Source organism: Ketogulonicigenium robustum (assembly GCF_002117445.1).
Classification (GTDB): Bacteria; Pseudomonadota; Alphaproteobacteria; order Rhodobacterales; family Rhodobacteraceae; genus Ketogulonicigenium; species Ketogulonicigenium robustum.
In genome coordinates, this window is the sequence record NZ_CP019937.1 from 945260 (window position 1) to 1001652 (window position 56393).

The window sequence follows — 56393 nt, forward strand, 5'->3', positions numbered from 1 at the left end:
CGAGACGAGGGCTTGGATTTCGCACAAAATGGGGCGCGTCCCCTCGATCCCGGCGAAGACGGCCGAGCCGGGGGTGGGTTTGCCGCGCTGCGACAAGAACAGGGCCGAGGGGTTCTTCACCTCGATCAGCCCGCCGCCGGTCATTTCGAACACGCCGATTTCGTCTGACGCGCCGAAGCGATTTTTCACCGCGCGCAAAATACGGAATTGGTGGCCGCGCTCGCCCTCGAAATACAGGACGGTGTCGACCATGTGTTCGACGACGCGGGGGCCCGCCAGCGCGCCTTCTTTGGTGACGTGGCCGACCATGATGGTCGAGATGCCGCGCCGCTTGGCCATGTTCACCAGTTCGTGCGCGCTGGCGCGGACTTGGCTGACCGAGCCGGGCGCGCTTTCGATAGTGTCGATCCAGACGGTCTGGATGGAGTCTATAATGGCCAGATCGGGCTTTTCCGCCTCGAGTGTAGTTAGGATGTCGCGCAGGTTGGATTCGGATGCCAGCAGCACGGGGCTGTCGGTCAACCCCAGCCGCTGCGCGCGCATTTGCACCTGCGCGGCCGATTCCTCGCCCGTGACATAGATGACCTTTAGCCCGTTGCGGGCAAAGCGCGCGGCAGCTTGCAGCAGCAGGGTCGATTTGCCGATCCCCGGATCGCCGCCCAGCAGCACGGCCGAAGCATGGACAAGACCGCCGCCCAGCACGCGGTCCAGCTCGGCCACGCCCGCCTCGGTCCGCGGGGGGGCGTCGGCCATGGATTTCAGGTCGGTCAGTTCAAGCTGTTTGCCGCGCCGCCCGCCCATGCCTTGTTTGGCAGGGCCCGATATCGACAGGCCGGTATCTTCGACGATGGTGTTCCATGCGCCGCAGGCGTCGCAGCGACCGGACCATTTGGCGCTAGCAGCACCGCAGGATGTACATTTGAAAGCGAGGGAATCTTTGGCCATGTTCACCTTTTGGCCTAGTTTCCCCCGCAATTCAACGCTTATTCAACGCCGTAGATCTTGCCCAAGATCCGCGCCCACGACCGGCTGCCTTTGTGGAAGGCCCGCAGATCGTATTTTTCGTTGGGCGAATGGATCTGGTCGTCCTCTAAGCCGAAACCGATCAGCATCGCGTCCATGCCGAGGTAGGTTTTGAAATAGCCGGCAATGGGGATCGAGCCGCCAGCGCCAATAAAGGCGGCGGGGCGGGGCCATTCGTCGGTTAGCGCGGCGCGGGCCTGCTCGAACATGGGGTTTTCGGTCGACATCACGCTGGCGGGCGATGCGCCGTGGCCGTGGAATTCAACCTCGCAGTCAGCGGGCACCATGCTGCGGACGAGGGCGCGGAACGACTCGCGGATGGCGTGCGGGTCTTGGGTGCCGACAAGGCGGAACGAGACCTTGGCCGAGGCTTCGGCGGGCAGGACGGTTTTGAAACCGTCGCCGGTGTAACCGCCGAGGATGCCGTTGAATTCGCAGGTCGGGCGCGCCCAAATTTGTTCCAGCACGCTGCGGCCTTGTTCGCCTGCGGGGATCGACAGCCCGACATCGCCCAAGAAGGCCTTGTCGTCAAAGCCGAGGTCTTCCCACTGGGCGCGCAGGGCGTTCGAGATTTCGGGCACGCCGTCATAAAAGCCCGGCACGGTGATGCGGCCGGTCTCGTCATGCAGGCTGGCCAGAATTTTGGTCAGCACACGGATGGGGTTCTGCGCCGCGCCGCCGAAATGCCCCGAGTGCAAGTCGCGGTCGGCAGCTTTGATGGTGATTTCCTCGCCCAGCAGGCCGCGCAGTTGCGTGGTGATGGCAGGGGTGTCGGCGTTGAACATGCCGGTGTCGCAGATCAGCGCCATGTCGGCGCGCAGCTCGTCCGCATGCTCTTTCATGAACGGGACAAGCGACGGCGAGCCGGATTCTTCCTCACCCTCAAGGAAGATAGTGATGTTGCCGGGCAGGGCGCCGGTCACGGTTTTAAAGGCGCGACAGGCCTCGACAAAGGTCATCAGCTGGCCTTTGTCGTCGGCAGTGCCGCGGCCACGGATAACGGTGCCCTTGTCGGTTTCTTCCAGCGCGGGGTCAAAGGGCGGACGGTTCCACAGCGGCAGCGGGTCGACCGGCTGCACGTCGTAGTGGCCGTAGAACAGGATATGCGGGCCTTCGCCTTTGCTGTGCGCGACGACCATCGGGTGGCCGGGGGTGGGGCGCACGCTGGCGTCAAAGCCAAGGGCCGTCAGCTCGGTCACCAGCCAGTCGGCGGCGGTCGCAACATCGCCTGCATAGGCCGGATCGGTCGAGATCGAGGGGATGCGCAGAAGATCGAAAAGACGCTCGGTCGCGGCGGGCAGCGCGTTGTCGATTTCGGTCAGGATTTCGGACAGTTTGGGGGTTTCTAGCGACAAAGCGACTCTCCTCGGTCTGGGGATCTTGGGTTGCGGAAGACTTGCCCCGATCATGTCGCCATGTCGAGGCGGTGCGGGCCGATCACGATTCTTTTGACGTTTTTTCTGCAAAGCGCAGGAATTTTTACCCTCGTGGGGCTAATTTGGAACCATTCTTATCTTGTCGGCAGAGAATCTGGTTTATATGACGGACGGGACAGACCCGCCGCAGCGTGGTGGGCCCGGAGACTTGAAAGGCAAGCCAGTGGATTACGACGCCCAGCTAGATACAGCCCTCAACCGTCTTCACGCCGAGGGACGCTACCGCACTTTTATCGACCTTGCGCGCGAAAACGGTCAATTCCCCCATGCTGTATGGCACCACCCCGACGGGTCGACCCGTCCGGTTACCGTCTGGTGCGGGAACGATTATCTGGGCATGGGGCAGCATCCTGCCGTTTTGTCCGCCATGCACGAGGCGCTGGACGCCGTCGGCGCAGGATCGGGCGGGACGCGGAATATTTCCGGCACCACCGTCTACCACAAGCAGTTGGAGGCCGAGCTGGCCGACCTGCATGGCGCTGAAGCCGCGCTGCTGTTCACATCGGCCTACAATGCGAATGACGGCACATTGTCGACGCTGCGGATCTTGTTCCCGGGGCTGATCATTTATTCGGACGCGCTGAACCACGCTTCGATGATCGAAGGGGTGCGCCGCTATAACGGTGAAAAGCGCATCTTCCGCCACAACGATGTCGCGCATCTGCGCGAGCTGTTGGCCGCCGATGATCCGGCTGCGCCCAAGCTGATCGCATTCGAATCCGTTTATTCGATGGATGGCGATTTTGGCCCCATAGCCGCGATTTGCGATCTGGCCGACGAATTCGGCGCGCTGACATATTTGGACGAAGTGCATGCCGTTGGTATGTACGGCAAGCGCGGCGGCGGCGTGTCGGAACGCGACGGGCTGCAGCATCGCATCGACATTTTTAACGGCACGCTGGGCAAGGCCTTTGGTGTGCACGGCGGGTATGTGGCCGGTTCGGCCAAGATGATGGATGCCGTGCGGTCTTACGCGCCAGGGTTCATCTTCTCGACCTCGCTGCCGCCGGTGGTGGTTGCGGGCGCGCTGGCGGCCGTGCGTCACCTGAAGGGCGACGAAGACATCCGCCGTCTGCACCAAGAGCGGGCGAGCGTGTTGAAAACGCGGCTGAAAATGCTGGGCCTGCCGGTAATCGACCATGGATCGCATATCGTTCCGGTGATCGTCGGCGACCCCAAGCACACCAAGCTGATGTCGGACATGCTGCTGGAGCAGTATGGCATTTACGTGCAGCCCATCAATTTCCCCACCGTGCCCCGCGGGACCGAGCGTTTGCGCTTTACCCCGTCGCCCGTGCACGGCCCCAAAGAGATGGACGCGTTGATCAAGGCCTTGGACAGCCTATGGTCGCATTGCGCGCTAAATCGTGCCGATATGGTGGGGTGAAACCACAAGATGGGCTGTAAATTTCTATAGCCTGTGATATTTCCGCATAAGAGGCGGGGGATTTGTCGAATCAAACCTTCGCGACAACGGGCAGAAGCGGGACATCTGCATGATCAGGCAGGCCTTTCGGCGCAAGAATGCGATCGAACAGGTCGTCGAAGCCAAAGGCTTCGACGATTTCGAGATGCGTCTGGGTGATCTTATGCGGGGCGAGCGTGCGACGATGGGCAAAAGCCTGCTCGACGTGCAACGCGAACTGAAGATCAAGGCTGCCTATATTGCCGCGATCGAAAACTGTGATCCGTCCGTTTTTGATACGCCGGGGTTCATTGCGGGATATGTGCGGTCCTACGCGCGCTACCTGAATATGGACCCCGATGCGACCTTTGCGACATTCTGCAAGGAAAGCGGGTTCCGCCCGACCGCCAGCATCGTTGGGGCCACCACGCAGCGCGAGGAAAGCCGCGCTGTGATTGCGCGCAACGATGGCAGCCGCGATATTTTCACCGCATCGCGCACGCCCTTCATTCCGGCGGGCGAACGGTTGTTTTCGGGGATCGAGCCGCGCGCTATCGGGTCGATCATGGTGCTGGCCGCGCTGGTCGCCGGCCTTGGCTATGGTGCATGGACTGTCATCCAAGAGGTGCAGCGCGTGCAGTTGGCCCCTGTGGAACAAGCGCCGCTGGTGGTGACCGATGTTGATCCGCTGGCAGGCGGGGGGCGCCCGCAGGCTGTTGCGGCAGATCTGTCGCCCGTCGCCCCCACGAACGAGGCGCTGGCCCGCCTTTACCGGCCGCAGGCGCTGGATCTGCCGGTGCTGATCGCGCGCGACGGCCCGATTTCGGCGCTGACGCCCGACACTAGCGCGGCCTTCACCCGTATCGCGCAAGCGCAGATTCAGGGCCCGAACCTGCCTAGCCGTGCCCCGTCCGAGGCTGCCGTGCAGCAGATTGCCGCGTCGGGTATTACCGATGCCGCGACCCCCAGCGTGCAAGTCACCGATGCGCCGCAGCCGCCGCTGCAGCTGGTTGCCGTGCGCCCGTCGTGGGTGCGCGTGAACGCTGCCGACGGCACCGTGTTGTTCGAAGGGATCATGTCGGCCGGCCAGACCTATGCCGTGCCCGCGATGGCCGCTGCGCCGCGTGTGCGTGTGGGCGAATCCGGTGCGATGTATTTGGCGGTGAACGGCGTGCCCCACGGGCCGGTCGGCCGGTCGGGCGTTGTGACATCGAACATCGAATTGTCGGCAAATGCCGTGTCCGAGCGGTTTCAGATTGCCGATCTATCGCGCGACGATGCCTTGGCCGAGGTGGTGCGCGTCGCCCAATTGGTCACTCCGCAATAATGCGTGAAACGGTCGCGGGTGGTTGAGCCTGCGGCCCAACGCGCCTAGATTGGGGAAGGGCGCCTTCTGCGTCGATAGAGGATCCAATGTCGCTGAATTCCATTCGTCCGTGGCGCGAAATTCAACGGCGCAAGTCGCGCCGTGTGATGGTGGGAAATGTGCCGGTTGGCGATGGTGCGCCGATTTCGGTGCAGACCATGACCAACACGCTGACCACCGATGTGCGCGGCACGCTGGACCAAATTATCCGCGCGGCGGATGCGGGGGCAGACATTGTGCGCGTCTCGGTGCCGGACGAGGATTCCTCGCGCGCGCTGAAAGAGATTTGCCGCGAAAGCCCTGTGCCGATCGTCGCCGACATCCATTTCCACTATAAACGCGGGATCGAGGCCGCCGAGGCGGGCGCGGCGTGTCTGCGCATCAACCCCGGCAATATCGGCAATGCCGATCGTGTGCGCGAGGTGATCAAGGCGGCGCGCGATCATAACTGTTCCATGCGGATCGGGGTGAACGGCGGCTCGCTCGAGCGGCACTTGCTGGAAAAGTATGGCGAGCCTTGCCCCGATGCGATGCTGGAAAGCGCGCTGGATCATATCAAGATACTGGAAGACAACGACTTTCTGAACTTCAAGATTTCGGTCAAGGCGTCGGATGTGTTTCTGTCGGCTGCGGCCTACCAGCTGCTGGCGGATGCCACCGAGGCGCCCATCCACTTGGGAATTACCGAGGCGGGCGGGCTGATGTCGGGGACGATCAAGTCTGCGATCGGGTTGGGCAATCTGCTGTGGATGGGGATCGGCGATACGATCCGCGTCAGCCTCTCGGCCGATCCGGTCGAGGAGGTGAAGGTCGGCTACGATATTCTGAAGTCGCTGGGTCTGCGCCACCGCGGCGTCAATATCATTTCCTGCCCCAGCTGCGCGCGGCAGGGATTCGACGTGATCAAGACGGTCGAGATTTTGGAGCGGCGGCTAGAGCATATCAAGACGCCGATGAGCCTCTCGATCATCGGTTGCGTCGTGAATGGCCCGGGCGAGGCGTTGATGACTGATGTGGGTTGGACCGGCGGCGGGAACGGGAACGGTATGGTCTATTTGGCCGGCCGCCAGTCGCACCGCATGTCGAACGAACAGATGATCGACCACATTGTCGAGCAGGTCGAAGAAAAGGCCGCCCAGCTGGACGCTGCCAGCAAGGCGGCCGAGTAATTAGCCTTCGGCGCGCAGCGCGGCAACGCGGGCGCGCATGCTGTCGAGCGGTTCATACCCGCGCTGCATGGTGCCGTTCAGGATGAACGTGGGCGTGCCGCTGATTTGCAGTTGCCGCGCCAGATCGTGGTTGCGTCCGATCATATCCGACACTTCAAAGCTTTGGGCGCGGGTGGCGATGGATGCGCCGTCAAAGCCCAGCGTATTGGCCAGATCGACCAGCGTTTCGGGAGTCGCATCGGCACGCATGGTAATTAGCGCATCGTGTAGGGTTTTGTAGGCATCATCGCCGTAGATCAGCTTGGCGGCGATGGCGAATTGCGACGACAGGGTCGAGCCCTCGGTCAGGATCGGGTATTCCTTAACGATCAGGCGGATATTGCCGTCGCTGGCAACCAGTTCCTCGACCTCCGAGAAGGCCTGACGGCAGTAGCCGCAGCGGTAATCCATGAATTCGACGATGGTCACATCGCCCTCGGGGTTGCCGCCGACCCACGAATAGCCGTCATCAAACAGCTGGTCTTCCAGCGAGGCGATCATTTGCGTGTCGCGGTCGCTTTGGGCTGCATATTCCTTGTCGCGCAGGGCTTGCACGGCCTCCATCACTACTTCGGGGTGGGACAGCAGATAGTCGCGGATGGCGATGCCGAATGCGGTCTTTTCACTGTCGGTCATCGCTGCCGGGTCAAAGGCCATGGCGGGCTGCGACAATCCGGCCAGCAGGGCCAGCGTTGCGGGTAGGGCCAGTAGGGGCTTGCGCATAAAGGTTCCGTCCTGTTCGTTTTGCGCCATTGTTCACAGCCAGCCGCGAAAGCCAAGCCGCCTTTCACCGCCGCGCGATCACATCTTTGGCGCGGCGCGCGCTCTGGCCTGAGGCGGGCGGATGTGCCAGAAAGGCGCCACAAGACCCAAGCCGGAGGCCGAGATGAAACTGTCGCAGCGCGGAGATGTCGACCCGTTTATCGTGATGGATGTGATGGAGGCCGCGCGTAAGGCCGAGGCCGAGGGGCGGCACATCATTCATATGGAGGTCGGCCAGCCATCGACCGGCGCGCCGCAGGCTGCCTTGGCCCGTTTGGTGGGTGAATTGCAGGGCGATGCTATGGGCTACACCGTAGGTTTAGGCTTGCCTGAACTGCGCGCCCGCATCGCGCAGCATTATGCCGATGTTTACGGCGTTGATTTGGATCCGGCGCGTGTGGTGGTGACGGCAGGCGCGTCGGGTGCGTTTTTGCTGGCGTTTAACGCGTTGTTCGAGACCGGCGCGCGGGTGGGTTTGGGTTATCCGTGCTACCCTAGCTATCGGCAAATTTTGCGCGCGCTGGATATGCAGCCTGTGGGTATCCGCACGGGCATGGAAAACCGCATGCAGCCGGTTGCGGCTGATTTGGCGGGGTTGGATTTGGCGGGGCTGCTGGTCGCATCGCCCGCGAACCCGACAGGAACCATGCTGGATCGTGCGGCTTATTCGAATTTAAGTGATGCATGCAGATCGCATGATATATCGCTGATTTCGGACGAGATTTATCATGGAATAGAATACGGCATACCGGCGATCTCGGCGCTGAATGTCACCGATGATGTCTATGTGATCAACAGCTTCTCAAAGTATTTCTCGATGACGGGGTGGCGCGTCGGCTGGATGGTCGTGCCCGAAGACCAAGTCCGGCAGGTCGAGCGGTTGGCGCAGAATATGTTCATTTGCCCCGGCCACGCCGCGCAGCGTTTGGCCCTTTATGCCTTGGATGCACGGCCCGAGTTGGACGCGAATTTGGCGGTTTATGCCGCCAACCGCGACTTGCTGGTTGCGGGTTTGCGCGCGGCGGGGCTCGACCGTTTTGCGCCGCCCGACGGGGCGTTCTATATTTATGTCGATGTCAGCGCCTATACCGACAATTCGCTGACCTTTGCCGCCGATCTGCTGGATGAGGCGGGCATCGCCGCCGCGCCCGGCGTTGATTTCGACCCCGAGGAAGGCCAGCGCTGGATGCGGTTTTGCTATGCGCGCCAGACGGCGGATATTGTCGAAGGCATCGCCCGTCTTCAGGCCTTTATGGCCAAGCGTGCGGCGGGGGTGCGCTGATGCTGCGGGCGATTTGGCTGGCGCTGGTGTTTGCCCTGTGCAGCGCGGGTGCGCAGGCGCAGATGGCGGGGCTGGCGCGCCTTGATGCGGGGCAGAGCCGGATCGTCGTTGAAGGTGGCGGCGCCGCGTTGGATTTGGGCCTCTCGCAAGTTGTGCCGTGGCGGGTGTTCACGCTGGATGAACCGCGCCGCCTTGTGCTGGATTTTCGGGCCGTCGACTTTGGGCAGGCCCGCGCGGCGGATTTGCTGCAAGGCCTGCCCGAAGCTGCGTTGCGTTTTGGGGCTATGCGGCCGGGGTGGTCGCGGCTGGTGCTGGATCTGCCCGCGCCGCTGCGCGTGGCCAGCGCCGAGATGCGCGTGGATGCGGGTAATGGGGCGGCGCGGTTGCAGGTGCGTCTGGCCCCCACCGATGCCGAGAGCTTTATGCACGACGCCGGAATTCCGCAGGCGACAGGCTGGGATATGATCCCTGCCGCCGTACCAAAACCTAATGAAGACGGGCGTTTGGTGGTTGCAATTGATGCGGGCCATGGCGGGATTGACCCCGGCGCGCAGCGCGATGGCGTGGTCGAGGCGCGCCTGATGCTGACGCTGGCGCATGAGCTGGCCGACGCGTTGCAGCGCACGGGCGATTTCCAGCCCGTGCTGACCCGTAGCGAGGATGTTTTCGTGCCCTTGTCCGAACGGATGACTCTTGCGCGGGCGGCGGGCGCGGATGTGTTCATATCGCTGCACGTTGATGCGGTGGATCAGCCGCAGGTGCGTGGCGCGGTGGTTTACACCCAAGGGGCCGAGGCCGCCGACCGCGCCACCGCCCTGATGGCCGAGCGCCATAATCGCGGTGATCTGCTGGGCGGCGTCGATCTGGCGGGGCAGGACGACACGGTTGCGGGGGTGCTGATGGATTTGGCGCGCCGCGAAACCGGCCCCGCGTCCGAGCGGCTGGCCACCGCGCTGGTGACCCATTTGCGCGGCGCGGGGGCGGCGATGAACGACCATCCGCATCGCCGCGCGCCGCTGTGGGTTCTGAACGCAGCCGATTTTCCCTCGGTTCTGATCGAGGCCGGGTTTATATCGAACCCGGCCGAGCGTACGCGGCTGGATACCGTCATCGGCCGTCAGGCGATTATATTGGGGATCGTCAGCGGCTTGCAGGATTGGGCGCAATCTGAATCGGCGCTGGGGCCGTTGCAGCGCCGCTAGTGGCGGTTCAGTCAAGCGTGTTTTGACCTTATGGGCCGCGCTGGTTATAAGGCGGGGCAGTAATTGGGTGGCCCTGCCGGATCGGGCCGCCGCAAAGGGCAGTTTGCCAAAGGGGTCGCCGCGCGTGCTTCGATTTATCACTTCGTTTTTCGGCGGGATTTTCTCGTTCATCTGTTTGGCGCTGGTGTTCGGCGCGCTCAGCATGGGCGCGGTGATCTACGTCTACAGTCGTGATTTGCCCAGCTACGAGACCTTGGCCCAATATTCGCCGCCCACCATCAGCCGGATTTATTCGGGCGAGGGCAGCATTATCGACGAATTCGCGAACGAGCGGCGCCTGTTTGTGCCCGCCGACCAGATCCCGGCGCTGGTGAAGCATGCTTTCGTTGCGGCGGAAGACCAGAATTTCTACACCCACCCCGGCTTTGACCTACGGGGCATGATGGCGGCGTTTGTCGAGGCTGTCCGCTCGCGCGGGCAGGATATGCGCGGCGCGTCGACCATCACGCAGCAGGTGATGAAGAACTTCCTGCTCGATGGCTCGCGCACGGCGGAACGGAAAATCAAGGAAATCATTCTGGCTGTCCGGATCGAACAGGTCATGGACAAGGAAAAGATCCTCGAGCTGTATCTGAACGAGATTTTTCTGGGGCAGAATTCCTATGGCGTCGCCGCTGCTGCGCAGACCTATTTTAACAAGTCGCTGGATGAGTTGACGCCGGCCGAGGCCGCCTATCTGGCCGCACTGCCGCAAAGCCCCAGCAACCTGCACCCCGTGCGCCAGCACGATCAGGCGGTATCGCGCCGCAACTATGTGCTGGGCCGCATGTTGGCCGATGGCTACATCGACCAGCCCGCCTACGACGAAGCCCGCACGAGGATCTGCGCACCGTGCAGTCGGGGGATTACCCCTCGTTCCGGTCGAGTCTGCCGCCGCGCGACTATTTTACTGATGAGATCCGCCGCCAACTGTCGCGCAACTTTGGTGAAGACCAGTTCTTCAACGGTGGCCTTTCGATCCGCGCGACGGTGGACGAGCCGTTGCAGATCGAGGCGGCCCATGCGCTGCAGCGCGCGCTGGAGGATTACGACCGTGGTCGCGGGCGCTGGCACGGCACCGGCAAGACGATCCCCGAGGAAGCGCTGAGCGACGAAAGCGCTTGGCGCGCCGCTTTGGCCGCCGCCGAGGTACCCCGCGACATCACGCTGGATAGCCCGTGGCTGCCCGCCGTCGTGTTGGGGGTCGAGGATAGCCAGCTGCGTTTGGGGATCGAGGGGGTCGCGATGGACGACCCCGAGACGCCCGTTGTGCCCCGCCGCGACATCGAATGGCTGCGTGGCAACTTCTTTGACAACTTCAAGGTTGGCGATGTTGTGCTGGTGCGCCGCATGACGGCAGACGGCGACGGTAGTTTTGTGCGCTGGACGCTGCGGCAGGTGCCCGCGGTCGAGGGGGCGTTCATGGCAATGGACGTCAACACGGGCCGTGTTTTGGCGATGCAGGGCGGGTTCTCGTACCAGTCGTCGGTGTTTAACCGTGCGACGCAGGCGCGTCGTCAGCCGGGGTCCAGCTTCAAGCCGTTCGTATATGCCGCCGCGCTGGATAGTGGCTACACGCCCGCGACCATCGTGGTTGACGCGCCGGTGGAAATCATGACGCCGCAAGGCCCGTGGCGTCCGCAAAACGCGTCGAACCGCTTCTACGGCCCGACGCCGCTGCGCACGGGTATCGAACAGTCGCGCAATCTGATGACCATTCGTTTGGCGCAGGAAGTGGGCATGAACACCGTCGCCGAATATGCCGAGCGTTTTGGTGTCTATGACCACATGAACCCCGTGCTGGCCGCATCGCTAGGGTCCGAGGAAACAACGCTTTACAAGATGGTTGCCGCCTATGCGATGTTCGCAAACGGGGGCGAGCGGGTGGAGCCCACGCTGGTTGACCGCGTGCAGGACCGCTATGGCAACACCATCTATCGCCACGACCAAAGCCGCTGCGTGAACTGTAGTGCGCCAAGCCTGCCCGGCGGCGTCAGCCCCGAGGTCGACCACCCGCGCGAGCGGATCATGAACGAGGTCACGGCCTATCAGCTGACGTCGATGATGCAGGGCGTGGTGCAGCGCGGCACGGGCCGCTCGGTCCGCCTGCCGGTGCCGATTGCCGGTAAGACCGGCACGACTAATGACGCGAAAGATGCGTGGTTCATCGGCTATTCGTCGAACATCGTCGCGGGCTGCTATATTGGTTATGATAGCCCCGAACCGATGGGTGCGGTCTCGGGCGGGGGGCTGTGCGGCCCCGTGTTCCAGCGCGCCATGTCGGCCGCGATCAAGGAATATGGCGGCGGCCCGTTCCATGTGCCGGCTGATTGCCGTTTCATCAACATCGACCGTTTCAGCGGCGCGCGACTGCCCGACGGCAGCACCGGCGACAACGTTCAGGCCGAATGCTTCCGCGCCGGGAACGAGCCGATCTTCGGCGTCACCTTCGACGGTGGGTTTGCGATGTCGGCGGATTTGCCGCTGGTGGACGAAGTCGTGGCGGCTTCGCGCAACGTGCGCAACTCCTCGGGAAGCACGGCGACGGTGGGCGACAACGCCACCTTCGGCACCGTGACCTCGGGTGGTCTTTACTGATCGGGCCGGTCGGTCTAGAAGCGGCCGGAGTTTTAAAGTCGGGACAGCCATGCGTAGCGAAACGCGAGATATTATTGCCGCCATTGAAAAATCCATCGATCTGGTCGCCCAGCGGATGGACAGGGAAACGGCTGGCTACCGGCTGGAAGAATTCAACGCGCGCGTTGAAGACCCGACCCTGTGGGACAACCCCGAGGCCGCCCAGAAGCTTATGCGCGAGCGCCAGATTCTGGTCGACCAGATCGGCACCGTCGACGGCCTACGTCGCGAGTTGAGCGATAATATCGAGCTGATCGAGATGGGCGAGGCCGAGGGTGATGACGATGTCGTCGCCGAGGCCGAGGAAGCCCTTCGCGCGCTGCGCGAGACATCGGCGCAAAAAGAGATCGAGGCACTGCTGAACGGCGAGGCCGACGGCAACGACACCTTCTTGGAAATTAACGCAGGCGCGGGCGGCACCGAAAGCTGCGACTGGGCCTCGATCTTGGCGCGGATGTATGTCCGCTGGGCCGAGAAAAAGGGCTATACGGTTGAAATGCAATCGGAAAGCCCGGGGGAAGAGGCCGGCATCAAGTCGGTGTCTTACAAAATCTCCGGCCATAACGCCTATGGTTGGCTGAAGTCGGAATCGGGTGTTCACCGCTTGGTACGCATCTCGCCCTACGATTCGGCGGCGCGGCGGCATACGTCGTTCAGCTCGGTCTGGGTGTATCCGGTGGTTGACGATAACATCGAGATCGAGGTGCTGGACAAGGACATTCGTCTGGACACCTACCGCTCGTCCGGGGCGGGTGGACAGCACGTCAACAAGACCGACTCGGCCGTGCGGATCACCCACTTCCCGACAGGGATCGTTGTGACCAGTTCGGAAAAGTCGCAGCACCAGAACCGTGAAATCGCCATGAAGGCCCTGAAATCGCGCCTGTATCAACTGGAGCTGGATAAGCGCAACGCCGCCATCAACGAGGCCCACGAGGCCAAGGGCGATGCAGGCTGGGGCAACCAAATCCGATCCTATGTGCTGCAGCCCTACCAAATGGTGAAGGATTTGCGCACCGGGTTTGAAACATCCGATACCCAGGGTGTGCTTGATGGCGATTTGGACGGTTTCATGGCCGCGACCCTTGCAATGGACGTATCCGGCAAGAGCCGCGCCGAGGCGAACGCCGAAGATTGATTTTGCAAGGGGTTTCCGCTGGATAACCCCTTGCAAAACTCGCGTTTCTTCTGCATGAGAAGCGCGTTGGACAGTTGGCCGAGTGGTCGAAGGCGCACGCCTGGAAAGTGTGTAGGCGGGAGACCGTCTCGAGGGTTCGAATCCCTCACTGTCCGCCATATTCCCTGAACGATTGTTTTGCCATCACTTGTCGGCGCAGCTAGCCGGCCTTTCGGTGGTTTTTCGTTTGATGATGTGCACATATGCAATAGACTCACGGGGCTTTGGTTCGTTTCTGGCCTTTATTTTCGCTCAAGGTTGCAAGGCTGGAAGCTCTTTGGCCAATGCCTTTATCGCGGAACTGGTTATTCCAAATTTTCTGCGGCTGCGCGTGAAAGCGCTATGCTAATTCCTTTCAAAATAATGCCGCTTTTTTATCGCAGTTTGCACGATTCATTAAGTTGTGGTTGCAGATGAAAAAATCCGCTTTGTGGCACGAATTTTGTAGGGTAACGCTGCGCAATGTTGGCCGTGCGCGCACCTTTTAGGCGTATGCTGTGGCCGTTTGTTCTTTCGAAGGTTGAGTGCGATGGCGCAATACACGCTAACTGTCTTCACTGCAGGTGATGTTACTACGAATGACACAAGCTCTATTTATACGATAGGGCATACACGGCAGATGGTCATTGATGATGCGGATGGCCTGTTTGCCAGTGGCGACCCTTCCACAACGCTGGTCGAGGACCTTATCTTGCCGCAACCGGGGTCCGATGAAACGATTCTCGTTTCGGCGGGGTCGTCTTTGGATTTAGCGGTATATTTCCCGGGCGTAGATGCCGAGGGAAATCCGTTTGACCTCTATATTGTTTTGTTGCCATACGAGAGCAGTACCGGCACCGGCGTGACCTACGTTTTCTTCTCGACCAATCATACGATTGAGCCGGGCAGTGTCATGTACCGTGACATGGCGGGAACCGTTGTTGCGAACCAGGGCACGCCCGTCGGTACGGTAACGGCGGATTTGCGGCAGGCGATTTGCTTTGGCGCAGACGCGATGATCTTGACCGCAGATGGCTATCGGGCGGCCGGAGGGCTGTCTGTGGGTGATTTGGTCATGACGCAGGACCGTGGCTTGCAGCCGATCCGCTGGATCGACAAGAAGACGCTGAGTACGCATGCGCTGGCGCGCGCGCTCAAGCTGCGGCCGGTACACATCACGGCTGGTTCGCTTGGGGATGGCCTGCCGCGTACTGATCTGACCGTTTCGCAGCAGCATCGCGTTATGGTCTCGTCGCGCATTGCGGCGCGTATGGGCGGCGCCGCTGAAGTGTTGGTCGCGGCGAAGCATTTGGTGGGTTTGCCCGGTGTCAGCATTCGCGATGATTTGGCGCCCGTCACATATGTGCATTTCGCGCTGGACGATCATGGTATTGTTTTTGCAAACGGGATTGCGTCTGAAAGCCTTTATTTGGGGCCGCAGGCGCTGACAATGATGGGGCAAAGTGCGCGCGATGAATTGTTCGCCATTTTCCCTGCTTTGACGGAAATGAGCCATTTTGTTCAACCTGCGCGCCCCTTTATCAGTGGCGGTAAGGCGCGGTCTTTGGTGGCGCGCCATGTGGCGAATGGTAAGTCATTCGGTGTTACAAATCGCGTGGAGATATAGCGCGGCTTACAGGCTTGGGCGTATTTTTTTCACGCCCAAGCCGATTTAAATTTTGCAGAGCCGCGGCTAGTTCAGTGCATAACATTCTGATGTTGCGACATTTTGATCTGTCTGCGGATTTGCGCCGTGGATCAGGCAAAACGTATATTTCCCATCATTGGCGATAGTGATGATCGGCCCTGTTTCCCCCAAAAACGAGGATATGATGCTGGCCCCCTCGTTCAGTAGGGCGTCAAGGGGTTTTCCCACGGGGTCGAGGGTGGTCGGAAACTCCATCGCTTTGGACGGGACGCGGGCTGCGCCGTCGACGGGCCACGTTGGCTGCTGGGCGTGGCTTGCGGTGGTGAGGGCGATCAGTGCGGCTGGAAGCAGGGCATAACGCATGGGCTTTTCCTTGTCCGGTGCATTTTTATGGCGCGCGCTGTCATTATGCGGCGCATGGGTGCGGGCGGGCAATTGTTTCGTTGCAGGCGGCGAGCGGTCGCGCGTTTGATCTGAGCGCCAAAAATAGACCCATTCTTCAAATTTTGGGCCAGTGCTTGGGCGCCCCGCGATGCGGGAAGAACAGCGAAAAGCGGCTGCTGATCCTTGAGGCACCTAGAGGAGCTAGTCATGGCAGATCACAACGACGCTTGCGATTGGTACGGCGAGCGGCTGACAAAAAACTAACTACGTCGGCGGCGATCACGCCGAAGTTTGCTGCTGGGGGCGGGTGGATTGAATGGTGCGGGCGTTCTGGGCGCAAGTCCGGCCTGTAATGCCCAACTGGACCAAGGCGTAGGGTACCGGACAAGCCGCGAACGCGGTGAAATCGTCATCCGGAAGGCCGATTTTCTGACAGTCGACGACGCGCTGGGTGGTCCAGAGGCGACTGAATTTCATGTGAAGCGCGGCGAGATTGTTTCCATCGGCCCCCACCTTGCCATGCCCCCGGCACCGAGGAAATCGACGCCAGCCGCATGATCGTGATGCTCGAAACGCACTGGCAGAATCTGTGCCAGCCGGATGTGCAATATGCCGGCCCCTAGGCTCGCATAATTCCCAGCCTAACGCGCTTTCTTGCCTGCTATGATGCACGCCAGCGACATGTTGGCATTTGCCGAAGTGGTCACGCTGGCAACACTAACATGCACACGGATGGCCACCACACTATGTCTGTCGACACGATGAATGACGAAGTGCAGGCCCATGCCGATAGCGGCGTGCGGTCGCTGTTCACCTTTGGCCATCGCGACGGTTTACCCGCTGCGGAAGCCATCGATTTCGCGCTGGCCGAGGAGACGATGAAGACGTGGTTCGGCAGCGCCTCGCCGTTTCAGGGGTTGCTCGATTTCGGCTTCAACGGCCGCAGCCAGAAAACGCTGGGCAAGGAGGTATACAGCCGCGAGATGAACTGGGCCTTTGGCTACAACCTGATGACGGCGGTTCATGCAGGGCAGGGCAACTATTCCTTTGGGGTCGAGCAGGTTCGTGACTGGGGCTATTGGGGCCCGAAATCGCTGATCGTCCACGCCAAGCCCGAAGACCGCGTCGCGATGGCCGAGGCGAGGGCGTCGCTGTCGTATTCGGTGCATTCCGAACTGCGCTTGGGCAATTCCGGCTATATCGCGGAACAGATGGTGCATATGTTCAACGACGACGTGCGCGTGTCGCCGTCGTTTGGCGGCAATACGCTGGCGCCGATCGACATGTGCGAATCCATGGCGACGGCGTTCTACATGGGCATCCCGCATACCGGCACCTCGACCGAGGGGCTTGTGCCCGTGAACTTCCCTGATGCCATCCGGATGGGCACAATCAATGGCGCAAAGGCACTGGGTATCGCGGCCCCGCACCCGATCGATAACGTTGGGTAGACTTGACGACATCGATTTGGTGCGCGCCGACGACCTGATCATGGTGCCCTATGGTTTTGTCGAGGGGATGATCGCCCGTAACGCCCGCGCGGCCAACCTCGACACCGTGATTATCGATAGCCGCATCATGAAGCGCGCTGGCAAGATCACAGGGCTGGATGTCGAGAAGATCATGGAAGATATCGCGCGCGAGACGTTTGATGCGCGCCGCTGCATCGGCGACGTATTCGCCCCCGCAGGTGACACTGCGCCAAAGTTCTAAGCGTGCAATCTAAGCGTACCTTGGCACAAAAAAAAGCGGGGCGGATTTACATCCGCCCCGCTTTATCCGCGAAAACGTGACCCTTAGGCCAGTTCGAGGTTGATCGCCGATTCGCGGCCGTCACGGCCTTGTTCGATGTCGAACGAAACTTTTTGGCCGTCGTTCAGACCGGTCAGGCCCGAGCGTTGAACAGCCGAAATGTGCACGAAGATGTCTTTCGCGCCGGTTTCGGGTGCGATAAAGCCGAAGCCTTTGGTGGCGTTGAACCACTTGACGGTACCATTGACCATGGAACTCATTCCTTAAAAATGCCGCTAGCGTCGTGCAGCGGCCCTGCAAAGCTGAAAATGGAGAGCTGAGCCAGGCGGAACAGGTCGATCAACAGTGAATTGCAACGCCCTTATACAGGGTTATCGCGCATTAGCGAGGGGGTCTGACTAAAATCCCCCACCTTTCGGCGATGATAGCGCAATCTTGCTGAAATGCTGCGGTTTGCGGGGTGGCGCCGATAGGAACGCCCGCCCGCGCGCCAGTTTGGTGCGCGCGTGCGCGTCGAATCGCTACCTGCAGCCTTGCTGCCGGGAAAGCGCTGCACTTTCTAATTAAATGGTATTGGTAGGCCCGGAGGGACTCGAACCCCCAACCAAAGCGTTATGAGCGCTCTGCTCTAACCATTGAGCTACAGGCCCCCGTGACGTCTACCTGCCGGGGTATGTGCCCCATCCGATAGGTTACGGCGGCCTTCGGGTCAAGTTGCTACTGGCTTCGTGCGGGCATCTGGGGTATCGGCGGGCGGGAAACGTCAGGGCAAGTCGGGGTGAGCCATGAGCGATACGAACAGCAAACTAACCTATGCGTCCGCAGGCGTGGACATTGATGCGGGTAACGCCTTGGTCGAGCGGATTAAACCCGCCGCAGCGCGGACGCGGCGCGCAGGCACAATGGCGGGCCTTGGCGGGTTTGGCGCGCTGTTCGATTTGAAGGCGGCAGGGTATGACGACCCCATCTTGGTGGCGGCGACAGACGGTGTCGGAACCAAGCTGCGCATCGCGATTGATACCGGCCATCTGGATACCATCGGGATTGATCTGGTGGCCATGTGCGTGAACGATCTGGTCTGCCAAGGTGCCGAGCCGCTGCTGTTTCTGGATTACTTCGCCACCGGCAAGCTGTCGGTTGACGAAGCTGCCCGCGTGATTGCGGGCATCGCCGATGGCTGCGCGGCATCGGGTTGCGCGCTGGTGGGCGGCGAGACGGCCGAGATGCCCGGCATGTATCACGACGGCGACTTCGACCTTGCGGGCTTTGCCGTTGGCGCGATGGAACGGGGCGGGGCGCTGCCCGCAGGCGTTGCGGCCGGCGATGTGCTGCTGGGCCTTGCATCCGACGGGGTGCATTCGAACGGCTATTCGCTGGTTCGCAAAGTTGCCGAAAAGGCTGGGCTGGGCTGGAACGATCCGGCGCCGTTTGCCGATGCGCCACTGGGGCAAGCGCTGCTCACGCCGACGCGCCTTTATGTGAAGCCGGTGCTAGGCGCGGTGCGCGCGGGCGGCGTGCACGCCTTGGCACATATCACAGGCGGCGGCTTGACCGAGAACCTGCCGCGCGTTCTGCCCGAGGGCATGGGCGCGACGATCGACCTGAACGCTTGGACACTGCCGCCCGTATTTGCGTGGCTGGGCGATGTGGGCGGGCTGGATCAAGCCGAGATGCTCAAGACATTCAACGCGGGCATCGGCATGGTTGTCGTGGTTGCGGCAGACCGCGCCGATGCGATTGCCGCGCAGCTGCGTGACGCGGGCGAGGCGGTCTATACCCTTGGCCACATCACCGAAGGCAGCGGCGTGGCCTATACGGGCACGCTGTCGGTATGAAGCGCGTCGCCATCCTGATTTCGGGCGGCGGGTCGAACATGATGGCTTTGGTCCGCGCGATGGAGGGGGACTTCCCCGCGCGGCCGGCGCTGGTGCTGTCGAATGATGAAACAGCAGGCGGTCTGCAAAAAGCGGCGGCCTTGGGGATTGCGACCGCCGTGGTCGACCATCGCCCCTATGGCAAAGACCGCGCGGCGTTCGAGGCGGCGATCCAGCAGCAGTTGCAATCGGCCGAGATCGACATTGTCTGTCTGGCAGGTTTCATGCGGATCTTGACCGACGGGTTTACCCGCCAGTGGGAAGGGCGGATGCTGAACATCCACCCCTCACTTTTGCCGGAATTCAAAGGGTTGCATACCCATGAACGCGCGATTGCGGCAGGTGTGCCCACCCATGGCTGCACCGTGCATCTGGTGACCGCAGCCTTGGATGACGGCCCGATTTTGGGGCAGGCGCGGGTGGATGTGGCGGCAGACGACACACCCGAAACGCTGGCGCAAAAGGTGCTGGTGCAAGAGCATCGCCTGTACCCCGCCGTGCTGCGCCGCTTTGCCGAAGGTGACATGCGACCCGTCTTTCTGGCGTGATGCCCTTTTACTTGCCGCTGCGATGGCCTATGCCTTGCCGCATATTTTAGCGAAGCGACTGAACAAGCGACGGCAAGCTGATGAAAATTATCACGACGACCGCGGCGCTGGCCAGCTTTTGTGCCGAGGCTGCCAAGAACCCCTATGTGACGGTCGATACCGAATTTCTGCGCGAGCGGACCTATTACGCCAAGCTGTGTCTGGTGCAGCTGGCGTTTTCGGGGCCGCACGCCGACGCCGCTTTGGTCGACCCGCTGGCCGACGGCATCGATCTGGCACCGCTTTATGCGCTGTTTCGCGACACGAATGTGGTCAAGGTATTCCACGCCGCGCGGCAGGACCTCGAGATTTTTTCGGTCGGGCAAGATTTGATCCCCGCGCCCTTGTTCGATACGCAGGTCGCCGCGATGGTCTGCGGTTATGGCGAGCAGGTCAGCTACGAGACGCTGGCCCGCAAGATCGCCAAGGCCGATATCGACAAGACCTCGCGCTTTACCGATTGGTCACGCCGCCCGCTGTCGGTCGCCCAGCAGGAATATGCGCTGGCCGACGTGACTCACCTGCGGCAGATCTACGAAAACCTTTCGGCCCAGATTGAAAAATCGGGCCGCGCTGCATGGGTGGCCGAGGAAATGAACATCCTCACCAACCCCGAGACCTATCGCGTCGACCCCGATCAAGCGTGGCTGCGAGTGAAAACGCGCACATCCTCACCGAAGTTTCTGGCCGTGATGCGCGAGCTGGCCAGGTTCCGCGAGGAATACGCCCAAGCGCAAGACGTGCCGCGCTCGCGCGTGTTCAAGGATGACGCGCTGCTCGAGCTGGCGTCGATGAAGCCCGCCAGCGAGGATGACCTGAGCGGCGCGCGCTTGCTGCTGCGCGAGGCCCGCCGCGGCCCGATCGCCGATGGTATTCTGGCCGCCGTCGCGCGCGCGCTGGCGCTGCGCCCCGACCAGATGCCGCGTCTGCCGTCCGAGAAGGAAAAAGACCTGCAGGTCAATCCGGCTTTGGCCGACCTGCTGCGCGTGCTGCTGAAAGCGCGCGCCGAAGGCGAAGGTGTGGCGCAAAAGCTGATCGCGTCGTCGGCGGAACTGGATGCGATTGCCGCAGGGCAGCGCGATGTGCAGGCGCTGACCGGTTGGCGTTTGGCTTTGTTTGGGGATGATGCGCTGGCGCTGTGCCAAGGCAAAATCGCGCTGGCAGCCAAGGGGCAAAACGTGGTGACGATCCGTCTGGGCGAGGGGGCTTAACCATGGCAACCCCCGCATTTGAAGAGGTCGTCGAGACATTTGCCTTTCTGGACGACTGGGAAGACCGCTATCGCCACGTAATCGAGCTGGGGCGCGCCATGCCGCCCTTGGATGAAGCGCTGCGCGTGCCCGCCACCAAGGTCACGGGCTGCGCCAGCCAAGTCTGGATTCACCCCGTCATCGCCGATGGCCGCTATCAGTTCGAGGGCGAAAGCGATGCGCTGATCGTGCGCGGGCTGATTGCCATTCTGGCTGCGCTGTATAACGGCGTGCCTTTGCAGGATGTGGCGAAAGTGGATGCAATGGCCGAATTCGACCGGATCGGCCTGCGCGAACACCTGTCGGCGCAACGATCGAACGGCCTGCGCGCGATGATTGAACGTATTCGTGAAGCGGCGGCTGCTGCAGCCTGATGGCACGCGCCCCATGCGGGGCGCGTCGCTTTAGTCAGCCTTGACGCCCATGCGGTCTAGCATCGCGTGCATTTCGGCAATTTCCTTTTCCTGCGCATCGATGATCTGCTGCGCCAGCGCGCGCGTCTCGTCATCGGTGCCGTGCTCCAGCTCGACCTTGGCCATGTCGATGGCCGATTGGTGGTGCGGGATCATCATCAGGATGAAGTCGGCATCGGGGTTGCCGGTCGATGGCATGTTGTCCATATCGGCCATCATCGTATCCATCGCGGCCATATAGCCTTCCATCGCCATGTTCCCGTGGGCCGAATGGTCCATGGTTTGGGCAAGGGCGGGGGTGGCCAGCAACCCGATCAGAAGTGCGCCGGTGATGCGTTGCAAAGTCGTCATTGGGGTATCCTCGTTATCCTTTGGGGTAGGATGCCTTGGAATGGGGCGGCTGTCCAGACACGTTTGGAAAAACCCAGTCACGTTTGGGAAAACGCGCCTAACGATCGCGAATCGCCAGCGGGATGGGTGCGATGCCGGGCATGACCAGTTCGGCGGCATCACTCGCGGGGGCTACAAAGTCGGCCTTCCAGCGGCCGACACGGGCGCTCGCCTCGGGGTTGTAGTTGAAGGTCAGTTGCAGTTTGTCTGGCACCGCCGCGCTGTCGATAGGGGGGTAGGTGGCATCGCCGGCACGGATAAAAATCGCGCCTTCTGCAAGGGCCTGGTACAACGTTTCGCCCGAATAGCCCTGATAATCGGTCACAAATTCAATTTCGACATGCAGGACGCCGTCGACGCGGTCGGCTTTCTTGACCTTGGCATAGGCGTGACCGCCTTCGGTGACAGCCATGCCGCTCTGCGAAAAGTCGATATCGGCTGCGGCGATCGTGGCAAAGCTGCCTACCAGCAAGGCGATGCCGAGGGTTTTAAGGATGTTCATAAGACGGGAAACCTTCATCGATAGACGCCACGCGTTCGGGCGGGACGCTGGCCGATACCGCGCCAATGTGACGTCAGTGTGACGCCCCGTTCGTCGGTGTTACGGAGATGTAACGCATGTTTTGCTTGCTGCCTGCACCGCGTTGCGCGCAGACTGCCCACAATCTGTTAGGAGGATGCCATGCGCCTTGCTTCGCTTGCCCTTGTTCTGATGACCGCTGCCGCCAACGCACAGGATGCCCCGCGCACGCTAAGCACCTATCTGGCGGAACCCGAATGGGCCGCGCGTTTTGACAGGCTTTTTGCTGATATGTCCAAGCCTGACTGGCTCGCCCGCGCGACCGAGGGCGAGCAGGTCGATGTCACGCTGGACGGAAAACCGTTTTCGGTGCTGTTCGCATGCAAGCAGCACGACTGCGGTGCGCATCAAATGGCGGTGCTGTTCGATAATGATACCATGTATGCCCTGCAGCTGGAAACCGACTACAACAGCCCCCACGAGGCGCTGACATGGCTGAACATCGGCGGCGGCCCCGAGAGTATCGACGGGAAAACCATTCTTTATGCCGCTATGACGGGCAGCCTGTTCAACCACCCGGACATGTTTGATTTTCCCGCTGAATGACTGCTGATTAGGTGGCCGGGTATTTGATCGCGGTTTGGCGTAGCCGTTCGGCAAAACCATAGATGTCGTCGAGGTGTTCGATCACCACGCGTTCCTCGGAATCGCCATCGAAAAGGCCCAGATATTTCGTCGCGCGGTTGAAGTGCAGGCGCGCGATCGGGCGGCGGTTGTTATCGTCCGCCAATATGCCGCAATAGCTTTTCTGGTCGCGCATGCTGACCCGGCCAGGCTTGATGACCGAAGAGACGATCGCCTTGACGATCAAGAAACCCTCGACCTCGTCTTGCGTGGTGACAACATCGGTGTCGGGCACCTCGGGTTCATCGCGGATGTCGGCGCTGGTGTCGGTTGTGGCCAACGCCGACGACAGCCGATCCTGCACGGAATCGCGAATAATGTCGCGGAAGGCGGTTTTCACCAGACTGCGGTACTGGTCTAGAATGGCGGCTGTAAAGCGCCCTTCATGGACAGGGGACGCTAAAACGCGAACGAATTCATCTGTCGGATGTTCCATCTGTTTGACGAATTCGGATTTCAGGGCCGATGTATATTTCAATCGCTCGGCATTTGCGAGGATCCCGTCAACGTCGAATCCTGCCTTTTCGAATTTGCGCAATTCGGCCAGAACTTGGGCGTTCGGCTCGGTGATGTCGAAAGTGAAAAAGGGGCGTGTGTCCAGTTTGTTCGGCTCTTCAAGATCACTGTAGAAGTGAAAAAAAACGACCATTGGTCAGAATTGCAAATTTGGCGCTGGTAACGGAAAAATAGCGATAAAGCTGCGCAAGATGGTTCTTGTCCAACTGCGTACTGATAGGCTTGCATTCGATCAAAATGCGGATTTCACCATCCAATTTGATAGCGTAATCAACCTTTTCACCCTTTTTTCCGACAGCATCCGCTGTAAATTCAGGGATCACCTCGCCGGGGTTGAACACGTCGTAACCCATCGACTGAAGGAATGGCAATACGACCGCCGTTTTTACGGCCTCCTCGGTCAGCATGGTATTTGCGTGTTCTTGCACCCGCTCGGTCAACACCTTGAGTGTCGCGTCGATAGACATATCCGGCCCTTTCGATTCTCATTGTGTCATCCTCGGAAAGTTATGGATCATCTGTCTACAGGAATTATCTGCGGCCCTGACTACCGTGGCGATTTTTCATGCCGAATTTCGCGCGTGTGGGGATCGAATCTCAAATTCAATTGTTTTGTCGATAGCAATCGCGTCCAGAAATGAGTCGCCGCGGCTGTCAGCTATAATCGTCCCTTCATAATCGGCTAAGGCAGCCTCCAACGCGGTGATAGCGTAGAGGTCTAGGTGGTTGGTCGGTTCTCTAGGATCAGCAGCATTGGCACAGGCGTAGCGCGGCTGGACTGCCCGCCCGACAGATGCGCAAGCCGCGTTTGCGATTCTGGGCGATCTGGAGCGCAAAAGCGAAGCGCCGACCCGCGAGCGCAAGTTCTAGTCCACCTCGACCAGGCCGACGACGCCCAGCAGATCGGCAATCGTGCCTTGTGGGCGGGCGGTCACGTCTTGCCGCATGATCGGAAGCGTGCCCGTGGCTTGGAAACTGCCAAATGTGAGGCGCAGCTCGCCCGCGATCAGCCGCAGCAGTGTGCTTTTGCCTGATCCGTTGCGCCCGATAGTGCCGGCGCGTTCTGCGCCGAATGTCGGGTTTAGATTCTTGAAACGAGGGGCAGGCGTAAACGACGACAGGTCCAATAGAGAAAGAGATTCTCGCATGGGGCAGAATATCTCGCACAGAAGCCGAAGGGCTCAAAACGACGAAGTTCGGATCCATGACACGTTCACCCTGTAAGCAAAGCTATCTTACATAGAGTTAAGCAAACTGTCTTGCGATGGTCATGCTGGGAAAATGGTGGGTGATAAGGGATTTGAACCCCTGACATCTTCGATGTGAACGAAGCGCTCTACCACTGAGCTAATCACCCTTGGGCGGCTGGTTATCTGTCCCAGCCGCCCTTCGCAACCATTTATTTTGCGTCTTTGGGGGTCGGTTGAGATAGACGTAGGGTCATCACAGGGCCGTTGCCGCCTTGCTTCGTGGCTTTCACCGAGAGTTTGCCCAACGGCGGCAGCACGAGGCTTTTGTCTGCATGCAGCGCATCCGATATCGCCCGCATTGCGGAATCGATCACCGTGCGGATCGTTGCCGCGTCGACAGATGTGTCGCTGGCGATAAGGCTAACGAGGTCGGCGCGACGCAGCTGATCGGGTTTGGCGTTGTCGGATGCGCTCTCTTTCTTACCGCGACCTTTCGGGGCCTCGTCCTTCGCGGATTCTTCCTCAGGGGCTTCGATATCGTCCTCGTCGTCCTGTTCGCTGTAGATCCCGCTGCGCATCAGAACGCTGGAATACTTGGAATCAGGTTTGTCGGCCTCGGGGGCGCCTCCTTTGCGGGCAGCAGGGGCCTTTGCGGCCTCATCGCCCTCGGGCTTGGCTTTGCCGCGATTTTTGGCGGCGCCGGCGGCTTTTCCGCCTTGCGCCTTCTTCACGGGTTTGGCTTTTTCGTTCGTGTCGTCGGCGTTGGGCATCTAGACCACCTGTTTTATGCGTTTCTACAGAGGTATTAAGGCAGCGCATTCCGCGTTCAAAGCAAAACACGCTACCGCTCGGAATTATTCCAGCAGATAAAGCAAGCTTACCAGTATTGTGGCACCGCACAAGGTAACCAACGTGAAGGTTCGGTTAATCTTGAGGCTGACATCGAATGCGCTGCGCCCGATGCTGTTGCCCGCAATCAGCGACATCGCCGAAATAGGCGAGATCGAGATCGCCATGGCCCACGCGAACATCAGCGCAAGGCCCAGCGACAGCGGATGCGCCGCCCCGACCGAACTGGCGCCGACCACCTGTGTGATGATCACGAACGAAATGGTGTGTGGCACGTAAACGGCTGCCAGCAACGGGATCAGCAACATGCAGCCCAAAATGAAAACCAGCTGAGGGACGGCGGGGGATTCGAACAGGTTTTCCAGCCCTATGCTGTGCAGTAACAGCGCAGCCGGCACGCTGATCAGCGCAGCCGAGAGGAAAACCGTCGCCTCGCTGGCGGTGCTGGCCGAAGCATCGCCCATCGCGGCGACGGGGTTTAGCGGCGCACCGGCACGGGCCGAGGGTTCGACCAACGGCCAGATCAGCGACATCGCGGGCAGCACGATACACGCGGCGACCAGAAAACTGATATGCAGCACCCAGTGCAGCGCCAGCGTTGCGGCGATCAGCCCCGCGACGGCGGCCAGCAGACCGATAACCGCCCAACCGCCGCCCGCGACGGGCGCGGCCTCGGCTGGGGTCGCGATGCTGTCGTCTTGGATCTTGGCGACGCGCAGGCCCAACGCCGTCAGCAGCAGCGTTGACCCGAATGTAATTGCCAGCAGTAAGGCAGGGTCTGCCCCCGAAATCGCTGCCAGCACGACGGCATAGCCGATCCCGATCGGGTTCCATGCGGTGGCCAGCAGCGTGCCGCGCAGCGCAGCCAGCGTGATGGCCTTGGGGTCGGCCCCGCTGTCGCGGCCCTCGGCGTGGTTTTTGGCAATATCCGCCATCATGCTGATGGTGCCAAGGTTGAACAGGATCGTCAGGAACTGCGACCCGTAAGTCACTGCCGCTGTACGGAATTTGGCGGGGAAGGAAAACAGGTAAGCTGCCGCCGTGGCGACCAACCGCGATGCACGCACCGGCCCGCGCACCAACCCCAGCGTCGTCAGAAAGGTTGAAAACGCGGTGCCTTGTTGCAGCGCGCGATCCAACTGGTTCGCGTTTTGGGGGGCGAACAGCAAAACGCCCGCCGCCGCCGCGATGGCAAGGCCCACGAAAACTTTGGCAATGGGGCGCACATTCGGCAGCCGTAGCACGGCCAAGGTGACGGCGCATATCGCGGCCACCCAGTTCAATGCGACAAGCTGTGGCCAGTGCTGGCCGCCGATCTGGCCCCCGCACACGCAGATCAGCATGATCAGCGCCAAAATACCACAAAGGCGGTCGTAGACCGAGCGGGGGGGGATAAAACGGGGAACGTTCGGCATGAGGCTGACTTCGACGCACGCAGGGCGTCATTTATGGGGTGCATTTCGCGCGGTCGGCCTGTCATTTCCCATTTTACCCAAAGTTACCAGCCGCAACTTCGCCGCTGTGCCGCTTGGGCTGGGGGAAATGCGGCAATGATGGTGCTTTGCTGGTGTTGCGCCTATACAAACCCCGCACCTTGCGGCTATAGCGTGGTGATCCTCGCCCGGGCCTGATGGTTCGGGTAGAACCTTGGCTGGGCCACGGGGCAACCTGCGGCGCCGATACCAACAAGACGAGAACGACATGGCTGACGAATTCGAACTTGATACCGACGACCTTACGCGCCGCATGGATGGCGCCATTTCTTCGCTGCGGACCGAATTCGCCTCGCTGCGGACAGGGCGCGCCTCGGGCAGCATGTTGGAGCCTGTGATGGTCGACGCCTACGGCCAGATGACCCCCGTCAACCAGCTGGGCACCGTCAACGTCCCCGAGCCGCGCATGGTGACCATCAATGTCTGGGACAAAGGCATGGTCAACAAGGTCGAAAAAGCCATTCGCGATTCCGGTCTGGGCATCAACCCGCAGACCAACGGCACCATCATCATGCTGCCGATCCCCGAGCTGAACGAAGAGCGTCGCCGCGAGCTGACCAAGGTCGCCGCGGGTTATGCCGAGCACGCCCGTGTGGCTGTGCGTAACCTGCGCCGCGACGGGATGGACAAGATCAAGAAAGCCAAGGCAGACGGCCTGTCCGAAGACGACGTCAAGTTCTGGGAAACCGAAGTGCAGGAACTGACCGACAAGTTCATCAAGCTGGTCGACCAGACGCTGGAAACCAAACAAGCCGAGATTATGCAGGTTTAACCTGCATCGGTGTTTCCAAGGCAAAGGGGGCCAGTGATGGCGCGCGATGAAATGGCGACGGTCAGGGCCTCGATTGCGGGCGGTGCTGCGGTTGTGCCGCAGCACGTTGCCATTATTATGGACGGTAATGGCCGGTGGGCCAAGCTGCGCGGGCGTCCGCGCTTGTTCGGCCATCGGGCGGGGGCCAAGCGCGTGCGCGATATCGTGCAGGCCTGCCCGCAAATCGGCATCAAGTATCTGACCATTTTCGCCTTCTCGACCGAGAACTGGAAACGGACCCAGACCGAGGTCGCCGGCCTGATGACCATGTTCAAGCGTTACATTATGAAAGAGGCGCAAGCCCTTCATAAAGCTGGCGTCCGTGTGCGTTTCATCGGCGACCGTATCCGGCTGGAGCCTGCGCTTGTGCGGCTGATGAACGATCTGGAAACGCTGACCTGTGGCAATGATACCGTCCACCTGACCATCGCCATCAACTATGGTGGCCGTGACGAGGTGACCCGCGCTGTGCGCCGTATGGCCGTTGACGTCGCCGCCGGTCGCCTGAAGGCCGAGGATGTCACCGCCGAGACCTTGGCCAGCTTCCTTGATACGCATGTGTTGCCCGACCCTGATCTGGTCATCCGCACCAGCGGCGAGGCACGGATTTCGAACTTCCTGCTGTGGCAGTCGGCCTATGCCGAATACGAGTTTATTGACACGCTGTGGCCCGATTTCACGCCCGAGGAATTCGCGCGGGTGATCGGACGTTTCGCCAGCCGCGACCGTCGTTTCGGCGGGACAAAAGCGTGATGCGGGTAGGGGGCTGACATGGCGCTGCGCCCGCCTGCAAAACCGCCCGGAAAGCCATCGGGCCAATGGAATGACCTGCGCCAGCGCATCTTGTCGGCGGCCATCATGGTCGTGGCGGGTGCAGTGGCCATCTGGTTTGGCGGCCCGCTGCTGCTGTTGGCCGTGGCTGTAATGGCTGGCGTTGCGTTTTGGGAACTGTGGCAGATGGCCCAGCCCGGCCGCGACAATATCGGCTGGCGGTTGGCGATTGGTACGGGGCTGCTGGTCGCAGCGCTGGGGTGGTCGTTCGGCCACCTGCGCCCGGTCGAGGAATTGTTGGCCATCGTCGCACCAGGCGTACTGGCCGCGCTGGCGGCCCGTCATGTTGAGGGTGGTTTGTCACGGTGGGTCATTGCGATCTACACGACGCTGATCGTTTTCGTCGCGTGGGGGATCGTCGCCCTGCGGGCCGACGGCATTGTCGAGCTGTTGTTCCTGATCACGATCGTCGTCGCATCCGACAGTTTGGGGTATTTCTGCGGGCGGTTGCTGGGCGGCGCGAAGTTCTGGCCTCAGGTCAGCCCCAGCAAAACATGGTCCGGCACGCTGGGCGGTTGGGTTGGCGCTGCGGTTGTGGGCGCGATCTTTTCACCTTGGCTGGGCTGGGCGGCCGTGCCGATTGGCGTGCTGCTGGCGATTGCCGCGCAGTTTGGCGACATCGCCGAAAGCGCGATGAAGCGGCGTACGGGCGTCAAAGATAGCTCCGACCTGATCCCCGGCCACGGCGGCGTGCTGGACCGGATTGACGGCATGGTTGCTGTCGTTTCGCTGTATCTGTTGCTGCGGTTGGGTCTGACGCTGGTGCAGGGGTAGGTTTTGCGCAAGGTATCTATTTTCGGCGCGACGGGTTCGATCGGGCAAAGCACGCTCGATCTGATCGGCCGCAACCCCGACGCTTACGCGGTCGAGGTGCTGACAGGCGCGCAGAACATCACTCAACTGGCGCAAGACGCGCGCCGCTTTAACGCAAAGCTGGCAGTCACGAGTGAAGCGGCGATGCTGCCCGCGCTGCGCGACGCGCTATCGGGCAGCGGAATCGAGGTCGCGGCCGGCGCGGGCGCCATTGCCGAGGCTGCGACGCGCCCCACCGATTGGGTGATGTCGGCGATAGTGGGCGTGGCGGGCCTGATGCCGGGCTTGCACGCCATCCGTCAGGGCGCGACTTTGGCTTTGGCGAACAAGGAAACACTGGTCGCCGCTGGCCCGCTGGTCATGGCCGAAGCGGCAGATGCAGGCGCTGTAATTTTGCCGGTCGATAGCGAACATAGCGCGGTTTTTCAGGCCCTGACCGGCGAGGACATCGACACGGTCGAGCGGGTTGTCATCACCGCATCGGGCGGCGCGTTTCGCGACGCGACGCTGGAACAGATGGCCGCCGCCACGCCCGAGCAAGCCGCGACCCACCCCAACTGGGCAATGGGCCAGCGGATTACGGTCGACTCGGCGTCGATGTTCAACAAGGCGCTCGAGATGATCGAAGCGCGCGAGTTTTTCGGCGTTGCGCCCGAACAGATCGAGGTTGTCATTCACCCCGAAAGCCTGATCCACGCGCTGGTGGGTTTCACCGACGGGGCGTTGATGGCCCATGTCGGCCCGCCCGATATGCGCCACGCGATCGGCTATGCACTCCACTGGCCCGCGCGCCAGCATGTGCCCGTGCAGCGGCTGGATTTGGTGGCGATGGGGCAGATGACATTTCGCGCGGCGGACGCGCAGCGCTACCCCGCGCTGCGTCTGGCCCGGCAGGTCATGGCGACGGGCGGCTATGCGGGGGCTGTGTTCAACGCGGCCAAGGAACGCGCACTTGATTTGTTTTTGGCGCGCAACATCGGTTTTCTGGACATGGCGACACGGGTGGAGGCGGTGCTGACGCAGATGGATGCGGCAGGTAGCCTGCGGGGCGGGGCAATCACGTTGGACGGTGTATTGGCCGCCGATGCCGAGGCCCGCGCCCGCGTCGCCGCGATGTAAGACACAAAGGAACAGGCCTTGGACTTCAGTCAGATTCTGCCGCAGTTCGGCAACCTTCCGTTGACGGTTTTGGGGTTCTTGTTGGCGCTGACGATCATCGTCGGCATTCATGAATACGGCCATTATATTGTGGGGCGCTGGTGCGGCATCCATGCCGAGGTGTTCTCGCTGGGGTTTGGGCCGGTGCTGTGGTCGCGCGTCGACAAGCATGGCACGCGCTGGCAGGTCGCCGCGCTGCCGCTGGGTGGGTATGTCCGCTTTCTGGGGGATGCGAACGCAGCCTCGGTCGGGGGTGACGGGGCGCAGCACACCGACCCGCGCCGCACAATGACATCGGCGCCGCTATGGGCGCGCGCGGCCACTGTTCTGGCAGGCCCCGTCTTCAATTTTGTATTAACAATAGTTATTTACACAGCGATCTTCATGTTTTCTGGCAAGATGATCGCGCCGCCCACCGTTGCCGATTTGCGCCCGCTTCCGGCGACTTGGGGAGTGACCTTGGCCCCCGATGACGAGGTTTTGGCCATCGGCGGTGTGCCCTTTGGCGATGGGGCAAGCTTTGCCGACGTGCCGGTACAAAACCCGCTGCCTTATACCGTGCGCCGCGACGGCGTGCAGATGGATGTCGTCGGCCCATACCCCATGCTGCCTTTGGTCGGGTCGCTGGTGCCGAACCTTGCCGCGCACCAAGCGGGCTTGCAGATCGGCGATGTGATCACGGCGGTCGATGGCGCACCGGTGGCTGCGATTTCGCAGGTGATTTCGGCGGTTACGGCCTCGCAGGGGGCGTCGTTGACATTCACTGTCTGGCGCGACGGCACGACGTTTGACCGCACGCTGGTGCCCAGGATGATCGATCTGCCCCAGCCCGAGGGCGGATATCTGAGGGATTGGAAGGTCGGGTTTAGCTCGGCGCTGCCGTTCGGGTTCAAGACCGAACCGTTGGGGGTCGGGCAGGCCTTTGCCAGCGCGGCGGACATGCTGTGGTATGTCGTCACCCGCACGTTCGAGGCTATCGGCAGCATGATCACAGGCAAAATCTCGGCCGCTGACAACCTGCAAGGTATGGTCGGCATGGCCCAGTCGACCGGCATGGTCGTCGAGCAGGGCCTGCGCGACTACATCGGCTGGATCGCGCTGCTGTCGGCCTCGATCGGGTTGCTGAACCTGCTGCCTATTCCCATGCTGGATGGTGGGCATCTGGTCTTTTACATTTACGAGGCGATCACCCGCCGCCGTGTGCCTGACAAAGTGGCGTGGGCCATGATGCTGGGCGGGCTGGTTCTGGTGCTGATGTTGATGGCCTTTGCCCTCAGCCTGGATATCGGGCGGTTGGCCAGCTGGTGAAGTGGCGAATGATTGCCAAAACAGCGTATGTCGCCAAAATCATTCGGCTTCGGATGAATCACCATTTTGACAAGCGCCGTGCAAGCGGTTACGCCAATGCAGACCATTGCGGTGACAGCGCCGCCGAAGGCCGAAGGAGGGACGCAGCGTGTCGCGTGTAAAGGTTAATTTCAGGCGAAATGTCGCGTTGGTGGCGCTGGTTACAGCGCTGCAGGCGATTCCCGCCGTCGGGCAGCAATCCTTTGTGGTCAACGCGATCACGGTGCAGGGTAACCAGCGTATCGAAACCGGTACGATCGTGACGCAGCTGGGCTTGGCGCGCGGGCAGGCCGTTTCGGCTGCCGACGTGAACGACGCCATTCAGAAGCTGCGCACCAGCGGCCTGTTTGAAAACGTCGACGCGGATCTGCAAGGCGGCACGCTGGTCGTGCGCGTGCAGGAATACCCCACGATCAACCGCATCAACTTCGAGGGGAACGAACGGATCTCGGACGAGCAGTTGGCCGGTCTGATCAACTCGACCGCGCGGCGCGTGTTCAACCCCGCCCAAGCGGCCGATGACGCCTCGCGTATCGTGATGGCCTACGGGAACGAGGGGCGCATCAACGCCACCGTGAACCCCGTGCTGATTAACCGGTCGGACAACCGCGTCGATCTGGTGTTCGAAATCGCCGAAAGCGCCGTGACAGAAATCGAGCGTATTTCGTTCGTGGGCAACAGTGCCTATTCGGACGGCCGCCTGCGCCGCGTGCTGGACACGAAAGAGGCGGGCTTGCTGCGCGCGCTGATCCGCCGCGACACCTATTCGCCCGAGCGTATCAACGTCGACCGCCGCCTGCTGACCGACTTCTACAACTCGCGTGGCTATGCCGATTTCCGCGTTCAGAACGTGGACGTTGCCCTGACGCAGGGTCGCGACGCCTATATGCTGACCTTCAACGTCGAGGAAGGCCCGCGCTACCGTATTGGCAATGTGACCATCAGCTCGGCTCTGCCCGAGGCGGATGCCAAGGCGTTTGAAGACGTGCTGCGCCTGTCGCGCGGCGATGTTTATTCGCCCACCAACATCGATAACGATGTGCAGCGCATTGAAAACCAGGCGCTGCGTCTGGGGCTCAACTTTGTGCGGGTTGACCCTGTCATCACGCGCGACCCCGCCAACTTGCGCCTGAATGTCGAATACAAGCTGGTGCGCGGCGAGCGTTTGTTCATCGAACGGATCGATATCGAGGGTAACACCACAACGCTTCACCGCGTCGTGCGTTCGCAATTCACCGCGGTCGAAGGCGACCCCTTCAACCCGCGCGCCATTCGCGAAAGCGCGGCACGTATCCGTGCGCTCGGCTTCTTCTCGGATGCGCAGGTAAACGTGCGCCCGGGCACCGCCGATGACCGCGTCGTCGTTGATGTCGATGTTGTCGAACAGCCGACCGGTTCCGCCTCGTTCGGGGTCAACTTCGGCTCGGACGACGGGATGGCGCTGATCGCCTCGTATCAAGAGCAGAACTTCCTTGGGCGCGGCCAGAATCTGGGGCTGACCCTCTCGACTGGCGAGACGAACCGCGTGCTGTCCTTCTCGTTCGCGGAACCGGCACTGATGGGCCGTGACCTGCGCGGCGCGTTCGATTTCAGCTACCGCCGCACAAACAGCGATTATGCGCTTTACGACACCAACATGGGCCGCCTGAGCCCCTCGCTGCAATTCCCTGTCAGCGAACGCGGGCGCCTGACGCTGAACTACGGCCTGACTTATGGCGACATTATCGATGTCTACCCTACCGCCAGCAAGCTGATCAAGGACGAAGCTGCCGAGGGTGAGCGTTGGACCAATTCGGTCGGCTACACCTACACGTGGGATTCGCGTCGCAACGGGGTCGAGGAAGATACGTCCTTCGGCTTCCGTTTCAGCCAAGACTTCGGTTTCGGCGACAACACGTTCATCCGCACCTCGGCGCTGGCTACGGCGCAAACGGCGGTTTGGGGCGGCGACCTGATCCTGCGCGCGACGTTGGAGGGAGGCTATCTGCACTACACCGACGGTGCGAGCCGCCTGACCGACCGCTACTTCATGGGTAGCCGTGTGATGCGCGGCTTTGCTGCGGGTGGTATCGGGCCGCGCGATGGCACATTGAATGCGAATGGCGACATTGTCGGCGACGCTTTGGGCGGCAACGCCTATGCCGTGTTGCGGCTGGAGACCGAATTCCCGCTGGGCCTGCCCGAGGAATATGGCATCAAGGGCGGCACATTCATCGACTACGGCTCGCTGTGGGATGTGGGCAAACAGGTTGCAGGCGTCGATATTCTGTCAGACGACTTCATCGCGCGCGCCGTTGCCGGTGTCTCGCTGTTCTGGGATACGCCGCTGGGCCCGCTGCGCTTCAACTTCTCGAAGCCGCTGATGGTCGAGGATTACGACAACACTCGCAACTTCGAGCTGACCGTCTCGACCAGCTTCTGATCGGGCGGCAGGGGTGATGTGATGCGGGCGCGCGTTTGGGGGATCGTTCTGGCACTTTTGGCAAGCATGGCGGCTACGGCCCCCGTGCTTGCGCAAGAGGCGGGCGATCCTGCTGCGCCCGCGCTGCGCAGCCCCATTCTGACGATTGATGTCGAACGTCTATATGCCGAATCCCAATTCGGGCGCGGCGTGGACGAGGAATACCGCCGCAGGTCTGAGGCGTTGGCGAACGAGAACCGCCAGATCGAAGCCGATCTGACCGCCGAGGAGCAGAGCCTGACGCGCGCGCGCGCCACGATGACCCCCGCCGATTTTCGCGCCGCCGCCGATGCGTTTGACCAAAAAGTGCAATCGATCCGCGCCGCGCAAGACACCAAGCAGCAAGACCTGCTAGAGGTTCTGTCGTCGGGGCGCGAGACATTCATGTCCACCATCACGCAGGATTTGGCCGACCTGATGGCCGAGGCGGGTGCCGCCGTCATTCTGGATCGCCGCAGCGTGTTCTTGTCTGCGGGCGTAATCGACATCACAACCGAGGCGTTGACGCGGATTGATGAAACCTACGCCAACACGCAAGCGGCGTCGCCCGCGCCGTAAGGGCACAGGGCCGCGGGCGGGCAGTTGTCTTGCCTGCATGGTCCGGAATTGCTAGTCAGGTTGAAACTTTCCGGTTCGGAGCCACACCATGAGCGATACCGCTACGCTGCCCACACCCGAGGCCGGCACTGAAAGCCAGCCTTTGCTGAGCGCTGATATTCAAGTTATCCAGTCGATCTTGCCCCACCGCTATCCGTTTCTGCTGGTCGACCGCGTGATCGATATCGACGGGACGACATCGGCTGTTGGCATCAAGAACGTCTCGATGAACGAGCCGCATTTTCAGGGGCATTTCCCCGGCATGCCGATCATGCCCGGTGTGACGATTGTCGAGGCGATGGCGCAGACGGCGACTGTCATGGTCGGTGCGGCTTTGGGGCTGACCGATAACAGCATCATGGTTTATTTCATGGGCATCGATGCGTGCAAATTCCGCCGCAAAGTCATTCCGGGCGATCAGCTGCGGATGAAGGTGACGACGCTGCGCGGCAAGCCCGGTGCCAAGGTCTGGCGCTTCCGTGGCGAGGCGACGGTTGATGGCGAACTGGCCTGCGAATGTGAATTTACCGCGATGACTGAACAGCGAACAGCTTGATATGACTGATATTCATCCCTCTGCCATCATCGAAGACGGCGCCGTTATCGGCGCAGGTTGCAAGATCGGCCCCTTTTGCCATGTCGGGCCCGAAGTTGTCTTGGCCGAGGGTGTGCATCTGCAAAGCCACGTCGTTGTGGCGGGCGACACGCATATCGGCGCTGATACAGTCGTGTTCCCGTTCGCGGTTCTGGGCGCGATCCCGCAAGATCTGAAATTTGCGGGCGAGAAGACCAGCCTGCGGATTGGCGCGCGTAACCGCATCCGCGAACATGTTACCATGAACACCGGCACGGCAGGCGGCCACGGCGTGACGCGCGTGGGTGACGACGGCCTGTTCATGGCTGGCTGTCACATCGCGCACGACTGCATCATCGGCGACCGCGTGGTTGTTGTGAACCAGTCGGCGGTTGCGGGGCACTGCCATGTCGAGGATGATGTGATCATCGGCGGCCTCAGCGGTATTCACCAGTGGGTGCGGATCGGGCAGGGCGCGATCATCGGCGCGCTGTCGATGGTGGCGCATGACGTGATCCCCCACGGTCTGGTTGCTGGCCAACGCGCGCAGCTCGAGGGTCTTAACCTTGTGGGGCTGAAGCGTCGCGGCACCGCGCGCGAAGATATTCACGCCCTGCGTCACGCGTTCGAGGCGCTGCGCCACGGCGACGGATCGTTCCACGACCGCGCCCGCGCCATCGGCGAAAGCAGCGACAGCGCCTATGTGCAGCAGATGGTTGCCTTCATCATGGGCGACAGCGATCGCCAATTTCTGACGCCCGCGCCATGATTGCGTTGATCGGCGGCACCGGCGCGTTGCCGCCGGCATTGGGCGCGGCGCTGCATGACGCGGGGCAGCCTTTCATGCTGTGCGAAGTGGCCGGTTTTCCCTTTGCTGGGATGGCTGATTTGCCGCGCCACACCTTTCGGATCGAACAGATCGGGACGCTACTGCAAGACTTGCGTGTCGCCGGTGTGACTACGGTGTGTTTCGCCGGCGCGATCCAGCGCCCCGTGTTCGACCGCAGCGCGATTGACGCGCCCAGCGCCCCGATTTTGGCCAAGCTGATCCCACAAGTGATGCAGGGCGACGACGCGCTGCTGCGGGCCGTGGTCGCGGTGTTCGAGGATGCCGGTTTTCAGGTGCGCGGCGCGCACGAGGTTGCGCCCGCGCTGCTGCCCGCTGCGGGCGTCTTGGGCGCAGCGCAGACCGCACCCGACGCACGTGATATTACGCGCGCGCGGCAGGTGCACGACGCGATGGCGGCTGCCGATCTGGGGCAGGGGCTGGTTGTGCGCCGCGGGCAGGTTCTGGCGGTAGAGGCGGGCCTTGGGACGGATTTCATGCTGACCTCATTGGCTGGTCTGGCCGATGGCGGGGTGTTCTACAAAGCGCCCAAGGCGGGGCAGGATTTGCGCGTCGATATGCCCGTGATCGGCCCCACGACCGTGGCCGAGGCGGCGGCGGCGGGCATCACGGCGATTGCGATTGCCGCAGGCGGCGTGTTGGTGCTCGATCACGCGGCGACGGTGGCGGCAGCGGAAGCCGCGGGCCTTAGCATATGGGTGATGTGATGCGGGTTTTTGTCATCGCTGGCGAGGTTTCTGGCGACATGCTGGGCGGCGCGGTGATGGCTGGCCTGCGAGAGCTGCGCCCCGATATCACCTTTGCCGGCGTCGGCGGCCCACAAATGCAGGCGCAAGGCCTGGTCAGTTTGTTCCCGATGAATGATCTGTCGGTGATGGGCGTGGCCGAGGTTTTGCCGAAATACTTCCACCTGAAGCGCCGCATTCGCGAGGCTGCCGATGCGGCTTTGGCGTTTCAGCCCGATATTTTGCTGACGATCGACAGCCCCGATTTTTGCTTGCGCGTCGCCAAAATCGTCCGCGCGGCCGACCCTGCGATCCGGACTGTGCATTATGTGGCGCCCTCGGTCTGGGCGTGGCGGCCTAAGCGCGCGGTGAAAATGGCGCGCGTTATCGATCAGGTTCTGGCGCTTTTGCCGTTCGAGCCGCCCTATATGACCGCCGTCGGCATGGAATGCGATTTTGTCGGCCACCCGATTTCGACCGTCGCGATTGCGGACGCGGATGAGGCTGCCGCCTATCGCGCGGGAATCGGGGCAGGGCCGATGGTGCTGGTTTTGCCCGGTTCGCGCCGCGGCGAGGTCGAGCGGCTGTCCGAACGGTTCGGCGCTGCGGTGGCGCTGTTTGCCAAAACCCACCCGGACGCCCGCTTCGTCTTGCCGGTTGCGCCACCTGTGGTTGATCTGGTGCGCGAAAAAGCGGCAGCTTGGCCGGTGCAGCCGCATCTGGTCTTTGATGCGGATGAGAAGGCGTTAGCGTTCCGCGCGGCAGACCTAGCCTTGGCCGCGTCAGGCACGGTGTCGCTGGAGTTGGCAGCCAACCAGACGCCGATGGTGATCGCCTATGACATGGGCTGGATCAGCCGTCGTTTGATTGGGGCACTGTTGCGGATTGATACTGTGACGCTGGTCAATTTGGTCAGCGAGACGCGGACAATTCCCGAATTTATCGGCGATGCCTGCCAGCCAGAACCGATTGCCGCTGCGATGGGGCAGGTGCTTGCCGACCCACAGGCGCAGCGCGACGCCATGGCGCTGACCATGCAGCGTCTGGGCCAAGGTGGCGAACCCCCGGGCCTTCGCGCTGCACGGGCGATACTGGCGCGCGCTTAACGCCCACGCCAGATCCAGCCGCCGCCCAAAACGCGGCTGCTTTCGGTTTCGTAAAAGACGCAAGCCTGACCGACCGACACACCTTCTTCGGCGTTCAGCAGCTCGATTTCGGCCTCGGTGGCCGATAGCGGACGCAGAATTGCTTCGGCCGGCGGGCGGGAGGAGCGGACGCGGACGCGGATTTGACGTTCGGTCTGGTCAATAAACGGACCGTCGCCCAGCCAGTTGACCTCGCGCACGGGAACGCGGCGCGTGGCCAGCGCCGATTTCGGGCCAACGATGACGCGGCGGTTGTCGACGTCCAGCCGCACGACATAGACAGGCTCGCCTAAACCGCCGACGCCCAGGCCGCGGCGCTGGCCGACGGTGTAGTGGATCACCCCCGGATGCTGGCCAAGCACAGTGCCGTTCATATCCACGATGTCGCCCGGTTGGGCCGCATCGGGGCGCAGCTTTTCGATGACTTTTGCATAATTGCCGTCGGGCACAAAGCAGATGTCTTGGCTGTCGGGTTTATCCGCAACGCCGAGGCCGAATTCGGCGGCCAGCGCGCGCGTCTCTGCCTTGGATTGCAGATGGCCCAGCGGAAAACGCAAGAACGCCAATTGTTCGGGCTTGGTCGAGAACAGGAAATAGCTTTGGTCGCGGTTCGCATCGGCGGCCGAATGCAGCTCGGGCCCATAAAGGCCCATTTTGCGTTGGATGTAATGGCCGGTCGCCATGCAGTCGGCATCCAGATCTTTTGCGGTTTCCAGCAAATCTTTGAACTTTACCCGCTCGTTACAGCGGATGCAGGGCACGGGCGTTGCGCCGGCCAGATAGCTGTCGGCGAATTCGTCGATCACCGCCTCGCGGAAGGTGTTTTCGTAGTCGAGGACGTAATGGGGAAAGCCCATTTCTTCGGCAACGCGGCGCGCGTCGTGAATATCGCGCCCCGCGCAGCACGCGCCCTTTTTCGCCAGCGCCGCGCCGTGGTCGTACAGCTGCAGCGTCACGCCCACGACATCATAACCCTCACGCTTAAGCTGTGCCGCAACGACAGAGCTATCGACGCCGCCGGACATGGCGACGACGACGCGGGTTTGCGCGACGGGCTTTGCAATTCCCAGCGAATTGAGCGCGGGATCAAGGGGCATGGCATTTGTCCTGAGTATGGTCGAGGCGCGAAGCACCCCAGATTTTGCGACAAAATATAGGAAAATGCGATGAATCCACAAGGGCGGGTTTCATTTGGCGTTAATTGCCACCCGCGATGAGGGATGCAGAACGGCTTTTGTTTGGGGAAAAGCATGTATTTGCATAAGGTTGATGGCCCGCGCATCGTCACTTTGCCGGATGGGTCAGTGATGTCGCGATCGGATTTGCCGCCCGCGAATACACGTCGCTGGGTGGCATCGCGCAAGGCTGCGGTGATTCATGCCATTAGGGGTGGCCTTTTGTCGCGCGATCAAGCGATGGAGCGCTACGCTTTGTCGCACGATGAGCTTGCCGAATGGGAAAATGCTGTAGATAGTCATGGTGTTGCAGCGCTGCGCGCTACGGCACTCAAAAAATATAGACACCCATAGGTTGTATTATTTTCATTTTTTGCGCGTTGTAGTAAGACTGGGTTAACCAATTCAAAGCTAGCGTCGCCTCATTGGAACAGGTGGAGAACTTCAATGCGCGTCCTTCTTGTGGAAGATGATCCGACGACTTCCCGCAGTATCGAAATGATGCTGACCCACGCGAACCTGAACGTCTACGCGACGGATTTGGGCGAGGAGGGGATCGATCTTGCCAAGTTATATGATTACGATCTGATTTTGTTGGATCTGAATTTGCCGGATATGACCGGCCACGATGTTTTGCGCCAATTGCGCCTTGCCCGCGTCGATACGCCGATTTTGATTTTGTCGGGCGCTGATGATACCGAAAACAAGCTGAAGGGTTTTGGTTTCGGTGCCGACGACTACATGACAAAGCCGTTTCAGCGCGAAGAACTGGTTGCTCGCATCCACGCCATCATTCGCCGTTCCAAGGGGCATGCGCAGTCCGTGATCCAAACCGGTCGCATTGCCGTGAATTTGGATACCAAGACAGTCGACGTCGAGGGATCTTCGGTGCATCTGACTGGTAAAGAATACCAGATGTTGGAACTGCTGAGCCTGCGCAAGGGCACCACGCTGACCAAAGAAATGTTCCTGAACCACCTGTATGGCGGCATGGACGAGCCCGAGCTGAAGATTATCGACGTCTTCATCTGCAAGTTGCGCAAGAAGCTGTCAGTGGCAACGGGTGGCGAGAATCACATCGAAACCGTTTGGGGCCGCGGATACGTGTTGCGTGACCCCGAAGCCCGCGCCATCCACCCCGAGCGCATGGCAATCGGCGCCTGACGTCAACTTTCGCTGTTCCACTGGACGGCGGCGGTTTCACCGGATTATCTGGGGCGGAACCGCTGCTTTGCCAAAGGAACGGACCATGACCCAGAATGATCCCTCGCTCCAGCGAGAAGCGCTGGAACTGCTTTCGCATCCTGTCGAGGGGGTGGAGGCTGGCTTGGCGCAAGCCGATTTGGCTGCCTTGGCCCGATTGCTGCAGGCGGCGAACGATGCATATTACCGCAATGACGACCCTGTTTTTGACGATGCGACCTATGATGCGCTAAAGCGCCACAATATCGCACTAGAGTCGGCATTTCCGGCGTTGAAACATGCCGATAGCGTCACCGAGCAGGTCGGGGCGGCGCCAGCCGACGGGTTTGCCAAGGTGCGGCACCGCCAGCGTATGTTAAGCTTGGAAAACGGCTTCACGACCGAGGATATTGTCGAATTCGACAAGCGCATCCGCCGCTTTTTGAATTTGCCGGACGAGGCCCCGCTGGCCTTCACTGCCGAACCCAAGATCGACGGGCTATCTCTGTCGCTGCGCTACGAGGGTGGCGTTCTGGTGCAAGCGGCGACGCGCGGCGATGGTGAAGTGGGTGAAAACGTCACCGCCAATGCGCGCACGATTGCTGATATCCCCCACCGCATCGCTGACGCCCCCGACGTTTTGGAGGTGCGCGGCGAGGTCTATATGTCCGACGCCGACTTCCAGCAGTTGAACGCGCGAATGGAAGCGCGCGGCAGCAAGCCGTTCGCCAATCCGCGTAACGCGGCTGCAGGCTCGCTACGGCAATTGGATTCCGAGGTGACGCGCAGCCGCCAGTTGCACTTCTTCGCCTATGCGTGGGGCGAGCTGAGCGCACCGCTGGCGGATACACAATCGGGCGCAGTTGCACGCTTGGCGCAGATGGGGTTCAGCACCAACCCATTGATGCGCCGCTGTCTGCATGTCGAAGAAATGATTGCCGTTTATGACGGGATCGCCGACCAACGTGCGACGCTGGGCTATGACATTGACGGGGTTGTTTACAAGGTCGACGATCTTGCGCTGCAAGAGCGGCTGGGCTTCCGCTCGACCACGCCGCGATGGGCGCTGGCGCATAAGTTTCCGGCCGAGCTGGCCTGGACCGAGCTGCTGGCCATCGACATTCAGGTCGGCCGCACCGGCGCGCTGTCGCCCGTGGCCAAGCTGCGGCCTGTCACGGTCGGCGGGGTCGTCGTGTCCTCGGCCACGTTGCACAACGCCGATTATATCGCCGCGCGCGGGCGCGATGGCCTGCCGATCCGCGATGGCAAAGATTTCCGCGTCGGCGATTGGGTCGAGGTGTACCGCGCGGGCGACGTGATCCCGAAGCTGCGCGACGTCGATCTGGCGCGCCGTCCGGCAGATTCCGCGCCTTTCGTCTTTCCTGACCACTGCCCCGAATGCGGGTCTTTGGTGGTGCGCGAGGACGGCGATGCCGTGCACCGCTGCACCGGCGGGCTGGCATGTCCCGCGCAAGTTGTTGAAAAACTTAAGCACTTCGTCAGTCGCGCGGCGTTCGATATTGAAGGTTTGGGCACCAAGCAGGTCGAGATGTTCTTTGCCGATCGTGACCTGCCCATTCGCGAGCCCGCCGATATTTTCACGCTGGCCGCACGCGATAGTGCAAACTTGGGCAAGCTGAAAAATCGCGATGGTTTCGGCGAGCGCAGCGCGACCAAGCTGTTCCAAGCGATCGAGGCGAAGCGCGAAATTCCGTTTCAGCGTGTGCTGTTTGCCCTCGGCATCCGGCATTTGGGCGAAAGCGGCGCGGCGCTAATCGCGACGCATTTCGGCAGTTGGGACGCGCTGGTCGATGCGATGGCGCGCGCGGAAATCGGCGCAGGTGCGGTGTGGGACGAATTGCTGTCGATTGACGGGGTCGGGGCCGTGCTGGCCACATCGCTGATTGCCGCGTTCCAAAATCCGGTTGAATCGGCGATTTTCCTGCGATTGGCGCAGCAGTTGCATATTCAGGACGCCGCGCCGCCGGTTGTGGGCGGCACGCCCGTTGCGGGGCTGATGATCGTGTTCACCGGCACACTGGAACGGATGACACGGGCCGAGGCGAAGGCAACAGCCGAGGCGCTGGGGGCTAAGGTTGCAGGCTCGGTCAGCGCCAAGACCGATCTGGTGGTGCTGGGGCCGGGGGCGGGCAGCAAGGCCAAGCAGGCCGCCGCATTGGGCATCCGCACGATGGACGAAGGGGCGTGGCTGGCGCTGATCGGCCGCGATGGCTGAGGCGCGCGACACCCGCACCACGGGCCGCCCCGAGGTGCTTTGGCCGCTATTCGCCGGGCTGGAAACGTTGGACGGCATCGGCCCGAAAACAGCCGCCGCCATGGCGCCTGCGACTGAAAAGGTGCGCGATCTGCTGTTCACGCTGCCGCAAGGCGGGATCGACCGGCAGATGCGCGGCGGCTTACGCGGCTTGGTGCTACCGATGGTCGTTACCTTGCAGGTGACTGTGCTGGCGCATCACACGCCCGCGGCTAAAGGCCGCCCGTATCGCGTAACGACCACCGATGGGACGGACACGCTGACGCTGGTCTTCTTTCACCCGCGCAGCGATTATTTGCAGCGCATCTTGCCGGTGGGGGCGCAGCGCGTGGTATCGGGCAAGACCGAGGCGTTCGATGCGGGCGCGCAGATGGTGCACCCCGATTACATTCTGGCCCTGGACGAGGCCGCCGACCTGCCCGCGTTTGAACCCGTCTACCCATTGCACGGCGGGATCAGCCAGCGCGTGACGGCCAAGGCGGTGCGTGCGGGGCTGCGGCTGGTGCCGCACCTGCCGGAATGGGCCGACAGCGGCTTGATCCAGCGCGAAGCCTGGCCCGATTGGGCCACTGCGCTGCACGAAGCCCACCACCCAACAGCCGCGACCGATTTGCAGCCCCAAGCCCCCGCGCGGCGCCGCTTGGCCTATGACGAGCTGTTCGCCCACCAGTTGACGCTGGCCTTGGCCCGCGCGCGGCGACGGCGGCAAGCGGGGCTGGCTGTCAGCGGTGACGGGCGGCTATGGAAGCGCGTTCTGGCCGCGTTGCCCTATGCCCCGACGGGCGCGCAGCAGCGTGCTTTGGGCGAGATCCGCGCCGACATGGCGCAGCCTTTGCGCATGAACAGGCTGCTGCAGGGCGACGTGGGGTCGGGCAAGACCTTGGTCGCGCTGGGCGCGATGCTGACGGCGGTTGAATCGGGCGGGCAGGCCGCGCTGATGGCCCCGACCGAAATTCTGGCACGCCAGCACTATCACGGCCTGTTGCCGCTGGCCGAGGCTGCGGGGGTGCGCATCGCCTTGCTGACGGGCCGCGACAAGGGCGCTGCGCGCAAGGCGCTGCTGCAAGACTTGGCGGCGGGGCAGGTTGACATCATCATCGGCACCCACGCGTTGTTTCAGGCCGACGTGCATTTCGCAGCCTTGCGGCTGGCGATTGTCGATGAACAGCACCGCTTTGGCGTGGCGCAGCGGATGGAACTGTCGGGCAAGGGCGTCGCCGATGTTTTGGTGATGACCGCGACGCCGATCCCGCGGTCGCTGGCCTTGGCGCAATACGGCGACATGGATGTGTCGGTTCTGGATGAAAAGCCACCAGGCCGCTTGCCAGTGCAGACGGTGCTGATCGACAATCGCCGGCTGGACGAGGTCGTAAGCCATATGCGCCGTGCGCTGGCCGAGGGGCGGCAGGCCTATTGGGTTTGCCCGCTGGTCGAGGAAAGCGAGGTCAGCGGCCTGACGGCTACCGAAGCGCGCTTTGCGCAGCTGCGCGCGCAATTGGGCGAGGGGGCGGTCGGCATGGTGCACGGCCAGATGCCCCCGGCCGATAAAGACAAGGCAATGGCCGACTTTGAGGCGGGCCGAACGCGCCTGCTGGTGGCGACGACGGTGATCGAGGTCGGGGTTAATGTGCCCAACGCCTCGATCATGGTGATCGAGCGCGCCGAGGCGTTCGGGCTGGCACAGTTGCACCAGCTGCGCGGGCGCGTCGGGCGCGGCAGCGCAAAGTCCACCTGTCTGCTACTTTACCAGGCTCCGATGACCGAAAGCGGACGGCGGCGGCTGGATATCATGCGCGAGACCGAAGACGGCTTCCGCATCGCCGAGGAAGACCTAGCCATTCGCGGCGCGGGCGACGTGATCGGCACGGCGCAATCCGGCCTGCCGCGCTTTCGAATCGCGGATCTGGAACGTCAGGCAGGGCTGATGCAAATCGCCCAAAGCGACGCGCGCGCGCTGCTGCACAGTGACCCCGACCTGACCAGCCCCCGCGGGCGCGCCGCCCGCACGCTGCTGTGGCTGATGGAGCAGGAGATTTCTTTCCGTCTGATTTCCGTAGGTTAAGGGGCGTTCCCTTTTTTTGTTCCTGCTGTTCTTAATTTGTTCTTTACTTAGCGGTAGCGATATGAGAACAAACTAGAAACAAAGTGCATCAGATCAAGGAGGACACCCATGGCCCAGCAAATCAAAACCGTTTTCATGCAATCCCCGCGCGCCTTTGTGGCTGATGCGCTGGGTGTCGTCAGCATTATCGTCATTCTTGTGGGCAGCCTTTATTTGCCTAACATGTTCTAGTTTTGTTCAATTCATCCGGTCTTGTTTCGGCTGCGTTCTGTGCTGCAGCGAAACACTGATCCTGCCGGATCAGGCCCATCTGTCCCAACCGGATCACCTGCCGCTGCCCGAAAGGGTGGCGGTTTTTTTTATGCCTTCGGGGTGATCTGCGCCAAGGCCGCAAGGGTCGCATCAAAGACCAGCAGCATCGCGCCATGGCGCTCGGGCAGGCTGGCTGCGGCGCGCAAAATTTCAAACGCGGGGGTGGGTGCTGCCGCGCCATCGCGCAGCATGGCGGCCATTTGGCCGCGAAGCGCGGCGACCTCGGTCGGTGTCAGCCCGATGACAATGTCGCCAAACAGGCTTGCAGCGGCTTGCCCAAGGGCGCAGGCCTTCACCTCTTGCGCAAAGGCGGTGACGCGCCCATCTGTGACATCCACCGTGACGGCGATCTGCGACCCGCAGACTGGCGCGCGCAGTTGCGCGCTGGCCATGGGGGCGGTCAGGCGGCCAAGGTGGGGGATGTCCGCCGCCGCGGTCAGCACGGCGGGCGAATAGATCTGCGACAGATCGGGCGATGAGACGGGCTGTGACATGCTTTGCGCTTTCGAAGCATTCATGCAATACCGACCCGCTAGCCCATCGCCGCCCAAAAGCCAAGGAGTCGCCATGCCCTTCGACCCATCACAGTTGACTTACAATGCCGACGGCCTGATCCCCGTGATCGCGCAAGAGAAAAGCACCGGCGAGGTGTTGATGCTGGCGTGGATGAACGCGGATGCCATCACCCGCACGCTGGAAACCGGCCACGTCACCTATTGGTCGCGCTCGCGCAACAGCTTTTGGGCCAAGGGCGCAACGTCGGGCCACGTGCAGCATTTGGTGGAATTGCGCTATGATTGCGATGGCGATGCGCTGCTGGCCATTGTCCATCAAGAGGGGCCGGCCTGCCACACCAACCGTCGCAGCTGCTTTTTCACCGCGATCCGCGATGGCGAGCAGGTCGAACTGATGAAGCCTATGGAATAGGGGCGAGCAGCGCCATCACTTGCGGCGCGGTCAGCCCCGCGTCGCGATAGCTGGCCACGGCGCGCGCATCGTCGCGCTTGGCCAGCCGCTTGCCATTGTCGTCGCGGATCAGGCGGTGATGAAAATACGCGGGCGTCGGCAGGTGCAGCACCTGCTGCAACAGCACATGGATGGCGGTGGCATCGAACAGGTCGGCGCCGCGCGTGACCAGCGTGATGCCTTGCGCCGCGTCATCGACCACGACCGACAGGTGGTAGGACGTGCCCATCCCGCGGCGGGCCAGAACGATATCGCCGATGCCGTCGATGTATTCTTGCGCTGTTGTGGTGACAGGGCGCCCTTGTTCGAAAAACGTGGTTTGCACGGCGGCGCGCGTCACATCCAGCCGCAGCGGGATGTCGTTCGGCATCTGCGCGGGTTTGGGTTTGTGGCGGCATGTGCCGGGGTAGACCAGCCCGTCCGGCCCCAGACGCGGCGCGCCTTCTTGCGGGGCAGAAGCGGCTGCCTCGATGTCGCGGCGGTTGCAGGTGCAGGGGTAGAGCAGCCCCATATCCCACAGGGTTTGCAGCGCAGCATGATAGGCGGCGGCGCGGTCGGACTGGCGCATCACCGCGCCATCCCACTGCAGGCCAAGCCAGCGCATATCATCGTAAATCGCGGCTTCCCACGCGGGCCGGGCGCGGCTTTGGTCGATGTCTTCGATCCGCAGCAGAAACGTGCCGTCGCTGTCGCGGGCCAGTTTGTGCGCGACGGCCGCTGCATAGGCATGACCCAGATGCAGCGGCCCCGTAGGCGATGGCGCAAAGCGCGTGATCAGGCCGTTGCCAGCCATGCCAGCCAGTCCGCCTTGGCACGATCGGTGTACGCTTTGTAGCGCGCGGCGCGGCCACGGCGGCCGCCTTTGGCGTCGATCGGGGGGAAGAGGCCGAAGTTCACGTTCATCGGCTGGAACGTCTTGGCATCGGCCCCGCCGGTGATGTGGTGCATCAGCGCGCCCATTGCGGTGGTGTTCGGCACCTCGGGCAGGCTGCGCCCCTGCATTTCGGCGATGGCCAACCGCGACGCCAGCAGCCCCATGGCCGAGGATTCAACATACCCCTCGACCCCGGTGATCTGGCCAGCGAAGCGGATATTCGGCCGCGATTTCAGGCGCATCTTATTGTCGAGCAGTGTGGGCGAGTTGATAAACGTGTTGCGGTGGATGCCGCCCAAGCGGGCAAAGCTGGCATCCTGCAAACCAGGAATCATTTTGAAAACATTGGTTTGCGCGCCATACTTCATTTTTGTCTGGAAGCCGACGATATTGTACAGCGTCCCAAGTGCATTGTCTTGGCGCAGCTGCACGACTGCGTAGGGCTTTTCAGTGGGGTTGTGCGCGTTCGTTAGGCCGACCGGCTTCATCGGGCCGTGGCGCAGGGTTTCGCGGCCGCGTTCGGCCATCACTTCGATCGGCAGGCAGCCGTCGAAATAGCCCGCAGTTTCGCCTTCGTGGAAAACGGTTTTATCAGCAACCATCAGCGCGTCGATAAAGGCTTCATAGTCTTCGCGCGTCATCGGGCAGTTGATGTAGGCGCGGCGCTCTTCCTCGGTCTCGCCTTTGTCGTAGCGCGACTGCTTCCACGCGACCGACATATCGATGCTGTCGGCATAGACGATGGGGGCGATAGCGTCGAAAAATGCCAAGCTGTCGGCGCCGGTTTCAGCGCGGATCGCCTCGGCCAGATTGCCTGATGTCAGCGGGCCGGTTGCAAAAATCCAGTGGCCTTGGTCGGGCAGTTCGGTGATTTCCTCGCCGCTGATTTGCACCAATGGGTGCGCGCGCAAACGGTCGGTGATATCTTGCGAGAAGGGATCGCGGTCGACCGCCAGTGCGCCGCCTGCGGGCAGGCGATGGCGCGCGGCGGTTTCCATGATCAGGCCGCCCGCCTGACGCATTTCCCAATGCAGCAGGCCGACGGCGTTTTGTTCGTCATCGTCCGAGCGGAACGAGTTGGAACAGACCATTTCGGCCAGATTGCCGGTGCGGTGTGCAAATGTGCCCACAACGGGGCGCATTTCGTGAATTACAACGGGAATACCCGCAGATGCGGCCTGCCAAGCGGCTTCCGAGCCGGCCATGCCGCCGCCAACAATGTGAAGAATCTTGTCCATGGCCCTGCCATCGCAGGGCCATGCGCCAAGGTCAATAGCCGCGAAGAACGTCGGCGATGCCGCGGCGACCAAAGGTCGTGCCGGGGGCGTAGCCCAGCGCCACGCGGGCACCAACGGCGATGTAGTTTTCGCTGCCGCCATCGTTCGACAGGCGGCCGATTTCGCCATAGGCGATGGGGCCTTGCGCAAAGCGATACTCGCCGCCGAAGCCCACGCGCGAGGCGTCATCCAGATCGGACGAGCCGAAGCCAGCTTTGCCGGTCAGGTAAATCTCGCTCGTCAGGGCGAATTCACCCTCAACGCCGACCAGCTTCATGTCGCGGTCGCCGTCCGCATAGGCGAGGAACCCTTCCAGCGCGGCGCCGGGCAGTTGGAATTTGCCTTCGACACCATAGATCGTCGAGGTCGCGCCATCGAAATCATCATAACCGATGAAAACGCCGCCGTTGATGTCGTAACCGGTGTCGTAGCTGCCGTGCAGGGTGAAGTTGCGCGCGCTGGCATCCAGCGAGCCGAAGCCGTTGAACGAGAAGTCGGCGGCGACGCTGAGGGGGCCCATCACCTGAAATTCGGCGGCACCCGCGTAAGAGGTAAAGCCCAGCGCATTGTCACCGGTGGTGTAGCTGACCTCGGCCGACAGTTCGGCGCCGGTAAAGCTTTGCGCGGCGACAGGCAGGGGGGCCACGCAGGTCAGGGCGATCAGGATTTTTTTCATTTTACTGCTCGGGATTGTTATATTTTGTGATCAGGATGCGGATAATCGCGGGGCGATGCAACCCCTCTAACGCCCGATCACAAAAATGGCAAAGGGCCGCCAATGGCGACCCTTTGAAGGTTTAGGCATCTGTGGCCGTTGCATCGGGTGGCGTGTCTGGCTGCCCTTCGTCATCGGCGCCTGTTTCGGCAATGCGCGCGACCGAGACGACGAATTCGTCGGTGCCGGTGTTGAACACCCGCACCCCGCCAGCCCCGCGCGAGCGGAACGAGATGCCCTTGACCGGAACCCGGATCGACTGGCCGGTCGAGGTGACGAGCATGACCTGATCGTCCATTTCGACGGGGAAGGCCGCGACCAGATCGCCGCCGCGCATGGCCGCATCCATGGCGCGCACGCCCATGCCGCCGCGCCCACGCACGGGGTAGTCGTGGCTGGACGACAGCTTGCCCGCACCCGAACGTGTGATGGTCAGGATCAGATTTTCAAAGGCCGACATCTCGGCATAGCGTTCTTGTGTGATGGCGCCGGCTTCGACTTCGTCCTCGTCGGTTTCGACCTCCTCGGTCACGCCTTCGATGGCGCGGCGCATCTTCAGGTAGGCGGCGCGTTCGGCGGGATCAGCTTCGAAGTGCTTGATAATGTCCATCGAAACCACGCGGTCATCACCTTGCAGGCGGATGCCACGCACGCCGGTGGAATCGCGGCCCTTGAACACGCGCACATCGGTGGTCTGGAAGCGGATGGCACGACCCGAGTTGGTCACAAGCAGTACGTCGTCATCTTCCGAGGCGATTTTCACATCGACCAGACTGACGCCTTCGGGCAGCTTCATCGCGATCTTGCCGTTACGCATGACGTTGGTGAAATCTGACAGCGCGTTGCGGCGCACATCGCCGTCCGAGGTCGCGAAGACGGCTTGCAGCTCGCTCCACTCGCTATCGGGGCGGTCGACGGGCATGATAGCAGCGATGGTGACGCCCTGCGGGATCGGCAGGATGTTGACGATCGCCTTGCCGCGCGCGGTGCGTGCTGCTAGCGGCAAGCGCCAACATTTCAGCTTGTAGACCATGCCGTCGGTCGTGAAGAACAGCAGTTGGGTGTGTGTATTAGCGACGAACAGCGCGGTGACGACATCCTCGTCCTTGGTCGCCATCGACGACAGGCCCTTGCCGCCGCGCTTTTGCGCGCGGAATTCGGCCAGCGCAGTGCGCTTGATATAGCCGCCCGAGGTCACCGTTACGACCATGTCTTCGCGTTCGATCAGGTCTTCGTCGTCCAGATCGCCAGCCCAATCCGCGATTTCGGTGCGGCGGGGCACGGCGAACAGTTCTTTTACCTCGGTCAATTCGCCCTCGATGATGCCCAGAACCCGCTCGCGCGAGGACAGGATGTCGAGGTAGTCGCGGATTTTCGCGGCCAGTTCCTGCAGCTCGTCCGTGACTTCCTTGACGCCCAGTTGCGTCAGGCGTTGCAGGCGCAGTTCCAAGATGGCGCGGGCTTGCAGGTCGGACAGGTTGTAGGTGCCGTCATCGTTCATCGTGTGCGACGGATCGTCGATCAGCTTGATGTATTCGGCGATATCCATCGCGGGCCAACGGCGCGTCATCAGCTTTTCGCGCGCCTCGGCCGCGTCGGCGGAGGAGCGGATCGTCGCCACAACCTCGTCGACATTCGAGACCGCCACGGCCAGACCGCACAGGATATGGCTGCGTTCGCGCGCCTTGCGCAGCTCGAACGCGGTGCGGCGGGCGACGACTTCTTCGCGGAAGTCGATGAAACATTGCAAGAACCGATACAGCGTCAGTGTCTCGGGGCGACCGCCGTTCAGCGCCAGCATGTTCGCGCCGAACGATACTTGCATCGGGCTGAAACGGTATAGCTGGTTTAGCACCACATCGGCGGTGGCATCGCGCTTTAGCTCGATCACGACGCGCACGCCATTGCGGTCGGATTCGTCCTGAATATGGGCGATCCCTTCGATCCGCTTGTCGCGGATCGCTTCGGCGATCTTGTCGATCATCGCCGATTTGTTGACCTGATAGGGGATGTCGTCGACGATGATCGCCCAGCGGTCTTTGCGGATTTCCTCGACGTGGCTGCGCGCGCGCATCAGGATAGAGCCGCGCCCCTCGAGGTACGCTTTGCGCGCGCCCGAGCGGCCTAAAATCATGCCGCCGGTCGGAAAGTCGGGGGCGGGGACGTATTGCATCAAGTCTTCCGAGGTCAGATCGGGGTTCTTGATCAGGGCAATCGTCGCGTCGATCACTTCGCCCAGGTTGTGGGGCGGGATGTTCGTCGCCATCCCCACGGCAATACCGCCGGCGCCGTTCACCAGCATATTGGGGAAGCGGGCGGGCAGGACGGTCGGCTCTTTGTCCTTGCCGTCATAGTTGTCTTGGAAATCGACGGTGTCTTTGTCGATGTCGGCCATCATATAGGCGGCGACTTTGGCCAGGCGCGCCTCGGTATAGCGCATTGCGGCGGGGCTATCGCCATCCATCGAGCCGAAGTTGCCCTGGCCTTCGATCAGCGGCAGCGACATCGAGAAATCTTGCGCCATCCGCGCCAGCGCGTCGTAGATCGAGCTGTCGCCGTGCGGGTGGTATTTACCCATCGTATCGCCCACAGCGCGGGCCGATTTGCGGAAGGGTTTGTCGTGGGTGTTGCCCGCCTCGTCCATGGCGAACAGGATGCGGCGGTGCACAGGCTTCAGCCCGTCGCGTAGGTCGGGAATGGCGCGCGATACGATCACGCTCATGGCGTAATCGAGGTAGGCGGTGCGCATTTCCTGTACGATCGAAACGGTGGGACCGGCGTGGATCGGGCGCTCGGGCGTCTTTTCCGCGTCGGTCTCGGGAAGGTCGGGGGTGTCGCTCACGTCGGGTGCCTGTTGCCGTTAGTCATTATGTGACAGGTATAACACCCCCAAGGTCGGTTTCGCAATCAATCAGAACGGGTTCAGCGCCCTTTGATCGCCGCGCGCAGCCAGACAAGCGCAATCAGGAACGAGAAGATAGCGTTCCAGCCTGCCATCGAAATGCCCATGAACGCCCACGAGATCTGGTCGCACATGACCATGCGCGGCCCGTCGACCGACAGCAGATCGCCCGCATTCAGGCCGCCCAGGCCGCTGCCTGTGCAGCTTTGCGGGCCCGGCCACCATTTTTGTTCGACCCCCGCATGGAACAGGCCGATGCCCGATGTGGTGAACAGCGCCAGTGCGCCAAGACCGGCCAGAATCCGCTTTAGCAGCGGGGCAGGGACGATCAGCGCCAGAATGCCGATCACAATGGCGGTATAGTGTGGCCAGCGCTGCCAGTGGCACATCGCGCAAGGGGGGTAGCCGATGGTTTGAAAAAACAGCGCACCGGCGATCAGGGCGATCGACCCGCCGGTCGCGACAGAGATAAGGCGGTTCAAAGTCATATCTTGGCTCGTTCAAAGGGAACTTTGATACCACGAACAATGTGTCGACTGCTTTGGCAAGGGGCCACGCTGGATTCTCACGCAGGCGTGGTTATTATTGCAGATATATGGGACGAGGAGATGCTGGAATGAAGTGGCAAGGGCGGCGGCAAAGCAGCAATATCGACGACCGCCGTGGTCGCGGTGGTGGGCGCGGGCTGGTCATCGGTGGCGGTGGCGGCTTGGGTGTGCTGGCGATTGTGGTGATCGGGTATTTCATGGGTATCGATCTTACGCCGCTACTGGATGACAGTGCCGGGCGTCAGCCGCAGACCCAAGGCCAGCTGAGCGCGCAAGATGAAGCAGCAGGTGATTTCGTGGCCGTCACCTTGGCCGATACCGAGGAAGTCTGGACGGACATTTTTCGCGATCAGTTGAATGCGCACTATCAGCCCACAACTTTGGTGCTGTTTTCGGGCATGACCCAGTCGGCCTGCGGCGGCGCCTCGGCCGCGACGGGCCCGTTCTATTGCCCGAACGACAAAAAGGTTTACCTCGACACCGACTTTTTTAACGTTCTTAGCCAACAGATGGGCGCGGAAGGTGATTTCGCCGCGGCCTATGTGGTGGCGCACGAGGTGGGGCACTACGTGCAGGACCAGCTGGGTATTCTTTCGCAAGCCAACAGCCTGCGCGCCCAATCGACCGAAGCGCAGTCGAACGCGATTTCGGTGATGATCGAGCTGCAGGCCGACTGTTTCGCTGGCGTCTGGGCCAATGTTGCACAAGACAAGATCGGCGCGATCGAACGCGGCGACTTTGCCGAGGCGATGAACGCAGCCGGCCAGATTGGCGACGACACGCTACAGCGCCGCGCAGGCCAAGCCGTGCGCCCCGACAACTTCACCCACGGCACTTCGGCCGAGCGCCAGCACTGGTTCGAGACGGGGCTGGAAACGGGGCGGGTCGATAGCTGCGATACGTTTTCTGACGCTACGCTATAGCTTGCAAAGCCGAATTTCATAGGCTAAAGGCTGCGTATGGTCGGGCGGTTAGCTCAGTTGGTAGAGCGCTTCGTTTACACCGAAGATGTCGGGGGTTCGAGTCCCTCACCGCCCACCATGAAATCAATCAGTTACAATGTTATAGCGAAGTGGTCGGCGGTTGGCTGAAGAGTTTGGCACCCCGTGATCCGCGCTCAATCCGTCGCGCTTTTCGCGTGATAGACTGGTGATGGGTCGCTTCAGTGGCACGCCGTAATAGCCAAGCCTTCGCTGTGGCGATCCGCAGGCTGCCAGAACATTGCGGGGCGTTTTAATCTCACGTCGGGCTTACGCTGCGTTTAGCCTCAACCCCATTTCGGCGGCACGCTCGGCGATGGCTGGAGGGATGTGGCTGTTTGGACTCTCCTGCGTCTGTGTCCAATCAATCATGGTTTGCGCGGCGTCCAGCATATTGCGCTGCATGCATAGTGTCAGGAAGGGCCCGATGGATTGTGGCGAGGGCGCTAGGTCGATGGATTTTTGGTAGTGTGCCAGTGCCGCAGCGGGGTCTTTCCCGCGCAGAGATTTGGCGCGATTGAAGTGCCAGATCGGATTTTCGCGTCCCTCGGCGGTGAAGGCGACAATCTCGTCTTCGCCTATAAGCGCGCGCATAACGCGGCTGATGACTTTCTCGTTCGCAAGGAATTGCAAGACGGTGTGACCAGCATAGGGCACCTCGATCTTGCGCAGCGCGGGGTAGGCGGGCGTGACCAGATCGGAGATGAAGCGCGCGTCATCCGCAACATGCGGGTCAAATATCACCACGGGCGTAGACGCGCTGCTGGGAGCATCCGGCAAGGGGGTGTGGGCAATGGGGATCATATGCTTCTGGCGACCCAAGGGGGGCCAAGCGGGCAACATGGGGGATGCGGCAACGATACGTGCATCGATCGCGCCACCAAAATAGGTCGCAGCGTATCCGCCAAGGCTTGCCCCATAAGTTACAACATCGCGCCCATCGATCACGGGCAATACGGCATCAAAAAACGCCTCGAGCGCGAGGCCCTGAAACTGTGTCCCGCGTCTGGGGGCGACATAGATGCTATCTCAGCCCGATGCGCGGCACCAACTAGTGCCGAAGCCATGGGGCTTCAGGTCGGCCATGAACCCGCCGAACGTGATGACCAAGGGCCCTGCCGCCACGCTTCCATCTTGAACGGGATGGTAGGTAATTAGGTAATCGTCATGCGATGCAAGGGTTTGGGGCATGCTCAGGCCTTTGTCGCTAAGGGTCTGCTACGAACTAGCACCTGTGATGATGGCAGATGCAAACCCTTTCGAGCGATATGCCGGAAAAAGCGACAGATGGCCCGCCGCGCCGTTAGGGCATGCGCGCGAAAGCGCCGGCGCGGGGGGCGCCGGCGTTAGAGGGGTGTTAGGCTATTTTGCCGGGTTCACCCAGCGACAGCATTAGCCGGTTCGCCCAGTTGAAGAAGGCGGCTGATTGGATCAAGTCCACCGCCTCGTCGCGCGAGAGGCCCGCGTCGTAGAGTTTTTGGGCGTTCTCGGCGCCAAAGGCGACGGGGGTTTTTGTCAGTGCAACCGCAGTTTCAACGATCAGCGCCTCGCGCGCGGGGAGGTCGGCGGTGACGCCGTCGCGCAACAGGGCAAGTGCGGCGGTGTCGCTTTTGTAGAACTGGATCGCAAAACGCGCGTGGACCGAGGCGCAATAAATGCAGCCGTTGAACCGCGAGACGGCCGCGGCGGCCAGCTCGCGGTCGGGCCGAGGCAGGCCGCCTTTGGTGTAGAAAATGTCCTTGTCGGTGCGCGTGCGCGCGCCCAGAACAGCAGGGTCGCGGGCCAGCAGGCGGAAGTATTCCGATTTGGCGCGGGCGCGGTCGACCAAGCCGTCGTAATGCGCCTCGGTCAGGTCTTCTTCGGCCAGTGGGGCGATCCAAGGTAGCCAGTCCAGCTGCTCGACGGTGAAGACGTTGGGCTCGTGGTTCTCGGGGTATGAAATCGTAAAGCTCATGGCGGGTCCCTTCGGGTTCAGGCGGCTTCGGCGTCGACCAGCGCCTTCAGGCCGGTCACCACACGGATTTGGAAGCTGACGAAGGCGACGATCTGAGACAGGACGACGACGCCGTCTTCGTCCCATCCGGCGGCGCCCAGCGCGGCAAGCGCGGCGATGCTGGCGTCGCGCGGGTGCAGCGCCAGCATGTGTGCATGGGCTAACGCCGCGGCCAGTTTCGGGCCGATGCTGGCGGCCAGCGGGGCGGAGGGTTCCCAGACAGGGCCGTCTTCGTCCTCGGCCGACAGCGGGCCTGCGGGGTAGTGGCCAAAGGGGCCGGCGGCGTCTGCCAGCTCGCGCGGGATCGCCAGCACCAGATCTTCGGCCAGCTCTGGCGCTGCCGCGCGCAGCAGGGTTTCGTAAAGCGTGGTCGTTTCGGACGCGCCGTAAAGCGCGGCGACCAGATAGGCGATCGCGCGGCGTTCAGGCAGCGAGACGGGGCCGGGGGTTTCGGGGTGGATCAGCAGTTGGTAGCTGAGTTCGGCATGCGTGCGCGCATCGCTGCGGCGGGCATACGATTGGCCGATGGGGCTGTCGGGCGCTATGCCCGCAAGCTGTTCGATCAGGGTTTGGTCAGTCATCCGTCATCCTATCGGTAGGGCGTGTGTGTTCAGGCCGGTTGGCGCAGCGGGGTGGCGGCGGGTGTTCCCCAGCCCAGCGCGGGTGCGACTTTCGTGGCAAACAGTTCGAGCGAGCGCAGGATTTGCGCTTGCGGCGGATCGACCGAGTGGACTTGGATCGAAACCTCGGTCGCGGC

At 61.9% G+C, this 56393-nt stretch carries 56 protein-coding genes, 4 tRNA genes and 1 pseudogene (2 of these 61 running past the window's edge); 35 read left to right on the plus strand and 26 right to left on the minus strand.

What is annotated here, in order from left to right; translation table 11 throughout:
* Both radA and BVG79_RS04810 read right to left on the minus strand, forming a co-directional pair.
* A protein-coding gene (gene radA, locus BVG79_RS04805; protein ID WP_085785887.1) for a DNA repair protein RadA crosses the window boundary here: on the minus strand, positions 1-945 show its 5' portion. 441 nt of this gene lie to the left of the window's left edge; the window shows 945 of its 1386 coding nt (coding positions 1-945); its start codon is at positions 943-945; the stop codon falls past the left edge of the window.
* A 38-nt stretch (positions 946-983) separates the two neighbouring features.
* On the minus strand, positions 984-2378 hold the full coding sequence (locus BVG79_RS04810) for a M20/M25/M40 family metallo-hydrolase (protein ID WP_236951422.1): 1395 nt from the start codon (positions 2376-2378) through the stop codon (positions 984-986).
* Between the two features lie 244 nt (positions 2379-2622).
* On the opposite strand from BVG79_RS04810, the gene hemA reads away from it, so the two are divergent.
* The 3 genes from hemA to ispG all read left to right on the plus strand — a co-directional run bounded on the left by hemA (position 2623) and on the right by ispG (position 6399).
* Positions 2623-3846 (plus strand): 5-aminolevulinate synthase, encoded by a 1224-nt coding sequence (gene hemA, locus BVG79_RS04815; protein ID WP_085785889.1) that lies wholly within the window; start codon positions 2623-2625, stop codon positions 3844-3846.
* A gap of 109 nt (positions 3847-3955) precedes the next feature.
* The gene (locus BVG79_RS04820) at positions 3956-5191 is read left to right on the plus strand and encodes a helix-turn-helix domain-containing protein (protein ID WP_085785890.1); all 1236 of its coding nucleotides are present in this window, start codon (positions 3956-3958) and stop codon (positions 5189-5191) included.
* Positions 5192-5277: 86 nt separating this feature from the next.
* A complete protein-coding gene (ispG, locus tag BVG79_RS04825; protein WP_085785891.1) occupies positions 5278-6399 on the plus strand; it encodes a flavodoxin-dependent (E)-4-hydroxy-3-methylbut-2-enyl-diphosphate synthase in 1122 nt (373 codons plus the stop codon).
* Here the strand turns inward: ispG and BVG79_RS04830 are convergent, their stop codons facing one another.
* Positions 6400-7161, minus strand: coding sequence for a DsbA family protein (locus tag BVG79_RS04830; RefSeq protein ID WP_085787254.1), 762 nt, complete (start codon positions 7159-7161; stop codon positions 6400-6402). It abuts the gene before it with no gap.
* 163 nt (positions 7162-7324) lie between these two features.
* On the opposite strand from BVG79_RS04830, the gene BVG79_RS04835 reads away from it, so the two are divergent.
* The 6 genes and pseudogenes from BVG79_RS04835 (at position 7325) to BVG79_RS04860 (ending at position 15143) form a co-directional block, all read left to right on the plus strand.
* Positions 7325-8482 carry a pyridoxal phosphate-dependent aminotransferase gene (locus BVG79_RS04835; protein ID WP_085787255.1) on the plus strand — a complete coding sequence of 386 codons (1158 nt, stop codon included), beginning with the start codon at positions 7325-7327 and terminating at the stop codon, positions 8480-8482.
* Positions 8482-9684: an N-acetylmuramoyl-L-alanine amidase gene (locus BVG79_RS04840; protein WP_085785892.1), complete on the plus strand. Its 1203-nt coding sequence runs from the start codon at positions 8482-8484 to the stop codon at positions 9682-9684. The genes BVG79_RS04835 and BVG79_RS04840 overlap by 1 nt, the downstream gene beginning before the upstream one ends.
* A 124-nt stretch (positions 9685-9808) precedes the next feature.
* A pseudogene (locus tag BVG79_RS04845) lies at positions 9809-12321 on the plus strand (penicillin-binding protein 1A).
* A gap of 49 nt (positions 12322-12370) precedes the next feature.
* The gene (gene prfB, locus BVG79_RS04850; RefSeq protein WP_085785893.1) at positions 12371-13498 is read left to right on the plus strand and encodes a peptide chain release factor 2; all 1128 of its coding nucleotides are present in this window, start codon (positions 12371-12373) and stop codon (positions 13496-13498) included.
* 68 nt (positions 13499-13566) lie between these two features.
* Positions 13567-13656: transfer RNA gene (locus tag BVG79_RS04855), tRNA-Ser, on the plus strand.
* 410 nt (positions 13657-14066) lie between these two features.
* Positions 14067-15143 carry a Hint domain-containing protein gene (locus tag BVG79_RS04860; RefSeq protein ID WP_085785894.1) on the plus strand — a complete coding sequence of 359 codons (1077 nt, stop codon included), beginning with the start codon at positions 14067-14069 and terminating at the stop codon, positions 15141-15143.
* A gap of 66 nt (positions 15144-15209) precedes the next feature.
* Here the strand turns inward: BVG79_RS04860 and BVG79_RS04865 are convergent, their stop codons facing one another.
* Entirely contained in the window at positions 15210-15527 is a 318-nt protein-coding gene (locus BVG79_RS04865) for a hypothetical protein (RefSeq protein ID WP_157115619.1), read from the minus strand.
* A 767-nt stretch (positions 15528-16294) separates the two neighbouring features.
* Between BVG79_RS04865 and BVG79_RS04875 the strand changes: the two genes are divergently transcribed.
* A complete protein-coding gene (locus BVG79_RS04875; protein ID WP_157115620.1) occupies positions 16295-16999 on the plus strand; it encodes an amidohydrolase family protein in 705 nt (234 codons plus the stop codon).
* Entirely contained in the window at positions 16992-17261 is a 270-nt protein-coding gene (locus BVG79_RS04880) for a hypothetical protein (protein ID WP_085785898.1), read from the plus strand. Before BVG79_RS04875 ends, BVG79_RS04880 begins: the two co-directional genes overlap by 8 nt.
* Before the next feature lie 83 nt (positions 17262-17344).
* Here the strand turns inward: BVG79_RS04880 and BVG79_RS04885 are convergent, their stop codons facing one another.
* Complete coding sequence (locus BVG79_RS04885; RefSeq protein ID WP_085785899.1) at positions 17345-17551, minus strand: cold-shock protein; 207 nt, start codon at positions 17549-17551, stop codon at positions 17345-17347.
* A 323-nt stretch (positions 17552-17874) separates the two neighbouring features.
* Positions 17875-17950, minus strand: a tRNA-Ile gene (locus tag BVG79_RS04890).
* Positions 17951-18085: 135 nt separating this feature from the next.
* Between BVG79_RS04890 and purM the strand changes: the two genes are divergently transcribed.
* From purM to BVG79_RS04910, 4 genes are all read left to right on the plus strand, one after another.
* Positions 18086-19135, plus strand: coding sequence for a phosphoribosylformylglycinamidine cyclo-ligase (gene purM, locus BVG79_RS04895; protein WP_085785900.1), 1050 nt, complete (start codon positions 18086-18088; stop codon positions 19133-19135).
* On the plus strand, positions 19132-19722 hold the full coding sequence (purN, locus tag BVG79_RS04900; RefSeq protein WP_085785901.1) for a phosphoribosylglycinamide formyltransferase: 591 nt from the start codon (positions 19132-19134) through the stop codon (positions 19720-19722). Before purM ends, purN begins: the two co-directional genes overlap by 4 nt.
* 80 nt (positions 19723-19802) lie before the next feature.
* The gene (gene rnd / locus BVG79_RS04905) at positions 19803-20972 is read left to right on the plus strand and encodes a ribonuclease D (protein WP_085785902.1); all 1170 of its coding nucleotides are present in this window, start codon (positions 19803-19805) and stop codon (positions 20970-20972) included.
* Positions 20973-20974: 2 nt separating this feature from the next.
* Positions 20975-21385: a SufE family protein gene (locus BVG79_RS04910; RefSeq protein ID WP_085785903.1), complete on the plus strand. Its 411-nt coding sequence runs from the start codon at positions 20975-20977 to the stop codon at positions 21383-21385.
* Positions 21386-21415: 30 nt separating this feature from the next.
* Here BVG79_RS04910 and copM read toward each other — a convergent pair whose 3' ends face one another.
* Both copM and BVG79_RS04920 read right to left on the minus strand, forming a co-directional pair.
* Entirely contained in the window at positions 21416-21775 is a 360-nt protein-coding gene (gene copM / locus BVG79_RS04915) for a CopM family metallochaperone (protein ID WP_085785904.1), read from the minus strand.
* 97 nt (positions 21776-21872) lie between these two features.
* Positions 21873-22316, minus strand: coding sequence for a hypothetical protein (locus BVG79_RS04920; protein WP_085785905.1), 444 nt, complete (start codon positions 22314-22316; stop codon positions 21873-21875).
* A gap of 180 nt (positions 22317-22496) precedes the next feature.
* Between BVG79_RS04920 and BVG79_RS04925 the strand changes: the two genes are divergently transcribed.
* Entirely contained in the window at positions 22497-22940 is a 444-nt protein-coding gene (locus tag BVG79_RS04925; RefSeq protein ID WP_085785906.1) for an Ivy family c-type lysozyme inhibitor, read from the plus strand.
* Between the two features lie 7 nt (positions 22941-22947).
* Here the strand turns inward: BVG79_RS04925 and BVG79_RS04930 are convergent, their stop codons facing one another.
* From BVG79_RS04930 to BVG79_RS04950, 6 genes are all read right to left on the minus strand, one after another.
* Positions 22948-23667, minus strand: a complete 720-nt coding sequence (locus BVG79_RS04930) for a hypothetical protein (protein WP_236951423.1) — start codon at positions 23665-23667, stop codon at positions 22948-22950.
* Complete coding sequence (locus BVG79_RS13730; protein ID WP_236951424.1) at positions 23639-24001, minus strand: type I restriction enzyme HsdR N-terminal domain-containing protein; 363 nt, start codon at positions 23999-24001, stop codon at positions 23639-23641. Before BVG79_RS13730 ends, BVG79_RS04930 begins: the two co-directional genes overlap by 29 nt.
* Before the next feature lie 399 nt (positions 24002-24400).
* Entirely contained in the window at positions 24401-24682 is a 282-nt protein-coding gene (locus BVG79_RS04935; protein WP_085785907.1) for an ATP-binding cassette domain-containing protein, read from the minus strand.
* 134 nt (positions 24683-24816) lie between these two features.
* A tRNA-Val gene (locus BVG79_RS04940) sits at positions 24817-24891 on the minus strand.
* A 42-nt stretch (positions 24892-24933) separates the two neighbouring features.
* A complete protein-coding gene (locus tag BVG79_RS04945) occupies positions 24934-25494 on the minus strand; it encodes an HU family DNA-binding protein (protein ID WP_085785908.1) in 561 nt (186 codons plus the stop codon).
* Positions 25495-25578: 84 nt separating this feature from the next.
* Complete coding sequence (locus BVG79_RS04950; protein WP_236951425.1) at positions 25579-26988, minus strand: hypothetical protein; 1410 nt, start codon at positions 26986-26988, stop codon at positions 25579-25581.
* Between the two features lie 286 nt (positions 26989-27274).
* On the opposite strand from BVG79_RS04950, the gene frr reads away from it, so the two are divergent.
* From frr to lpxB, 11 genes are all read left to right on the plus strand, one after another.
* Entirely contained in the window at positions 27275-27838 is a 564-nt protein-coding gene (frr, locus tag BVG79_RS04955) for a ribosome recycling factor (RefSeq protein WP_085785909.1), read from the plus strand.
* 36 nt (positions 27839-27874) lie between these two features.
* Entirely contained in the window at positions 27875-28630 is a 756-nt protein-coding gene (gene uppS, locus BVG79_RS04960; RefSeq protein WP_085785910.1) for a polyprenyl diphosphate synthase, read from the plus strand.
* An 18-nt stretch (positions 28631-28648) separates the two neighbouring features.
* On the plus strand, positions 28649-29482 hold the full coding sequence (locus BVG79_RS04965) for a phosphatidate cytidylyltransferase (RefSeq protein WP_085785911.1): 834 nt from the start codon (positions 28649-28651) through the stop codon (positions 29480-29482).
* A 3-nt stretch (positions 29483-29485) separates the two neighbouring features.
* Positions 29486-30640, plus strand: a complete 1155-nt coding sequence (gene dxr / locus BVG79_RS04970; RefSeq protein ID WP_085785912.1) for a 1-deoxy-D-xylulose-5-phosphate reductoisomerase — start codon at positions 29486-29488, stop codon at positions 30638-30640.
* Positions 30641-30658: 18 nt separating this feature from the next.
* The gene (gene rseP / locus BVG79_RS04975) at positions 30659-31987 is read left to right on the plus strand and encodes an RIP metalloprotease RseP (RefSeq protein ID WP_085785913.1); all 1329 of its coding nucleotides are present in this window, start codon (positions 30659-30661) and stop codon (positions 31985-31987) included.
* Positions 31988-32135: 148 nt separating this feature from the next.
* Positions 32136-34448: an outer membrane protein assembly factor BamA gene (gene bamA, locus BVG79_RS04980; RefSeq protein WP_085785914.1), complete on the plus strand. Its 2313-nt coding sequence runs from the start codon at positions 32136-32138 to the stop codon at positions 34446-34448.
* A 21-nt stretch (positions 34449-34469) separates the two neighbouring features.
* Positions 34470-35045: an OmpH/Skp family outer membrane protein gene (locus BVG79_RS04985; protein ID WP_085785915.1), complete on the plus strand. Its 576-nt coding sequence runs from the start codon at positions 34470-34472 to the stop codon at positions 35043-35045.
* A gap of 88 nt (positions 35046-35133) precedes the next feature.
* The gene (fabZ, locus tag BVG79_RS04990; protein ID WP_085785916.1) at positions 35134-35640 is read left to right on the plus strand and encodes a 3-hydroxyacyl-ACP dehydratase FabZ; all 507 of its coding nucleotides are present in this window, start codon (positions 35134-35136) and stop codon (positions 35638-35640) included.
* A gap of 1 nt (position 35641) precedes the next feature.
* Entirely contained in the window at positions 35642-36427 is a 786-nt protein-coding gene (gene lpxA / locus BVG79_RS04995; RefSeq protein ID WP_085785917.1) for an acyl-ACP--UDP-N-acetylglucosamine O-acyltransferase, read from the plus strand.
* Positions 36424-37212 (plus strand): LpxI family protein, encoded by a 789-nt coding sequence (locus BVG79_RS05000; RefSeq protein ID WP_085785918.1) that lies wholly within the window; start codon positions 36424-36426, stop codon positions 37210-37212. Before lpxA ends, BVG79_RS05000 begins: the two co-directional genes overlap by 4 nt.
* Positions 37212-38336 carry a lipid-A-disaccharide synthase gene (lpxB, locus tag BVG79_RS05005; RefSeq protein ID WP_085785919.1) on the plus strand — a complete coding sequence of 375 codons (1125 nt, stop codon included), beginning with the start codon at positions 37212-37214 and terminating at the stop codon, positions 38334-38336. Before BVG79_RS05000 ends, lpxB begins: the two co-directional genes overlap by 1 nt.
* Here lpxB and mnmA read toward each other — a convergent pair.
* On the minus strand, positions 38333-39472 hold the full coding sequence (mnmA, locus tag BVG79_RS05010; RefSeq protein WP_085785920.1) for a tRNA 2-thiouridine(34) synthase MnmA: 1140 nt from the start codon (positions 39470-39472) through the stop codon (positions 38333-38335). The genes lpxB and mnmA overlap by 4 nt on opposite strands.
* 153 nt (positions 39473-39625) lie before the next feature.
* Between mnmA and sciP the strand changes: the two genes are divergently transcribed.
* From sciP to BVG79_RS13830, 5 genes are all read left to right on the plus strand, one after another.
* Positions 39626-39904 carry a CtrA inhibitor SciP gene (sciP, locus tag BVG79_RS05015; protein WP_085787257.1) on the plus strand — a complete coding sequence of 93 codons (279 nt, stop codon included), beginning with the start codon at positions 39626-39628 and terminating at the stop codon, positions 39902-39904.
* A 93-nt stretch (positions 39905-39997) separates the two neighbouring features.
* The gene (gene ctrA, locus BVG79_RS05020) at positions 39998-40714 is read left to right on the plus strand and encodes a response regulator transcription factor CtrA (protein WP_085785921.1); all 717 of its coding nucleotides are present in this window, start codon (positions 39998-40000) and stop codon (positions 40712-40714) included.
* Between the two features lie 85 nt (positions 40715-40799).
* Entirely contained in the window at positions 40800-42968 is a 2169-nt protein-coding gene (gene ligA / locus BVG79_RS05025) for an NAD-dependent DNA ligase LigA (protein WP_085785922.1), read from the plus strand.
* The gene (gene recG, locus BVG79_RS05030) at positions 42961-45069 is read left to right on the plus strand and encodes an ATP-dependent DNA helicase RecG (protein WP_085785923.1); all 2109 of its coding nucleotides are present in this window, start codon (positions 42961-42963) and stop codon (positions 45067-45069) included. Before ligA ends, recG begins: the two co-directional genes overlap by 8 nt.
* Positions 45070-45177: 108 nt before the next feature.
* On the plus strand, positions 45178-45300 hold the full coding sequence (locus tag BVG79_RS13830; RefSeq protein ID WP_257789410.1) for a hypothetical protein: 123 nt from the start codon (positions 45178-45180) through the stop codon (positions 45298-45300).
* Positions 45301-45428: 128 nt separating this feature from the next.
* On the opposite strand, the gene BVG79_RS05035 is transcribed toward BVG79_RS13830, so the two are convergent.
* Positions 45429-45875: an iron-sulfur cluster assembly scaffold protein gene (locus BVG79_RS05035; protein WP_236951426.1), complete on the minus strand. Its 447-nt coding sequence runs from the start codon at positions 45873-45875 to the stop codon at positions 45429-45431.
* 73 nt (positions 45876-45948) lie between these two features.
* Here BVG79_RS05035 and hisI point away from each other — a divergent pair, with 73 nt between their 5' ends.
* The gene (gene hisI, locus BVG79_RS05040; RefSeq protein ID WP_085785925.1) at positions 45949-46308 is read left to right on the plus strand and encodes a phosphoribosyl-AMP cyclohydrolase; all 360 of its coding nucleotides are present in this window, start codon (positions 45949-45951) and stop codon (positions 46306-46308) included.
* On the opposite strand, the gene gluQRS is transcribed toward hisI, so the two are convergent.
* The 5 genes from gluQRS to BVG79_RS05065 all read right to left on the minus strand — a co-directional run bounded on the left by gluQRS (position 46298) and on the right by BVG79_RS05065 (position 52603).
* Positions 46298-47140 carry a tRNA glutamyl-Q(34) synthetase GluQRS gene (gene gluQRS / locus BVG79_RS05045; protein WP_085785926.1) on the minus strand — a complete coding sequence of 281 codons (843 nt, stop codon included), beginning with the start codon at positions 47138-47140 and terminating at the stop codon, positions 46298-46300. The genes hisI and gluQRS overlap by 11 nt on opposite strands.
* Positions 47122-48459 (minus strand): methylenetetrahydrofolate--tRNA-(uracil(54)-C(5))-methyltransferase (FADH(2)-oxidizing) TrmFO, encoded by a 1338-nt coding sequence (gene trmFO, locus BVG79_RS05050; protein ID WP_085785927.1) that lies wholly within the window; start codon positions 48457-48459, stop codon positions 47122-47124. Before trmFO ends, gluQRS begins: the two co-directional genes overlap by 19 nt.
* A 31-nt stretch (positions 48460-48490) precedes the next feature.
* A complete protein-coding gene (locus BVG79_RS05055; protein ID WP_085785928.1) occupies positions 48491-49174 on the minus strand; it encodes a hypothetical protein in 684 nt (227 codons plus the stop codon).
* Between the two features lie 121 nt (positions 49175-49295).
* On the minus strand, positions 49296-52055 hold the full coding sequence (gene gyrA / locus BVG79_RS05060; protein ID WP_085785929.1) for a DNA gyrase subunit A: 2760 nt from the start codon (positions 52053-52055) through the stop codon (positions 49296-49298).
* 80 nt (positions 52056-52135) lie between these two features.
* Positions 52136-52603 carry a disulfide bond formation protein B gene (locus BVG79_RS05065; protein ID WP_085785930.1) on the minus strand — a complete coding sequence of 156 codons (468 nt, stop codon included), beginning with the start codon at positions 52601-52603 and terminating at the stop codon, positions 52136-52138.
* 128 nt (positions 52604-52731) lie between these two features.
* Between BVG79_RS05065 and ypfJ the strand changes: the two genes are divergently transcribed.
* Entirely contained in the window at positions 52732-53586 is an 855-nt protein-coding gene (gene ypfJ / locus BVG79_RS05070) for a KPN_02809 family neutral zinc metallopeptidase (protein WP_085785931.1), read from the plus strand.
* 42 nt (positions 53587-53628) lie between these two features.
* Positions 53629-53704 (plus strand) — tRNA-Val (locus BVG79_RS05075).
* A 209-nt stretch (positions 53705-53913) separates the two neighbouring features.
* Here the strand turns inward: BVG79_RS05075 and BVG79_RS05080 are convergent.
* The 5 genes from BVG79_RS05080 to BVG79_RS05095 form a co-directional block, all read right to left on the minus strand.
* Positions 53914-54447 (minus strand): hypothetical protein, encoded by a 534-nt coding sequence (locus tag BVG79_RS05080; RefSeq protein WP_157115621.1) that lies wholly within the window; start codon positions 54445-54447, stop codon positions 53914-53916.
* Positions 54448-54672: 225 nt separating this feature from the next.
* Positions 54673-54834 carry a hypothetical protein gene (locus BVG79_RS13455; RefSeq protein ID WP_157115622.1) on the minus strand — a complete coding sequence of 54 codons (162 nt, stop codon included), beginning with the start codon at positions 54832-54834 and terminating at the stop codon, positions 54673-54675.
* Between the two features lie 166 nt (positions 54835-55000).
* The gene (locus BVG79_RS05085; RefSeq protein WP_157115623.1) at positions 55001-55597 is read right to left on the minus strand and encodes an alkylhydroperoxidase domain protein; all 597 of its coding nucleotides are present in this window, start codon (positions 55595-55597) and stop codon (positions 55001-55003) included.
* A 17-nt stretch (positions 55598-55614) separates the two neighbouring features.
* Positions 55615-56217, minus strand: coding sequence for a CMD domain protein (locus BVG79_RS05090; protein ID WP_085785933.1), 603 nt, complete (start codon positions 56215-56217; stop codon positions 55615-55617).
* A gap of 29 nt (positions 56218-56246) precedes the next feature.
* Positions 56247-56393, minus strand: partial view of a putative FMN-dependent luciferase-like monooxygenase gene (locus BVG79_RS05095; RefSeq protein WP_085785934.1) — the end only. It continues 879 nt past the right edge of the window; only the last 147 of its 1026 coding nucleotides appear in the window; its start codon lies beyond the right edge, outside the window; it ends in the stop codon at positions 56247-56249.

Coding starts and splice junctions, on each gene's coding strand:
- BVG79_RS04820 (WP_085785890.1), top strand. CDS start 3,956: ATGATCAGGCAGGCCTTTCGGCGCAAGAATGCGATCGAACAGGTCGTC.
- ispG (WP_085785891.1), top strand. CDS start 5,278: ATGTCGCTGAATTCCATTCGTCCGTGGCGCGAAATTCAACGGCGCAAG.
- BVG79_RS04830 (WP_085787254.1), bottom strand. CDS start 7,161: ATGCGCAAGCCCCTACTGGCCCTACCCGCAACGCTGGCCCTGCTGGCC.
- BVG79_RS04835 (WP_085787255.1), top strand. CDS start 7,325: ATGAAACTGTCGCAGCGCGGAGATGTCGACCCGTTTATCGTGATGGAT.
- BVG79_RS04840 (WP_085785892.1), top strand. CDS start 8,482: ATGCTGCGGGCGATTTGGCTGGCGCTGGTGTTTGCCCTGTGCAGCGCG.
- prfB (WP_085785893.1), top strand. CDS start 12,371: ATGCGTAGCGAAACGCGAGATATTATTGCCGCCATTGAAAAATCCATC.
- BVG79_RS04860 (WP_085785894.1), top strand. CDS start 14,067: ATGGCGCAATACACGCTAACTGTCTTCACTGCAGGTGATGTTACTACG.
- BVG79_RS04865 (WP_157115619.1), bottom strand. CDS start 15,527: ATGCGTTATGCCCTGCTTCCAGCCGCACTGATCGCCCTCACCACCGCA.
- BVG79_RS04875 (WP_157115620.1), top strand. CDS start 16,295: ATGTCTGTCGACACGATGAATGACGAAGTGCAGGCCCATGCCGATAGC.
- BVG79_RS04885 (WP_085785899.1), bottom strand. CDS start 17,551: ATGGTCAATGGTACCGTCAAGTGGTTCAACGCCACCAAAGGCTTCGGC.
- purM (WP_085785900.1), top strand. CDS start 18,086: ATGAGCGATACGAACAGCAAACTAACCTATGCGTCCGCAGGCGTGGAC.
- purN (WP_085785901.1), top strand. CDS start 19,132: ATGAAGCGCGTCGCCATCCTGATTTCGGGCGGCGGGTCGAACATGATG.
- rnd (WP_085785902.1), top strand. CDS start 19,803: ATGAAAATTATCACGACGACCGCGGCGCTGGCCAGCTTTTGTGCCGAG.
- BVG79_RS04910 (WP_085785903.1), top strand. CDS start 20,975: ATGGCAACCCCCGCATTTGAAGAGGTCGTCGAGACATTTGCCTTTCTG.
- copM (WP_085785904.1), bottom strand. CDS start 21,775: ATGACGACTTTGCAACGCATCACCGGCGCACTTCTGATCGGGTTGCTG.
- BVG79_RS04920 (WP_085785905.1), bottom strand. CDS start 22,316: ATGAACATCCTTAAAACCCTCGGCATCGCCTTGCTGGTAGGCAGCTTT.
- BVG79_RS04925 (WP_085785906.1), top strand. CDS start 22,497: ATGCGCCTTGCTTCGCTTGCCCTTGTTCTGATGACCGCTGCCGCCAAC.
- BVG79_RS04930 (WP_236951423.1), bottom strand. CDS start 23,667: ATGGTCGTTTTTTTTCACTTCTACAGTGATCTTGAAGAGCCGAACAAA.
- BVG79_RS13730 (WP_236951424.1), bottom strand. CDS start 24,001: ATGTCTATCGACGCGACACTCAAGGTGTTGACCGAGCGGGTGCAAGAA.
- BVG79_RS04935 (WP_085785907.1), bottom strand. CDS start 24,682: ATGCGAGAATCTCTTTCTCTATTGGACCTGTCGTCGTTTACGCCTGCC.
- BVG79_RS04945 (WP_085785908.1), bottom strand. CDS start 25,494: ATGCCCAACGCCGACGACACGAACGAAAAAGCCAAACCCGTGAAGAAG.
- BVG79_RS04950 (WP_236951425.1), bottom strand. CDS start 26,988: ATGCCGAACGTTCCCCGTTTTATCCCCCCCCGCTCGGTCTACGACCGC.
- frr (WP_085785909.1), top strand. CDS start 27,275: ATGGCTGACGAATTCGAACTTGATACCGACGACCTTACGCGCCGCATG.
- uppS (WP_085785910.1), top strand. CDS start 27,875: ATGGCGCGCGATGAAATGGCGACGGTCAGGGCCTCGATTGCGGGCGGT.
- BVG79_RS04965 (WP_085785911.1), top strand. CDS start 28,649: ATGGCGCTGCGCCCGCCTGCAAAACCGCCCGGAAAGCCATCGGGCCAA.
- BVG79_RS04985 (WP_085785915.1), top strand. CDS start 34,470: ATGCGGGCGCGCGTTTGGGGGATCGTTCTGGCACTTTTGGCAAGCATG.
- fabZ (WP_085785916.1), top strand. CDS start 35,134: ATGAGCGATACCGCTACGCTGCCCACACCCGAGGCCGGCACTGAAAGC.
- lpxA (WP_085785917.1), top strand. CDS start 35,642: ATGACTGATATTCATCCCTCTGCCATCATCGAAGACGGCGCCGTTATC.
- BVG79_RS05000 (WP_085785918.1), top strand. CDS start 36,424: ATGATTGCGTTGATCGGCGGCACCGGCGCGTTGCCGCCGGCATTGGGC.
- lpxB (WP_085785919.1), top strand. CDS start 37,212: ATGCGGGTTTTTGTCATCGCTGGCGAGGTTTCTGGCGACATGCTGGGC.
- mnmA (WP_085785920.1), bottom strand. CDS start 39,472: ATGCCCCTTGATCCCGCGCTCAATTCGCTGGGAATTGCAAAGCCCGTC.
- sciP (WP_085787257.1), top strand. CDS start 39,626: ATGTATTTGCATAAGGTTGATGGCCCGCGCATCGTCACTTTGCCGGAT.
- ctrA (WP_085785921.1), top strand. CDS start 39,998: ATGCGCGTCCTTCTTGTGGAAGATGATCCGACGACTTCCCGCAGTATC.
- ligA (WP_085785922.1), top strand. CDS start 40,800: ATGACCCAGAATGATCCCTCGCTCCAGCGAGAAGCGCTGGAACTGCTT.
- recG (WP_085785923.1), top strand. CDS start 42,961: ATGGCTGAGGCGCGCGACACCCGCACCACGGGCCGCCCCGAGGTGCTT.
- BVG79_RS13830 (WP_257789410.1), top strand. CDS start 45,178: ATGGCCCAGCAAATCAAAACCGTTTTCATGCAATCCCCGCGCGCCTTT.
- BVG79_RS05035 (WP_236951426.1), bottom strand. CDS start 45,875: ATGTCACAGCCCGTCTCATCGCCCGATCTGTCGCAGATCTATTCGCCC.
- hisI (WP_085785925.1), top strand. CDS start 45,949: ATGCCCTTCGACCCATCACAGTTGACTTACAATGCCGACGGCCTGATC.
- gluQRS (WP_085785926.1), bottom strand. CDS start 47,140: ATGGCTGGCAACGGCCTGATCACGCGCTTTGCGCCATCGCCTACGGGG.
- trmFO (WP_085785927.1), bottom strand. CDS start 48,459: ATGGACAAGATTCTTCACATTGTTGGCGGCGGCATGGCCGGCTCGGAA.
- BVG79_RS05055 (WP_085785928.1), bottom strand. CDS start 49,174: ATGAAAAAAATCCTGATCGCCCTGACCTGCGTGGCCCCCCTGCCTGTC.
- BVG79_RS05065 (WP_085785930.1), bottom strand. CDS start 52,603: ATGACTTTGAACCGCCTTATCTCTGTCGCGACCGGCGGGTCGATCGCC.
- ypfJ (WP_085785931.1), top strand. CDS start 52,732: ATGAAGTGGCAAGGGCGGCGGCAAAGCAGCAATATCGACGACCGCCGT.
- BVG79_RS05080 (WP_157115621.1), bottom strand. CDS start 54,447: ATGATCCCCATTGCCCACACCCCCTTGCCGGATGCTCCCAGCAGCGCG.
- BVG79_RS13455 (WP_157115622.1), bottom strand. CDS start 54,834: ATGCCCCAAACCCTTGCATCGCATGACGATTACCTAATTACCTACCAT.
- BVG79_RS05085 (WP_157115623.1), bottom strand. CDS start 55,597: ATGAGCTTTACGATTTCATACCCCGAGAACCACGAGCCCAACGTCTTC.
- BVG79_RS05090 (WP_085785933.1), bottom strand. CDS start 56,217: ATGACTGACCAAACCCTGATCGAACAGCTTGCGGGCATAGCGCCCGAC.